Here is a 56572-nt window from a genome sequence, read left to right as displayed (position 1 = left end):
CGCGTTTTTTATGAAACTGACAATTCTTTATAGCCTAACTTGTGAACGGCTTCAGCCATCGCTTGATAGCCTTTGCTGTTCGGATGGACACCGTCAAAGGACAGATATTCCTGCTCTTTTCCTTTGAAGATGCTGTAGGCATCCGCGATTTTGACATGGGGTGCTGATGCAAGTGTTTCTAAATGTGAATTAAAAGATGTGATCCATTTGCCAGCGATTTCAATGCCGGGAAACGGATTATATAAGTTGAATACACGGATGGCGTACGGGGACGGATTTTCTCCTTTGATTTCGGCGATTTTGGCAATCATCTTTTCAAAATTCTCATGGCAATGGGCAGATGCATGGCTGAAAATCGTTTCATCCTTAGACGTTTGGTAGGCTAAGACTGAATCGATCAGATCATTTCCGCACCCTGTGATCGTTATCATGTCTGCGCCCTTAATGCACTTTTGCACAAAGGGATATGACAGGAGCCCCAGGATTTCTTCTGTATTTAAGCCTGATTTGGCAAAGATGGATATTGCTGTTTTTGTTTGCAAGTCGGCTTCCATCATGTCTCCGAAACGCTGGACGAAGCCGGGAGAAAACAGCCCGGAGCCTCTCCCCGTCGTCAAAGAATCCCCCAGAGCTGTATATTGAAGCACCATGTTCTTTCCTCCACTCCTGAACGTCGATACGTTAATGTACGCAGTAGAGAAAAGATCGGCTACTTATGAATACCCTATTTTTCTGGAAATCTGCAAAGCGGCGTCCTTCACCTTTTCCGTTAAATAAGGCAGCCTGTCTTCTGTAAACCTTGCTTCAAAGCCTGCAATGCTGATGCCGGCTGCGACTTGCCGCTTATGGTTAAAAATCGGGGCACCGATAGCCGCTGTATAGTTTTCGAGCTCTGAATAGCTGATGGTATAGCCATTTTTCACGGAAGCATCAATCTCCTGCAGCAGTTTTTCGGGATCAGTAATCGTCCCGGACCCAATTGAAATGAGTTCCGTTTGTTTGATGTATGTTTCGATTTCTTCACGGGGAAGAAAGGACAAAATGCTTCTGGCGCACGCTCCCGCATACAGAGGAGAACGCCTGCCGATCGCCGTGTACAGCCGCACAGTCTGCGTCCCTTCTATTTTCTCAACGTATATCGCTTCATTACCGTCTCTCATGATCAATTGCACGGCCTCATCCACTTCACTGCACAGCTCTTCCATCACCGGTTTCGCTATTTTTCTGATATCCAGCCTGTCAGCGACGAGCTGGCCGAATTCCAAAAACACCAGTCCCAGCGAATAAGCGCCTGACGAATCCCGATTGAGGAATCCCATTTCCTCCAAAGAGCTGACCATACGGTGAACAGAGGTTTTCGGCATTCCTGACAGCGACACCAGTTCACTTAAGGTAAGGCTTGGTTCATGCAAAAACAAATTAAGCAGAGCCATAGATTTGACTACGGTTTTGTTTTTATTCTGCATCATTCATCCCCTTTGTTATGTCAGCCATTCCATCTTCATTCTCGTTTTCAGTTCTTTTATATGCTGTTCCCGTTCAATCGCAAGTGCTTCCGCTTCCTGAAGGGATACAGGCTCAAACTGGACTTGCTCGCCCGGCATGATTTGCGAGACAATCGGAAGGTCAGCGGATATGATGTGCGCGATCCTCGGATAGCCGCCGGTCGTTTGCCGGTCTGCAAGCAGAATAATCGGGTTGCCATCAGGCGGCACCTGAACCGTTCCAAATGAAACCGCTTCCGACACCATCTCAAGCGGCGCCTTCAGTTCGAGCGGTTCTCCTTTGAGCCTGTAGCCCATACGGTCGGATTGCGGCGTGACACGAAACGTTTCTTCATAAAAACGTGTTTTTGATTCTTCTGTAAAAAAGCCGAATTGTTTTCCTTCCAGCACCCGAATGACGGGATTCTTTTTCAATGGCAGAAACCTGCCGCGGCTGACGGACCATTTCGGTACTGCAAATCCTTGCTTTCCAAGCTGCGGACTTAATCGGGAAAGGATGGTTTGCGAAAGGGATGACATCTCTCTAATGGACAGTTCATCTTCCTTTTGAAGCGCTCTGCCATGATGTCCGCCGATCCCTGCTCTGACATACGTGCTTTTACTTTCCATGACGGCAGGCACATCGAAGCCGCCGGCTGCCGCTAAATAAGCACGGCTGCCAAGTTTGCAGGGGCCAAAACTTACTGTGCTGTTTTCCTTGACGAGCACAGGCTTCCATAAAGGCGCTTCCTCGTCGTTAATACGCAGGGTGAAGTCCGCCCCTGTCACTGCAATCAGCGTCGTTTTTGAAAAATAAAATGACGGTCCGGGCCCCATCAGCGTAATTTCAAGACCGGCTTCATTTTCGCTGTTGCCAATCAGCAGATTTGCAATGCGCAGCGAAACCGTGTCCATGGCGCCGCTTGCCAGAACGCCATATTTTTGATAACCCGTTCTGCCTATATCCTGAACCGTTGTGAGCAGTCCAGGCTTTAACACTTTCATGCTCAATTGGACTCCTCCTTATAGGCGTGATAGTCTTCTTCTGAGATGCGCACGAATTTCACAGTGTCTCCCGCCCGCAGTAATGTCGGCGGGTTTTCCTGCGGCCGGAAAAGAGCCAGCGGCGTTTTGCCGATCAGCTGCCAGCCGCCCGGCGTCGAAATCGGATAAACGCCTGTCTGCAATCCCGCAATTCCGACTGAACCTGCGGGAATCGACGGTCTTGGTGATGATTTTCTTGGAGCGGAAATGCGTTTGGACATCCCGCCTAAGAAAGGAAAACCTGGAGCAAAGCCAAGCATATACACAACATATTCGCCGCTTGTATGAATGTCAATGACTTCCTCCGGTGACAGCTGATTGATCTTCGCCACCTCTTCTAAATCCGGCCCGAATTCACCGCCATAGCAGACAGGAATTTCTACAATACGGCGGCTGTTTTCATAGTCTGCGGCTATTTCCTTCAGCCGCTCTTCGACATCGCGCTTGACCTTCTCAAAAGGTGAGCTTATCCCTTGAGGCAAATGCTTGTACACTTCATACATATCATAAAATACCGTCAGACTTGTAAAAGCCGGGATGCATTCAATGAATCCCGGAAATGGCTGTTCTTCTATATAAGCGGCCGCGGCATGGACAAGGCCGTTGACCTGCTCGTTTATTTCTTCTCCGAATCGGATCATCATTGCAGAATCACCGAGCTGTTCGATTTGGCATCGTACAGTCATCTTTCTCACCTCTTTTATTTCTCGTTCATCAGGAGGACGAGAGGTTACAGCACCGCAAGCGACTCGTCTCGAATATCTGTGATGAGCATATGCCCCGGCGCATGTGTGATGACCATTTCAGGTTTTACATTCATAGCCACGGCTTGCGGGGTCACTCCGCATGCCCAAAAAACAGGAACCTCACCTTCACGAATGGAAACGGCATCTCCAAAATCCGGTTTGTCTAGATCGCGAATCCCGATTGTTCCCGGATTACCGATATGGATCGGCCCTCCGTGCACAGCCGGAAAACGTGAGGTCACCTGAGCGGCGCGTACAGCCAGCCGTTCTGGAACAGGTCTCATACTTACAACCATTTGTCCTTGAAACGCCCCCGCCGGAACACAATCGATATTCGTTTTATACATCGGGACGTTTGTCCCCTCATCAATATGCCGGACAGCTATTCCATTGTTGATCAGCGCCTGTTCAAAGGAGAAACTGCATCCGATCAGAAAGCCGACAAAGTCTTCCTCCCAGTACGGCGTGATATCAGATACTTCTTCCGTCAAGACACCGTGCCTGTAAATACGGTATTTCGGAAAGTCCGTTCTGATATCAGCATCCGGCGCAACCAGCGACGGCACAGGCGAACCTGCTTCTGTCACATCCAGCACAGGACAGGGCTTTTGATTTCGCTGGCAAAACAGCAGAAAATCAAACGCAAGGTCTTTCTTCAAAATCACAAGGTTCGCTTGGGCATAGCCGCCGGACATGCCTGCGGTCGGCCCGTTTATTTTTCCCTCTCGTATCAGGGCGCGCACATCCTTCGGCGCCATTTTGTTTAATTGATCCACCTTCATCAGCTCCACAATTGAGGAAGTTGTGTAAATAACGTGTAGACTCCCATAACAGCCATTACGATAACAACAAGTGCACCTGAAACGGTCAGCCAAAGCGGATGCTTATAATCACCGATAATGTTTTTCTTATATGCGGCAATAAGCAGCGTTCCGAGTGCAATCGGCAAAATCAAGCCGTTCAGAGATCCGACAAGCACGAGGATTTTCGCAGGCTGTCCGATTGTGACAAAAGCTAACGTAGAAATCACGATAAATCCGATAATAATGCCGCGCGAATTCTTTTCGATTTTTGGAGAAAAGGTTTTGAAAAACGAAACAGATGTATAGGCTGCCCCGATAACAGATGTAATCGCCGCAGACCACATGATCAATCCGAAAATTTTATAACCGACATTTCCAGCAGCCAGCTTGAAGACAGAGGCCGCAGGGTTGCTTTCATCGATGTGCAGGCCTTTTGACACAACGCCAAGCACCGCAAGGAAAAGAGCGATACGCATAACAGATGTAATTAAAATGCCGACAACCGAGCTTTTTGTCACCTGCGGGATTGATTCCTTCCCTTTAATTCCTGCATCGAGCAAACGGTGTCCCCCGGCAAATGTGATGTATCCGCCGACGGTTCCGCCCACCAGTGTGACAATAGCAAATATGCTGATATGTTCCGGGACGAATGTATTTGTAACAGCCTGTCCAACCGGCGGAGCTGTTGTCGCCGCGACGTAGACCGTTAAAATAATCATGACAAAGCCCGCAATTTGCGTAAAGCGGTCCATCGCTTTTCCCGCTTCCTTGATAACAAAAATCAAAATGGCAACCACGGCGCTGATTAAGGCGCCTGTTTCTGGTGTAATGCCGAACAACACCTGAAGCCCCAGCCCGGCACCCCCGATATTCCCGATATTAAAAGCCAGTCCGCCAAGCACGACAAGAATGGCAATGAAATACCCCAGTCCGGGAAGCACCATATTCGCAATTTCCTGGCCGCGTTTTCCAGAAACCGCTATGATGCGCCATACATTGGTTTGGGCAAAAATATCTAAAATAATAGAAATTAAAATAACAAAACCAAAGCTTGCCGCGAGTGTGTTTGTGAATGTAGCGGTCTGTGTCAGGAAACCAGGGCCGATCGCTGATGTCGCCATTAAAAAGGCGGCACCCATCAGCAACGACCAGCTGCCTGCTTTTTTCCCCGCTGCTTTTTTCTGCTGCTCCATCTATTGCTCCTCCTTTATGTTTTACTTCTGTGCTGAAATAGCGGTTACATCAATTCCTGCCGCTTTTAGCTCTTTTCTGATTTTTTGCGCAAATGTCAGCGCGTGGGCCCCGTCTCCGTGAATGCAAACCGTATCTGCTGTTAAGGACACATCATGTCCTTGCTGAGACTTGACCGCCCCTTCTTTCACCATTTTGATCACCTGGCTGACAGCGGCATCATCGCTTTCAATAAGTGCGTCCGGCTGGGAGCGCGGCGTGAGCGTGCCGTCCGCTTGATAGGTTCTGTCGGCGAACACTTCACTCGCTGTTTGCAGTCCGATCCGTTGCCCCGCTTTTACGAGCTCGCTCTCAGCAAGACCGAAAAGAACCAGGCCGGGATCAACCTTGTAGACAGCTTTCGCAATGGCGTCCGACAGCTTTTGATCGACTGCCGCCATATTGTACAAAGCACCATGCGGTTTGACGTGCTGCATGTGAAGGCCTTCTGCTTTTAGAAAACCAGAGAGCGCGCCAATCTGATAAACAACAAGGTCATACGCTTCATCAGGGGAGATTGCCATATTGCGGCGACCGAAGCCGAGTAAATCCGGCAAACCCGGATGGGCACCGATTTTTACGCCTTTTTCTGCCGCAAGCGCGACGGTCTTCCTCATGACACCGGGATCTCCTGCATGAAATCCGCATGCGATGTTCGCAGATGTGACATACTCTAAAATATCTTGGTCAAGGCCTATCGTGTAGGCTCCGAAGCTTTCTCCTAAATCACAGTTCAAATCAACTTGAAACACAGAATCCCTCCTGCCAAAGCAAACGATTTGCTTTATGTATTTATTGTTCCGTAATTCGGAATGACTATTCCGAATTTTTGAACTTTGTTTCATTATAATTCAATCATATAAGTTTGTGAAATACTTTTGTTAGAAAACCTACCATGGTCCCAGAAGAAAACCTACCAAACTAAAAAAAGGAGTCCATCTTAGGACTCCTTTTTTTATAGTACCCAATGGCGAATCGCTTTAGCGACACCATCCTCAATATTTGTCTCCGTAACCCAATCAGCCGTTTCTTTCACGATGTCTTGCGCATTGCCCATTGCGACGCCCAGACCCGATTCTTTGATCATCGCAATGTCATTAAGGCTGTCGCCCATTGCCATCACATTCTCCATCGTAAAGCCGAGTTTTTCAGAAACCTTCGCAAGGGCTGCGGCTTTGTTGATGCCGAGCGCATTGACCTCGATGTTTGTCGGGCTTGAATTTGTGATTTCGAGCTCTTTGTTTTTTCTCAGCTCCTCTAGCACTTCGTTTCGGATGTCGTCATCCTCAATGTCAAAGCCGAATTTAAGCCATTCATGATCCGTAATGTTTTCCGGAAACTCGCCTCTCCATACTTTATTTACTGTAGAAGCCCAGAAATTGGTGTTGTGCTTATTCCGCAAATCCCACATCATTTGAATATGATCCGTATGGAGCAGCTTTCGTTCCACCAAATTAAAATTCGAGTCCCAGATTTCGCTGCCGTTTGCCGTAATTAAAAAGGACGACAGCTCCAGCGATTCCGCCAGCTCCCGGCACGTCATCAGCGTCCGGCCTGTGCTGATCACCACATACACGCCTTTATCCTCTGCTTCACGAATGGCTTTACGGTTTTCATCCGAAATCAGCTGCTCGTCATTCAGCAGCGTTCCATCCATATCAATAGCGATCAGCTTGATATCCATATCTTCTCTTTGAATAGACATATATGTACCTCTCTTTATCTTTTAATTGTGCTTCTTTCTATTCTAATACATTATACCCAGCGGAACAAAAATGCGATTTCGCATGTTTGAGGTTCACTGATAAGAGGAAAACAAACGGTGAGGTGATCAAACATGACAGAAAGAAAACAGAAAAACAAACCAAATGAAAACCCCGAACACAATGACTTAACCGATCCGATTCCGAATGAAGAGCTGAAGGAAAACATGAATGATGAAAAACACAAACGGCAGCAAAGAGATCACTCACAAAGCGAACGGGATTACGATACGAAATAATGAAACCCCTCACAAATCGTTGTGAAGGGTTTTTTTCATTTTTCAATATAGATGCCGATTTCAGCTTCAGCAACAGGCTGCCCGCCGACTGACGCCTTGGCATGTCCAAACACAAACCCGCGCCGATTGCGCGTGACTTCAAACGTAAGATCAAGCCGGTCACCAGGTATGGCCGCGCCCAGCTTTTCCGCTTTCTTCACGGATGACAATAAGCCCAAGCTGTTCTCATCTGTAATCCCTGTAAAAGCCGCGGTTTGCGCAAGTGCTTCAATCACAAGTGAAAACGGCATTTCTGTTTGCGTGTCAGTGATAAACCAGTCGTTTTCACTGACCAGCTTATAAGCGGCTGCATGTTTGCCGGGCTCGGTTTCCGTTACGCCATCAATAAATAAAAACGGATAGCGGTGAGGCAAAGATAATGAGTTCATTCTATTTCTCCTTTTTTGACCATTATATATCAGCCTCAATCTGAACGATAGGATATAATGGAAAAAACGCAAAAGGAGTCCATTATGTCCCAAAAACCGCTCGTCATTCTCGCACACGAAATATACGGTGTAAACAGCCATATAAAAAAAATCGCCCGGCTGATCAAAACGGCTGGATATGAGGTGGTGACACCTAACCTGCTCGGGGATGGTGAAGTCTACAGACTGCAAGAGGAAAAAACCGCATACGAACAGTTTACAAAACATGAACGGCTGAAAACGGGAGAAACCATCATTCAGAGCCTGATTAGGCAACACGCGGGACGGCGCATCTTTGTGATCGGATTCAGCGCGGGCGCAACGATCGCATGGAAATGCAGCAGTATGCCTGAGGTGAGCGGAGCTGTTTGTTATTACGGTTCCCGGATACGCGATTCCCTTGATCACGTGCCAGTCTGCCCGGTTCTATTGTTTTTCCCTTCATATGAGCCGTCGTTTGATGTTACGCTTCTCATCAAAAAACTGCAGGAAAAACAGCATCCCGATTTGGAGATACATCAATTTGATGCTCTTCACGGCTTTGCCAATCCTGATTCGGTTTATTTTGACAGGGCAGTCTTCTTCAAGACGCTTTCCATCATAAAAAACGAGGCAGCAAAACTGCCCCGCCCTGTTTTATGATTGTTTTCTTAAACGCGCACAGATTTCGTCAGTGACCTCAGCTGTTGTGCTTTGTCCGCCAATGTCGCGTGTTTTGATGCCGTCAGCTGTTACCTGTTCCATCACATCGAGGATTTTCGCTCCCAGTTCTTCCTCTCCGAAATGGTCAAGCATCAGCTTCGCTGTCCAAATCTGGCCGATCGGATTAGCTAGGCCCTGTCCGGCAATGTCGGGAGCTGAGCCGTGAACCGGCTCGAACATGGACGGGTATTTGCCGGACGGGTTAATGTTCGCAGACGGCGCAATGCCGATGCTTCCCATCAGGCTCGAGCTGATGTCGGTTAAAATATCACCGAACAGGTTGCTCGCCACAATGACGTCAAACGTTTCCGGACGCGTCACAAAAAAAGCGGCCAACGCATCAATATGCTGAGATGACGTTTCAATCCCGCTGTAATCAGCGGCAGTCTGCTGAAAGACTTCATCCCAAAACGGCATCGCGTGATAAATGCCATTAGACTTTGTCGCACTTGTCACATGCCCGCGCCGTTTTTTCGCCAATTCGAAGGCAAAACGCATGACACGCTCTGTCGCTTTTCTCGTAAACACGGCATTCTGGATGGCGATTTCATCGTCACCCCTGTGAATGCGTCCGCCGACTTCACTGTATTCACCTTCACTGTTCTCGCGAATCACCACGAGGTCAAAATCATTTGGATGCAGAAGCGGCGACGTAATGCCCGCCATCTGTTTGGCTGGTCTCATATTAATGGAAAGCTCAAGCTCTCTCCGGATCTTCAGCAGCAGCCCCCATAACGAAATATGATCGGGAACCAGCTTCGGATTTCCGACTGCTCCCAAGAAAACCGCTTCAAATTGAGTAAGCGTATGTATCCCGTCTTCAGGCATCATTTCACCATGTTCCATGTAATAATCACAGCTCCATGGAAAAGACGTAAATGAGAATGACAAACCTCCGTGCGCCTCAGCAGCTGTATGAAGCACTTTCTCAGCAGCCGCCACAACCTCTTTTCCTACTCCGTCTCCCGGTATTGCCGCAATCTCGAATTGTTTCATCGTCATTCTCCTTCCCCTGTTATCGTAAGCGTTTTCTATTATACTAGATTGCGAGATGGTAAAAAAAGCCCGTGACATGCTGTCACGGGTCGGTTATTGGTTGAGTTTCTTTAAAACGATGGCATGCAGCGGTTCATGAGACTGAATGCCGCACACCTCTTGAAGCACGCCGCTGTATCCTTTTTCTTCGATCAGCGCTTGCAGTTCAACCGCTTCAGGGTCATCGGTGAAATCGAAGCGCAGTGCTGCGGCAATCCCTTCCGCCAGTGCATTCGGCTCTTTTATTTTCTTTGCCGGGCCTACGAGTCTATCATTCTCTCCCAGTTTTCTGAGAGGTGATCTCGCCACACGGGTCACATCGTCCGTAATGAATGGATTTTCAAAGCGTCCGATGATTTTTTTGATATATTGTTCGTGTTCGGCTTGCTTAAAGCCATATGTTTTGATGAGATAGTCACCGGTTTCAAGCAGCGCTGAATGAACGACACGGCGGATTTCCGGATGGTCGATTGCTTCTTTGACCGTTTTCAGTCCGCGCTGATAGCCGACATACGCTGTCACCGCGTGTCCGGTATTGACCGTAAACAGCTTCCGTTCGATGTACGGCGTTAAATCATTAACAAACAGCGCTCCGTTAATGGCCGGCGTTTTCCCATTAAAGCCTGATTCATCAATGACCCATTCAAAAAACGGTTCAACCGATACTTTGAGCGGATCTTCATGATGCTGAATCGGCACGATCCGGTCAACTGCGGAATTCGGAAAACCGACCGTTTCACTGACGGATTCCCGCTCTGCTTCCGTTAAGTGGCTGTATATCTCTTTCTTCAAGAAGCTGCTGCCGCCGATCATATTTTCACAGGCAATGATATTCAGTGTGTTTGCAGCGTTTCTTCGTCTTAAACCTTCTGCGATAGCTGGAGCAATCAGCTTTAACACGTTCGGTCCGACCGCCGTTGTGATGAGCGCCGCCTCATTGATCAGCCGATACAGCTCCTCTTGCTGGCTGCCGCTGTTAATCGCACTGACCGAGCCAATCACCTCTGATGAATGACCCTCTTCAGCGAGCTCCACCGTGTATTCCCGTTTTTCATTAAGGAGGCTGACCATCGTATCGTTCACATCCGCAAACACCACATCATAGCCCGAGTGGTGAAGCAGCGCGCCGATAAACCCCCTCCCGATATTTCCCGCACCGAAATGTAAGGCGATCATGTCAGTTCACCTCGTTGAAAATGGCAATCAAATCTTCTTCGCTTTTAGCAGAGATCAGGCGTTCAATATTTTCTTCTTCTGAGCAAATGATGGCGATGTTAGACAAAATATCTAAATGCTCATTATTTTTGCCCGCAATGCCGAATACCACTTTTGCCGTGTTGCCTTCCCCGTACTCCACACCGTCTGGAATTTGTATGATTGAGATTCCAGAGTGAAGCACCTCACTTTTCGCTTCTTCTGTGCCGTGAGGAATCGCAATGAAATTCCCCATAAACGTAGAAGACGTTTCTTCCCGTTCAAACATTTTGCCAATGTAATCTTCTGTCACATAGCCGTTGTCAATCAGCGTTTGGCCTGCTAATTTGATGGCCTCTTCTTTTGATGATACCGTTTGATTGAGTTTAATATTTTCCTTTGCGAGTACTTGCATGAATATCACTCTCTTTCTATGAGGTTACTTTTTAAGCTTTTCAATAAGCTCGTCGTATTTCGGGCTGTTTAAGAAGTTATCCACTGATATGTGCGTCGCGTTCGGCAGCTTCGCTTTCGCGCGATCTGTTAAATCTTTATGGGTGATGACAATATCCGCATCGCTTGGCAGATTGTTAATGGCCGTGTTGGTCACGCTGATATCAAGCTCCGCTTTTTTCACTTTATTTCTTAAGATGGATGCTCCCATGGCGCTTGATCCCATTCCCGCATCACACGCAAAGATAATTTTGTTTACATTTTCAGGAGACAGCTCAGACGCTTCCTCAGCTTTTGTTTGTTCCGCTTCTAAAGCAGCAGCTGCTTGGCTTTTCTTCCCCTTCATGGACTGCATTTTTTCTGTTGCTGCAGCGAGATCTTCTTCGTTTGCTTTTGAGGATTTCAGGATCACTGCTGATACGATAAACGAAACAGCGGCAGCGACCAAAACACCCGCCAATACGCCGAAGTAGCCTCCTCTTGGCGTCATCGCCATCAATGCGATAATGCTTCCCGGTGACGATGCTGCGACAAGTCCGGCATTAAAGATCGTGAACGTTAAGAGTCCGCTTGCTCCGCCGGCAATGGCCGCCAGAATCAAGGCCGGTTTCATCAAAATGTACGGGAAGTAAATCTCGTGAATCCCGCCGAAGAAATGAATAATCGCCGCGCCGGGAGCCGTTGACTTTGAAGAACCTTTGCCAAAGAACATGTACGCCAGCAAAATGCCGAGCCCCGGTCCAGGGTTTGCTTCTACTAAGAACAGAATCGATTTTCCCGTTTGGGCTGCCTGCTCGATTCCGATTGGACTTAAGATTCCATGGTTAATGGCGTTGTTTAGGAACAACACTTTCGCCGGTTCCACAAAAACGCTGGCTACAGGCAGTAAATTCGCGTGTACAATGACTTCTACACCAGCCGCCAGCAGTTTGTTTAACGTCAGGACAACCGGGCCGATAGCGTAAAACGCGAGAATCGTTAAAGCCGCGCCGACAATCCCGGCCGTAAAGTTGTTGATGAGCATTTCAAAGCCTTGTTTGACTTTATCCTTGAACAATTTATCAGTCTGTTTAATGAGATATCCGCCAAGCGGCCCCATAATCATTGCACCTAAAAACATCGGAATATCCGACCCGACAATCACCCCGATTGCCGCTGTCGCCCCGACGACTCCGCCGCGGTGGTCGTAAATCATTTTTCCGCCTGTATACGCTATCAAAAGCGGCAGTAAATACGTGATCATCGGGCTGACAAGTGTATTCAGCTGTTCATTCGGAAACCATCCCGCCGGAATAAACAGCGCGGTAATGATGCCCCACGCGATAAACGCGCCGATATTCGGCATGATCATTCCGCTCAAATAACTGCCGAAGCGCTGCACTTTCACTTTCATGCCGCCTTGCTGCTGTTCTTGCTGCATATATAAACCCTCCCTGTTTTGTTTGTCGCTGTAAGATATAAAAAGATGTTCAGAGAATCATGCTTCCCTTTGACTCTATGTTAAAACGCTTACAGTCCCTATACAATTGAAAGTAAAGAGGACTTTGGCACACGGGTGTGACAATTTGTTAAAAATAAAAAGGCCCCTGATATCAGGAGCCTTTTCTCTTTCCTCTATAAATAATGTTTCCGTTTTGAATCACGTACTTGGCGATCATCCGCTCACTCACAATAAAAACGGGATAGGCGCACACAAGCGCAAATACAGCCATCGGCACGTGCTGTACGGCCGGTATCATTGAACCTGCCGCATTGCGGAGGAGCAGCAAAAGATAAATGAGCAGCACGATGACTGCTAATGATACCAGCATAATCGGAGCTGATACTTTATATTCATAAAGCCGTTCCCGGCAGTGTCCGCAGCGAAATTGACAAGGCACATTTGACGATCTGACCATGTCGCCTGTCAAAGGTTTGCCGCAGTTCGGGCATACTGTTTCTTTCATAGGGTATTCCTCACTTTCCATTCCATATGTCTATTATACCAGAGTCCCTTCTGTTTCGTTTTGTTGCTGTTCAACACATTTTCACATTTTTTATCATCAGCTTACTTGTCTCTGTCTCCAAAATCCTCTACGCTTAAATAGATCTTAATGGAGGGGATGTATGAATGCTTCCGATTAATAGACAGCAACACATACTGAAGTGGCTGAAAGAAGAAGGCGCGCTCAGAATTTCTGATATCAGCGCACGGTTCGGCGTTTCGGAAATGACGGTATACAGAGATGTCAATCAGCTTGTTCAGTCAAATCAGGTCATTAAAACGGCCGGCGGCATCACGCTCCCAGCCCGAACACCTCAAGCAGATCATATGTGCAGCTACTGTCTGAAGCCGGTCAATCAGGCCCATTCGGTTCAGCTGATTACGGTAAACCAAGACATTGAACAGCTATGCTGCGCACATTGCGCGTTCTTGCGTTACGCAGATAAAACGGAAGAGGTTTCACACTTGATTTGCAGAGATTTTCTGTTACACACAACGGTCAGTGCCAGTTCGGCTTATTTCGTCGTCAACGCTGAATTAAACCTGCACTGCTGCCAGCCGCAGGCGATTCCGTTTGCGACACTCGACCATGCCGAACGGTTTCAAAAAGGATTCGGCGGAGCCGTCCGCACCTTCGACCAGGCGCTGGAGGACATGCTTCAAGACAGAAAAAAGTGCTGCACCTGCACCAAGACATAACACAACATATACAGCGGAAGGTGGTGTTTGAGTGATGAAGCAAAACAGATGGTGGATCATCCTTCTGCTTTTTCTTGTTTTCCTGCCGAAAACAAGCTTTGCTCACGCCTATATTGTCAAATCTTCACCTGGGGAAAACAGCGAATTAAAAAGCGCTCCAGCACAGGTGGAAATCGAATTTAATGAACCGGTTGAAGAAGGGTTTCATTACATTAAAGTCTATAATTCAAACGGCGACCGGGTGGACACAGACAAGACAGAAATCAAAAAAGACAACAATCACATCATGAAAGTAAAGCTCAAAAAGAAGCTGCCGCATGATGTGTACAGAGCGGAATGGAATGCCGTGTCCGCGGACGGGCACCCCGTTTCCGGCGTCATTCCGTTCAGCATCGGGAAAGCGGACGGCGGATTCAGCAGCCAAAAAGCAGCCGGCTCAGCGCTGAATCCGGCAACAGCCGCAGACCGCGCGATACTGTATACAGCTTTATCTCTGTTTATCGGAACGGTTTTCTTCCATCTCTTCTGGTATAAAGGGGATTCAGAACAGCTCACCAAACGGACAAGACGTATCCTGATCGTTTCCATCGCCGCATTGGGTCTGGCGCTTTTGCTTCAGCTTCCGATTCAGACAAAAGCAAACGCGGGCGGCGGCTGGGGCAGCGCCTTCCAGCCGGGCTACATCAGAGAAACACTGTTTGAAACTGCGGGCGGCACCATTTGGATCATACAGGCCGTGCTGTATGTGCTGCTTGCACTGTCTGTGATCCCTGCGATACGCAAAAACCGCTTTTCGTCCTTCGGCTATTGGACAGCGCCGCTCATTTTCTTTTTCGGTCTCCTGCTTGCCAAAGCATTTACCGGGCATGCTGCTGTCGTTGAAGAAAAAGCGGTCGGCATTTTGATGGATTTCCTTCATTTATCTTCCGCTTCCATCTGGGTCGGCGGGGTTGCGGCACTCGTTTTGCTGCTCGCAAAAGAATGGAAGCAGCCTGACAAAACGCTCGCATGGGAAACGGTAAGCCGATTCTCCCCATGGGCGCTTACTGCAGTCGGCGTCATTTTGTTTTCAGGCTTGCTCAATGGATTTTTCATCATTCGTTCAATGGATTCACTGTTCCATACAGCGTACGGCCAGGCTCTTTTAGTGAAAAGCGGACTGTTTGTTTTGATGCTGATCTTAGGCGCGATTCATTTTCTGCTCACCAGAAAACGGCGCCGTGCAGGAATCAGCGGAACACTGAAAGCCGAATGGGCAATCGGCATCGCTGTCTTAATCACAGCGGCCGTGTTTACAAGCCTGCCAAGCCCGCCTGAGCCGGCGCCAGAACCGTTCTATCAAACCAAAGCGATTGAAAACGGGCAAAGCGTGTCTCTCAGCATCAGCCCGAACCAGCCAGGCAAAAACGTATTTGAGCTGCGGGTCACTGACCATAACGGCGACCCGGTGAAAAACATCCAGCAAATCACGTTAACCATTTATAAAACAGGTCTGTCAGGCAGCGAAAACAAAAGCACGTTTCAATTAAAAGAGAAAACAAAAGGCGTCTTCCAGGATGAAAACCTATCCATTAATGAAAAGGGAAACTGGAAAATTAAAGTCCACGGGCTGACCGGAGACTTTAACGAAATCAATATCATCTTTACAAAGACCAATTAAAGGAGTGTTTGAGTTGTTAAAAAAAATCGCATTCACACTATGTCCGGCTATTGTCGGCTCTCTCTTATTCTTTACGGCCCCAGCCAGCGCGCACGTTTCTGTAAAACCCGCTGAATCCGCTGCAGGCTCTTGGGAAACTTATACGATGAAGGTTCCTTCTGAGAAAAATCTGCCGACAACAAAGGTTGTTCTCAAAATGCCAAAGGATGTTGAATTCCAGCAATACGAGCCAATTCCGGGCTGGAAGGTATCCACTCAAAAACACGATGACAAATCAGTCTCCGTGACGTGGGAAGCAACTGACGGCGGCATTCAGGAAGGACAATTCCAGCAGTTTACCTTTGTTGCCAAAAACCCTGATAAAGCGGAGGAAGCCGCTTGGGACGCCTACCAATATTACAAAGACGGCAGCATTGTCGAGTGGACAGGTGACGAGGATGCGGATACACCTCATTCCATTACAAAAATCACCGCTGCAAAGCAAGTGACAGATGAGCACGGCGCGACGAAAACAGAAGACGATTCCGAAGACTCAGGTTCTTCAGCTCTGGACATCACAGCGATTGTGCTGTCTGCGGCTGCCATTATCTTATCTGTAGCAGCGCTTGTAAAGAAAAAGCGTGCCTAATAAAAAAGCGATCCAGATGTCATGTCTGGGTCGCTTTTTTGTTTAACCGCGTCCTGCCTGGAATGAAGGATATTGTGTCATGCCGCCGTCTGCGAATAACGTGATGCCTGTGACGTAGCTGGCTTCCTTCGAAGCAAGCCAGGCTGCTACTGCGGCGATCTCCTCCGGTTCGCCGATATATCCCATTGGAATCATGCTTTCTACATCAGCTTTCTGTTTAGGGTCAGCGAATTTTTCAGCATTGATTGGCGTGTTGATCGCGCCTGGCCCAATATTATTGACGCGAATGCCCTTCGGCGCGTATTCCAACGCCAATGTTTCTGTCATCAGCTTTATCCCGCCTTTACTTGCCGCATAGTGGACAAATAACGGCCAAGGAATCACTTCGTGCACACTGGACATGTTGATGACATTTCCCTTGATATCATTTTCTACGAAATATTTAATCGCTTCACGGCTTCCTAAAAAGGCGCCTGTTAAGTTCGTGCCGATGACCTTATCCCAATCCTTCAGGGGCATTTCGTGAGACGGCACAGGATTTTCAAGTCCGGCATTATTAATCATAATATCGAGTGTGCCGAACTCTTTAATGGCAGTTTGCACGATATTTTTTACATCTTCCTCTTTCGTGACATCACCTTGGACAATAACGGCTTCACCGCCCGCTTTGATGACCTCTTCTTTTACCTCGTTCGGGTCCTGTTTATCACTATAATAGTTGATGACCACTTTTGCCTGCTCCTTGCCGAAGCGAATGGCCATTGCCTTTCCAAGCCCTGAAGCGGCTCCTGTAATAGCAACGACTTTTCCTTTTAAATCTGGATACATATACATCCTCCTCAATTGTTATGAATTTGTTTTGGCAATTCCTAAAAATACAGCGGCCGCAATAATCAGGGCAATCCCGATGGCAATCGCAATGAGCTGGCGTTTTGTTTTCTTTTCACGCAGGATGAAAATGCCGCCGAGCGTAGAAATGACAATTCCCATTTGCGAGAGAGAAAAGCTTGTTGCGACGCCGACTCTCGGCTGAGAAATAAACAAAAACATATTTCCGCCTGCCCAGATTAAGCCTGGGAGAATATTTCTGATCGCATACTTGTTAAAGGGTTTATGCTTGTAGGTTAAAGCAACGCCCCCAATCACCATCCCGATCGCCTGCGGCAAAAGAGCCGACCAGCCGGACACATTGAACAATCTGGCGACGACTACATAAACCAAATAACCGAGCGTCGAGACAAGAAGAATCAAGATACCCTTTTTTAAGTTGCTTGGCTCTCCCTCTTTCCTGTCTTTCTTATCTTCCAATGACGTGAGGATGATTCCCACAATGATAAAGATCAGCGCGAGAATGCCAAGCGTAATCGCAATCGGTGTAGACCATTCGCGGAACACGATCACACCGAACAGCGAGGTCGAAACGAGCTGCATTCCGGTGGAAATCGGCATTGTTTTGGACACACCCATCAATTCAATGCTTTTCAGCTGGTTGCTCTGTCCAAGGGACCAAAATAAGCCGGATACGATGCCAACAATAAAAATGCGCAATGACAGAACGGGCTGAACAAAAAAGTAAATCACGATAGAAACAATAAGCGCTCCGATCGTTGTTCCCAGTGTCTGGCTGTACGGCCCGCCGCCTAATTTCACATTGAAGAGAACAATGCTCCCCCAAAACAAAGCCGGGAGAAGAGCCAATAATAAATCCATTGTTGGGGAACCTTCTTTCAAAATGTATTTGCTGTTATTTTGGCTGGAATTATTGTGTTTATTCGCCAGAACAACAAAAAGAGCTGCCGGAAGATCCGGCAGCTCTCAGGAGCTTGCATTCTTTTACAAACCGATGGACATATATTTTGTTTCAAGGTACGGCTCGATACCTTCCGAACCGCCTTCACGGCCGATGCCGCTTTCTTTCATTCCGCCGAATGGGGCTTGAACCGCTGACGGTCCGCCGTCATTCCAGCCGATAATGCCATACTCAAGATTCTCGGAAATATAGATGCCGCGGCGGTAGTTTTCTGTGAAGAAGTAAGCAGCCAAGCCGTACGGTGTATCGTTGGCAAGCTGAATTGCTTCATCAATATCAGAATACGTGACGATCGGTGCAACCGGGCCGAATGTTTCCTCGTGCATGATATCCATGGACGTATCGACATCGGCGAGCACTGTCGGATTGACAAAGTAGCAGCCTTTGTCATCGTTTCGGTCATACGTGCCCCCAGCGAGAACTTTCGCTCCTTTTTCAACGGCATCATCAATTTGGCTGATGATTTTTTCAAAGCCTCTTTTGTTGATAATCGGGCCGACATTGACGCCTTCTTCAAGTCCGTTTCCGACTTTAAGCTTAGACACTTGCTCGCTCAGTTTCGCAGCAAATTCATCTTTGATGGATTCATGGACGATTAGGCGGTTAGCACACACGCATGTTTGGCCCGCGTTTCGATATTTGGACACCATCGCTTGTTCAACGGCAAGGTCAATATTGGCATCCTCATCCACGATGAGCGGCGCATGTCCGCCGAGCTCCATAGAGATGTGTTTCACAGTGTCCGCACTGTTTTTCATGAGGATTTTCCCTACTGGCGTTGATCCTGTGAACGTGATTTTACGGATTTTCAGGCTGCTTGTGAACACATTCCCGATTTCTTCTCCGTCGCCAATCACAACCTGAAGAACATCCTTCGGAATACCCGCTTCATATGCGAGGCGCGCAAGCTCATATGCTGACAGCGGTGTGTCCGGTGCCGGTTTGATGATAAACGTACAGCCAGCAGCAAGAGCAGGCGCCGCTTTGCGTGTAATCATCGCATTCGGGAAATTCCAAGGCGTGATGGCGGCAACAGGGCCGACCGGCTGGCGTGTGACGACAATTCGTTTACCGGTTGTCGGAGCAGGGACCGTTCTTCCGTACACACGCTTGGCTTCCTCTGCGAACCATTCGATATAGCCTGCCCCGTACAGTACCTCACCGACTGCTTCCTGATACGGTTTTCCGTTTTCCTTTGTAATTAAATCTGCAAGTTCTTCTTTATGCTCAACAATCAGCTCATACCATTTTTTCAAAAGAGACGCTCTTTCGTTCGCTGATGTTTTAGACCATGTTTTAAACGCTTGATGTGAACGTTCAATGGCTTCTTCTACTTCTTTGGCCGATTGCTGAGGAATCGTTTTGATCTCCTCGCCCGTAGCCGGGTTGTAGACCGTTAATTGATCTGGCATATTGAACATTCCTTTCTTTTCATGATTACTTAAAATGATAGCAGACACAGCCGTTTTCTTTCCAATGATTAAGCTCGCAGGCCTGCCTCCAAGATGCTGAACCCTTCATTCAGAAGACTGTCTGAGATGACGAGCGGCGTCAGAAAGCGGATGATATTGCCGTTAATTCCCGCAGTCAGCAAAAGCAATCCGTTTTGATTCGCATACGCCGCGATCGCTGCCGCTCTCGCTTTATCAGGCTCACGCGTGTCAGGATCCTTGACAATTTCGATTGCCGCCATTGCCCCGAGTCTGCGGATGTCACCGATGAACGGGAATTCTTGTTTCCACTCATACGCCTTGTCTTCAATGATTTTGCCAATTTCTTCAGATCGCTCATTCAGCCCTTCTTCTTCAATGATATCCAATACAGCCAACGCCGCCGCGCACCCGAGCGGGCTTCCGGCATACGTGCCGCCCAGCTCCCCTGGCGCTGCTGCATCAAGCATTTCCGCACGGCCGATCACACCGCTTAACGGCAATCCCGCTGCAAGTGATTTAGAGACCGTGATCAAATCAGGCACTACATCAAAGTGCTCAATCGCGAAATAAGTACCGGTTCTGGCAAATCCGGTTTGAATTTCATCAGCGACAAAGACAATGCCGTGTTCCTTGCAGAATGATGCGACGTGCTGCACAAACCGTTTTGAAGGAATGATAAAGCCGCCTTCCCCCTGTACAGGCTCCATCACAACACACGCTACCGTTTCAGGCGCGACTGAAGCGATAAAGAAATCATTGAACGCTTGGATGATCATGTCGTCATAACTTTCATCACTCATGCCGGCCGGCTTCTGATAATAATATGGGAACGGCGCTTGATAAACCTCTGACGCAAAAGGGCCAAAGCCGAATTTATAAGGTTTGACCTTGCTCGTCATGCTCATCGTCATATTCGTGCGCCCATGAAATCCGCGTGTAAACGAGACAACCCCTTGGCGCTTTGTATACTTTCTCGCGATTTTCACAGCATTCTCTACCGCTTCCGCCCCTGAGTTCAGGAAGATCGCTTTTTTCTCATGGCTGCCCGGCGCAATCCCACACAGTTTTTCCGCTAATTCGATATAAGACGGGTACATCATGACATTGAAGCCCGGGTGAATCAGCTTCTCCGCCTGCCGCTTCACAGCCTCAACCACCTTCGGATGCGAGTGTCCGACGTTTAACGTTCCGATGGCCCCTGCAAAATCAATAAATCTCCGGCCGTCCAGATCATACAGCTCAGCCCCTTCTCCTTTTACCGCCAGACTGCGGTTGCCGTTGCTCACACCTTTTGATACGAATTGATCCCGTTTTCGCTGCCACTGGGCAGTCGTAATGCTTGCTGTTGTTTGACTCATGTGAATGTCCCCCTGTCGCCATTTTCTTATCATTCTGACTTCTTTTTGGTATGATGAAAAGTACCAATTATAACTTTTTGATGGTATCAGAAGGAGAAGCCGCATATGGACATCACAATCACACTCGACCGCTCAGAACAAGCCGATTATATTTATCAGCAAATTTATCAAAAGCTGAAAAAAGAAATCCTCAGCCGCAATCTGCTTCCACACTCAAAGGTTCCCTCCAAACGGGAGCTGGCTGAAAAGCTGAAGGTCAGCGTAAACTCAGTGAATTCAGCCTATCAGCAGCTGCTGGCTGAGGGATATTTGTACGCCATTGAGCGAAAGGGTTTTTTCGTTGAGAAGCTGGACATGTTTTCTGCCGAGGAGCACCCCCCATTTGCACTGCCGGATGACCTGAAAGAGGTTCACACAGATCAGAGTGATTGGATTTCGTTTTCACACATGAGTTCTGATACAGACCATTTCCCGATCAAAAGCTGGTTTCGCTGCGAGCAAAAAGCGGCCTCCCGCTCATACCGCACGCTCGGCGATATGTCGCATCCACAAGGAATATATGAAGTGAGAGCGGCCATCACCAGGCTCATTTCCCTGACGCGGGGCGTAAAATGCAGGCCGGAACAAATCGTCATAGGGGCAGGCACACAGGTGCTCATGCAGCTATTGACTGAGCTTTTGCCAAAGGAAGCAGTGTATGCGATGGAGGAGCCCGGTTACAGGCGCATGTACCAGCTTTTAAAACATGCCGGAAAACAGGTGAAAACGATCACGCTGGATGAAAAAGGCATGTCGATCTCTGAAATCAGCAGACAGCGGCCTGATGTGCTGGTGACGACCCCGTCGCATCAATTTCCGGCCGGAACGATTATGCCTGTATCCAGAAGAATTCAGCTGCTGAACTGGGCGGCCGAGGAGCCGCGCCGCTATATTATTGAAGACGATTATGATAGTGAATTTACATATGATGTAGACAGTATTCCGGCGCTGCAAAGCCTCGACCGTTTTCAAAATGTCATCTATATGGGCACCTTTTCAAAGTCCCTTCTCCCCGGCTTGCGGATCAGCTATATGGTTTTGCCGCCTGAGCTATTGAGGACATACAAACAGCGGGGATACGATCTGCAGACATGCTCGTCTCTTACGCAGCTCACCCTGCAGGAATTTATCGAGTCCGGAGAATATCAGAAGCATATAAAAAAAATGAAGCAGCATTATAAAGAAAAGAGAGAGCGCCTGATCACCGCTTTAGAAACAGCGTTCAGCGGAAGGATTACCGTAAAAGGGGCAAATGCGGGACTGCATTTTGTCACCGAATTTGATACCAGTCGCACCGAACAAGACATCCTGGCACATGCCGCCGGCCAGCAGCTTGAGATCTTCGGAATGAGCCGATTTGATTTGAAGGAAAACAAGCGGCAAACGGGCAGGCCCGCTCTCATTGTCGGCTTCGCCCGGCTGAAGGAAGAAGACATTCAGGAGGGTGTCGAGAGGCTTTTCCGCGCTGTTTACGGACATGAAAAAATCCCCGGTACAGGGGATTGATTCACCAGCGGTCCTGGTCCACATTCAGCACGGCATCAAGCAGGCCCGGAAACGCCTTTTCAAGGTCTTCAGCCCGAAGCGAATAATACCGGCGCTTTCCTTCTATGCGAACTTGAGCGATGCCTGATTCTCTCAATACTTTAAAATGATGTGACAAAGTCGATTTGGCAACCTGTACATCCGCACAGGTGCCGCACGTTTTTTCTTTCGCTTCAGCTAATTGCTTGACGAGCTCTAAACGAAGCGGATCACTCAGTGCGTGAAGAACCTTTGTCAGCTGCAACGTTTCTGTTTCTGGATGGTTTGGAATGTTCATGACACAAATGTATCACACAACAATTAGAATGACAATTTTACTATTTAAGGGTTTTTCCTTTACCTCATTTTAAATACATGTTACAGTTAGTTCGATGAAATTCGAACAATAATCAGTATAACGATGGAGGAGATTGACATGATCGTATTACAAGCTTATATCAAAGTAAAACCAGAAAAACGCGAGGAATTTTTGAGCGAGGCGCAATCGCTTGTTCAGCATTCAAGAGCTGAGGAAGGCAACACGCAATACGACCTATTTGAAAAAGTAGGCGAAGAAAATACATTTGTGATGCTTGAACAATGGAAAGATGAAGCGGCGATGAAATTCCACAATGAAACTGCGCATTTCCAAGGATTTGTAGCAAAAGGAAAAGAACTGCTGAGCGCTCCTCTTGATGTTGTCCGCACAGAGCTTAGCGAGTAAGGAAAGGGTGTCCCATATGAATGAAGTCATCAAATCATTAACAGACCACCGCTCGATTCGCAGCTATACAGATGAGCCTGTAGCTCAGGAACAATTGGACCAAATCATACAAGCAGTACAATCAGCCCCATCTTCTATCAACGGGCAGCAAGTGACTGTAATCACAGTGCAGGATAAAGAGCGCAAAAAGAAAATCTCCGAGCTGGCAGGCGGACAGCCTTGGATTGACCAGGCTCCTGTTTTCCTGCTGTTCTGCGCAGACTTCAACCGGACCAAAATCGCGCTTGAGGATCTGAATGATTTCAAAATGGAAATCACAAATGGCTTAGAATCTGTTCTTGTCGGCGCAGTAGACGCTGGCATCGCCCTCGGCACAGCGACAGCAGCGGCCGAATCACTCGGACTTGGCACGGTTCCGATCGGTGCGGTTCGCGGAAACCCTCAAGAGCTGATCGAACTGCTTGAGCTTCCGAAATACGTGGTCCCTTTATCCGGCCTTGTCATTGGCCATCCTGCCGACCGTTCAGCGAAAAAACCGCGCCTTCCGCAGGAAGCAGTAAATCATCAGGAAACATATTTAAATCAAGATGAGCTGACTTCTCACATTCAAGCATATGATGAGCAGATGTCTGAATACATGAATAAGCGGACAAACGGAAAAGAAACAAGAAACTGGTCACAGAGCATCGCTTCCTATTATGAGCGCCTGTACTATCCGCATATCCGTGAAATGCTTGAGAAACAAGGATTTAAAGTTGAAAAATAAGTCTCACCCGGCCTGTCGGATTTTCCGGCAGGCCTTTCGATTGTCCGGTTAAAATCCATTGACTTCTATTTAGTTTATTTGGTAAAATTTTTTCATTGTTACTCATTGGTTTTCTGTGAACCAATGGGTTTTCTAATGTTCAAGAAAGAAGGAAGCCATGAGATGCTTGATAAAAAAACTGATATCTTGTTAGCTGCGCGAAAGCTTTTTTCGGAAAAGGATTTTACGTCGGTTTCCATGCAGGCGATCGCAGAAGAATGTAAGATGTCAAAAGCTTCGATATATAAGCTGTTTCAATCTAAGGAAGATCTGCTTTTGGAGCTGCTGTCATTTAACCAGAAACAAATGGTGGCCGCGGCATCAAGACTTCAGGAAAATACCGCGCTGACACCGGAGGAACGTTTGATGCAAAAGGTCAAAATGGAGCTGGAAGGCTTCAGGCGAAATCAGCAGTTTTTCAATATGCTGACCTACGGAAACCCCAAGCTGCATAATAACCGGGTCAAACAGCATATCCATCAGACCAGATCAACGATTATCTGCTGGCACCGCGATTCGCTGATCCAGGCTTATGGAGAAACCATTCTCCCGTTTGTGTGGGATTTGGTCATCATTCTTCACGGCATGATGCGTGAGTTTTTAATGCTGATCAAAATAGAGGAAAAACCGCTTGAGCTTGACCCGATTGCAGAGTTTATCATCAGCACCCTCAATCAGATTGTCAAAAACAAGGAAACCCGGCAGTCTCTTCTTCCGCAAGAAGCCATCGAGCTTTATATTCATTCAGCATCCTCCTACAAGCCAAAGGATAAATCAGCCCTATTGTCGGAAAGCCTGAAGGAATTACATAAAGGCATCTCTTCCCTGCCCACCGCGGACTATGACGTAGATGAACTGACATCAGCAGCCGCCATGCTGGAGGAAGAAGCGAAGAAGGAAGAACCCCGCGCTTTTTTGCTCAAATCACTGATTGGCTATCTGGAACAAACCGGTGTTTTAACACAGCCCGTTTCGATGTTAAAAACACTGTTAATTACTTAGAGAAAAGAAGGGATATGTATTGAACACAAGTATTGAACAAAAACCTTTTAACCGTTCTATCATTGTCGGCATTTTGTTAGCCGGGGCGTTTGTCGCGATTTTGAATCAGACGCTGTTAATTACTGCACTTCCCCATATCATGAGGGATTTCAATGTCGATGCCAACCAAGCGCAATGGCTGACCACTTCATTTATGTTAACCAACGGAATATTAATTCCGATTACCGCGTTTTTAATTGAAAAATTCACGAGCCGGGCGCTGCTCATTACAGCAATGAGCATTTTTACTGCCGGAACTATCGTCGGAGCGTTCGCGCCGAACTTCCCGGTTCTGCTGACAGCGCGTATCATTCAAGCGGCCGGAGCCGGCATTATGATGCCGCTCATGCAGACCGTATTCCTGACGATCTTTCCGATTGAAAAGCGCGGCCAGGCCATGGGTATGGTCGGATTGGTCATCTCGTTCGCGCCTGCGATCGGACCGACTCTTTCCGGATGGGCAGTCGAAGCTTTCTCTTGGAGATCACTGTTTTATATCATTCTTCCGTTTGCTGTGATTGATTTAATTCTTGCCAGCATCCTGATGAAGAATGTGACGACTTTAAGAAAAACACAGATTGATATTTTATCAGTTATCCTATCGACATTTGGATTCGGCGGCCTTCTGTACGGCTTCTCAAGCGTCGGCTCTTACGGCTGGACCAGTTCAACCGTCTTGATTTCACTGCTGGTGGGTGTCATCGCACTGCTCCTGTTTATCACAAGACAAATGAAGCTTGAAAAACCGATGCTGGAATTCCGCGTCTTTACGTTTGGCGTGTTCAGCTTAACAACACTGCTCGGAACACTTGTCTTTGCATTATTGATCGGTACGGAAACCATCCTGCCGCTTTATACACAAAACGTCAGAGACGTCACAGCTTTTGATACAGGGCTCATGCTTCTTCCGGGAGCCGTCGTGATGGGCTTCATGTCACCGATTATCGGCAGAATCTTTGACCGTGTCGGCGGAAGAGGCCTGGCGATTGCAGGTTTCTGTATCATCTTCCTGACATCGCTGCCGTTTATGCAGCTGACTGACCATACGTCACTCGCTTGGATTGTCGTTTTATACACTGTTCGTCTTTTAGGTACCGCCATGATCATGATGCCGGTGACGACCGCCGGAATCAACGCGCTGCCGCGCCACCTGATTCCGCACGGAACAGCGATGAACAATACCATTCGCCAAGTCGGCGGCTCCATCGGAACCGCACTATTGGTTTCCGTCATGAGCAACCAGGCGGCACACGCAGGCACGACAAATGTGAAGCACGCCGCTCTGCACGGCATGAACGCCGCTTTTATCGTGGCAGCCTGCATTGCACTTGTCGGCTTCCTTCTCTCATTCACATTAAAGAAACCTCAGCGGCCTGCTGAACAGCAGCCGGCACGCTGATCATAAAAAAAGAGCCCCGCTTTTTAGCGGAGGCTCTTTTTGGTTTTACTTCTCTAAACCGTCTTTTACTTCTTTAATCATTTGCGTCATAGACTCAAGTCCGCCTCCTGATAAGTACCAAGTAGCAGAATCAAGGTAAACGACATGATCATTTTTCACTGCGTTTACGTTTTTCACATAATCGTTTTCAACAACTTGTTTAGTAGACGATGTTTCTCCGATCGCTGTACCGCGGTCAATAACAAACAGGTAATCAGGGTTTGTTTTTGAAATGTACTCATAAGAAACACTTTGTCCGTGAGTAGACGCTTTGATGTTTTTATCAGCCGGTGTTACGCCGAATACGTCATGGATTAAGCCATATCTTGATTTAGAACCAAAGGCGCTGATTTTGCCGTCGTTCGCCATAATCACAAGACCGTTTTTGTTCAGCTTTTCAGCTTTTTTCTTAAGATCTGCAATTGAGTTATCAATTGTTGCAAGTTCGTCTTTTACTTCATCTTCTTTATCAAAGATTTTTCCGATTGTTTGTGCATCTGATTTAAATGTTTCCATGTATTTCGCTGTGTCTACGCCAAGATAAATCGTCGGCGCAATTTTAGAGAATTCTTTGTAAGACTCAGATTGTCTGCCTGAGATAATGATCAGGTCAGGGTCTATATCCGCCACTTTTTCGAAGTCCGGCTCTTTTAAGCTTCCGACATCAGCATATTTGTCATCTTTGAATTTAGACAGATAGCTTGGAAGGGCTTGTTTCGGAAGGCCCGCTACTTTATCATCAAGACCGAGTTTATCTAACGTATCTAAGCTGCCAAAATCAAATACGACTACTTTTTTAGGATTTTTCGTCACTTTTGTGCCGTTTTTGTCCAGCTGGTGTTTTACTGTGATTTGCTCTTTCTTTGAATCAGAACCTTTGCTGCTGCTTGTACTTTGGTTTCCGCATGCAGAAATGACAACTGCCGTCACCAAAGCGATGAATAGTAATGCGAACTTTTTCATGCTCTTCACCTCTTCTATATATTAAGAAAAATAAACACCTATTCTTTGATTATCAATCGTCTGAATCGGGATGGTCATATCGTAGATTTCCTCAAGCACAGAGGTTTCAATAATCTCCTCAGGCGGCCCCTCTTTTACGATTCGGCCGTTTTTCAAGGCAACGATATGATCGGAGTAGACGGATGCGAAGTTGATATCATGAATAACGATCACGATTGTTTTCCCAAGCTCCTCTACCAGCCGTTTCAGCAGTTTCATAATTTCAACTGAATGTTTCATATCCAGATTGTTCAGCGGCTCATCCAGAAAAATATAATCTGTGTCCTGGGCAATGACCATTGCGATAAATGCCCTTTGGCACTGTCCGCCGCTCAGCTGATCCAGGTATTTGTCCTGAATGTCTTCCAGCTTCATATAGCCGAGCGCCTGATTGATATGAACCCAGTCTTCCTCCGTCAGCCGGCCTTGTGAGTACGGAAATCTGCCGAAGCTGACGAGGTCTTTGATGGTGAGCCTGATATTGATTTGGTTCGCCTGCTTCAAAATGCTCATTTTTTTGGCAAGCTCTTTGCTGTCGCAGGCTCCAATCTCTTGTCCGTCTATGAAAATCTCGCCGGAATCCTTTTTGATCAGGCGGCTCATAATAGACAGCAGTGTGCTTTTGCCGGCGCCGTTAGGACCGATAAACGAGGTAATTTTGCCTTTTTGAATCGTGACTGACGTCTCTTCAAGGACAACTTTCCCGCCGTATTGTTTGCTTACATTTTTGACCTCTACCATGATTTATTCTCCTTTAACAGCAAGTAGATAAAATAAATCCCGCCGGCAAAATTAATAATGACGCTCAGCGTCGTTGAGAAGGTAAACACTTTCTCAACCACAAACTGCCCTCCGACCAGCGCAATGATGCTGATGAAGACGGAGCCTGCGATTAAGTATGAATGCTTATATGTTTTCAGGAATTCTCTCGCCAGATTGACGACAAGAAGGCCTAAGAACATAATCGGCCCGACTAGCGCGGTTGAAACAGAAACAAGGATCGCAACCACGACCAGCATCTGCTTCACCACTTTGTCGTAGTCAATGCCCAAGTTCACGGCGTGCTCGCGTCCGAGCGACAGCACGTCAAAAAACTTCGTAAAACGCCAGACATAAACGCCTGTCAGCAGGAAGATGATGAACGCGAGCCATAACAAATCCGTATTGATGTTGTTAAAGCTGGCAAACATCTTATCCTGCACAACTTGAAACTCATTCGGATCAATCAGCATCTGCATAAAGGAAGACAGGCTGCTGAACAGCGTGCCAAACACGATTCCGACGAGCAGAAGGAAAAAGATATTTCTCCCCTCTCCCTTGAACATGATCTGATAAAGAACAAGGGAAAACAGTATCATCAGCAGAACAGAGATGATAAAGTTGATGTTTTTATTCATGATGACAATATTCGCAGAACCGAACAAAAAGATAATGCCGGTCTGAATCAGCATGTAGAGAGAATCAAGGCCCAAGATGCTCGGCGTCAGGATGCGGTTATTCGTAATCGTTTGAAAGATCATGGTCGAAAACGCAATCGCTCCCCCCGTCAGCACAATGGCAGCGACCTTTTTGATTCGTCTCGGCAGGGTGTAATCCCAATTGCCTAAGTCATAAAACAGAAACAAGCCGATACATATCAAGGCTAAACCAACGAGCAACGCAATTTTCATCTGGTTACGCATACGCTTTTCTCCTTAACAGCATAAACAGGAAAATGCCGCTGCCGATGATTCCGACCATCAGGCCAATCGAGATTTCGTAAGGGAAGATAATAATTCTGCCCAAGATATCGCAAAACAGCACAAAAACCGCCCCTAACAGCGCAGTATGCGGCAGGCTGCTCTTGAGATTGTCTCCTCTGTAAATCGATACAATATTCGGGATGATTAAACCTAGAAACGGCAGCATACCGACAGTCAAAATGACAAGAGACGTGACCAGGGACACGATAATGAGCCCGATGTTCACAACCCGTTTGTACTTCAGGCCAAGGTTGACAGAAAAGCTTTCTCCCATACCGGCCACTGTGAATTTATCCGCATAAATATAGGCAATGATGACGAGCGGAATACTCAGATAAAGAAGCTCGTATCTTCCTTTCACGACTAAAGAGAAGTCTCCTTGAAGCCATGATGACACATTCTGGATCAAGTCATATTTATATGCGATAAATGTCGCGATTGAACTGACGATACTCCCGAGCATTAACCCGACAAGCGGAATAAAGATCGTGTCGTTAAACTTGATTCTTTCAAGGATTTTCATAAACAAGAAATTTCCTGCAAGGGCAAAGACAAACGCAATCAGCATTTTCATTAAAGGACTGGCAGATGTAAACAGCAGCAGGGAAATTAAAATGCCGAGCCTCGCCCAATCCATCGTGCCCGCCGTCGTCGGTGACACGAATTTGTTTCTGCTGATCTGCTGCATAATCAAACCGCAGATGCTCATGCTTAAGCCAGCGATGATAATGCTGATCAATCGCGGCAAACGGCTAGCAAACAGCGTTGACGCCTCTTGGTTGCTTAAATCGAAGAGATCAAGCGGCGACAGGTCTTCCACGCCGATAAATACAGATGTGACTGCTAATATGATAAGTAGAATGAATAAGTAACGTAGCTTCATGCTGCCTCCTTACATCCTTACAGCAAAAAGAACGTATCTCCTACTCCGCAAGGACTCAAAACAATATGGCCATATAGTAATTGATTATCATTATCATTTACATATTACCATTTTTCTAGGGTTAGTCAATATTCTTTCAAAATATTAACCTAGTCATTTATCAATTTTACTAATAATTCTAACCATTTTCCATCCCAATTCGTAGATTGCTTACCATATTTATCATCATGGCGCATTCATACGGTTAGCATACCTGACACTTTTCCTCGTGGAAAATACAAATGTTCGTTCCGGAAAGAAATTTCCCCTTGATTTACAGAACTGAAAGAGAGATAATAAATACTAAATTTGTGTGAAAATTTTAAACATTAGGAGATGTAAACATGAAGGTCGTTAAATTCGGAGGCAGCTCACTCGCTTCAGGCGCCCAGCTTGAAAAAGTGTTTCACATCGTAACCTCAGACCCGGCACGGAAAGCTGTAGTCGTTTCGGCTCCCGGAAAACGCTACGCTGAGGATACGAAAGTGACTGATCTCTTAATCGCATGTGCAGAACAATATTTGGCAGCAGGGAGCGCCCCTGAGCTGGCGGAAGCTGTAGTGGAACGGTATGCCCTCATCGCAAATGAGCTTCAGCTGGAGCAAAGCATTATCGAAAAAATCCGGGATGATCTGTTTACGCTTTTAGAAGGAGAGAAAAGCAATCCCGAGCAGTATCTTGACGCAGTCAAAGCCAGCGGAGAGGATAACAACGCCAAGCTGATTGCCGCCTTTTTCTGCCATAAGGGTGTGAAAGCAGAATATGTGAACCCGAAGGATGCCGGCCTTTTTGTGACAAATGAACCCGGCAACGCGCAAGTTCTTCCTGAATCCTATCAAAACCTCTATCGTCTTCGGGAACGCGACGGCCTCATCATTTTTCCCGGTTTTTTCGGATTCAGCAAGGATGGCGATGTAATCACTTTCTCACGGAGCGGTTCTGATATTACCGGCTCGATTCTTGCCCACGGACTTCAAGCCGATTTGTACGAAAACTTTACGGACGTGGATGCTGTGTACTCTGTCAATCCGTCTTTTGTTGAGAATCCAAAGGAAATCAGTGAGCTGACTTACAGAGAGATGCGGGAGCTGTCCTACGCGGGCTTTTCGGTGTTTCATGATGAAGCGCTCATTCCGGCATTCAGAGCGGGGATTCCTGTTCAAATCAAAAATACGAACAACCCGTCAGCACAAGGAACCCGCGTCGTCAGCAAACGGGATAATACAAACGGGCCTGTCGTCGGCATTGCCAGCGATACCGGCTTTTGTAGCATTTATATCAGCAAGTATTTAATGAACAGAGAAATCGGATTTGGACGCAGAGCCCTTCAAATCCTGGAGGAGCACGGTTTGACGTATGAGCATGTTCCATCGGGAATTGATGACATGACCATCATCTTACGGGAGGGGCAAATGGACGCGGTCACTGAGCGCAGCGTCATCAAACGGATCAAAGAGGATCTGCAAGCCGATGAAGTGATTGTCGAGCATCATCTCGCACTGATTATGGTTGTAGGAGAAGCGATGCGCCATAATGTCGGCACAACGGCAAGAGCGGCCAAAGCATTATCAGAGGCAAAAGTGAATATTGAAATGATCAACCAAGGATCTTCTGAGGTAAGCATGATGTTCGGCGTGAAAGAAGCCGAAGAACGAAAAGCCGTTCAAGCGTTATACCAGGAATTTTTCGCGGGTGTGCTGGTCTCTTCATGTACATAAAAAGCGGGCGGCAGCGCCCGCTTTTTTTTATATCACCTCAGTATAGCCGAATTGTTCAATTTTTTTCTTGTCCACTATTATCCCTGCCAAGCTGATCGTTTCTGCATATCTTATAGTATCCTTCATAGGGAGGTGAAACCTTATGTCAGGATACTCTAACGGCGGCGGTTACGGCAGTTCTTTTGCTTTAATCGTTGTATTGTTTATTCTTTTAATTATCGTAGGGACTGCGTTTTTCGGCAGCTACTAAGCAGCTGACCGTCTCTGCGGGCGCCGTAAGCTCTACCTCTTGCGGCGCTGATTAAAAAAGAAACACCCCTTCTCTTGATGAGAAGGGGCTGGTTCTTACGTCATTCCTCTTTCCGTTACATGAAAGTCGAGTGATTCGGCGTTAGCAGAAACGCCAGCCACTGTAAAAATCGCGGCTGCGGCCAAACAAATAACAAACAACTTAGATTTCAATTTCATACAAACCTTCACTCCTTTGTATTTGTTTTCTTGCCTCTTCAACTTTTAGAAAGTAGGAAGCAGACAGTTTGAACCATTTTTGTTCATAGTAGTATTTTGCTACTTCTAGGGCTAAATCCTCTATATCAGCGTACATATTTTTATTTTTTAAGTAATGGAAACATCGTTCGATTCCTTCTTCATTGGGCTGATCCTGATATAGGGATTGCAAGAACTCGAATTTTACCGCGTAGTCTGCATCGTCTGTTTCTTTAGCATATTCATAGCCCCGCTTGTGATATTCCGAAGCTTTATCATGTTTTCCCCGTTTATAATAAATCAGGGTGATTAAAAAATAGGCTTGCGGCAGTGAATTGATGATTCTGCTGCTTTCAAACGTGGAAACCGATTTTTCAAAGTAGTCAATGGCAGGGTCAAGAAGCTCTTGGTTGTAATAGCATAACCCAAGATTGTAGTATGCTCTTCCAACCAGCTGGGCTTTTTGTTCTGCTTCGGCCATTTCGAGCGCCAATTTGAAATGGCGTGCGGCTTGTTCGAAATTCCTTTCATCCATCAGGTTGACCCCGAATACGAAATGGCATTGAATAATTCTCACATTATAGGTTTCCTGCTCCACATAAATTTCATAGGCGTTTTTTATATTGATCAGTGAAAAGTATGTTTGCTTCATATAATAATAAGCTTCCGCGATTTTAAAATAGAATTCAGCCCGTTCAATATGGTCTGCAACAAAGGAAAGCTTTTTCTCCGCCTGTTTATAATATGTAATGGCAGAAATAAATTCCCGCTTATCAAACTCATACATCCCGCGGAAAAAATTCACATAATAGTCGAGCAGCCCTTTTAGATCTGCCTGGTTGCTGTCGATGTTTCTTGATAATTCAGACAGGCTTGGCTGGTCTTCGATATTTAATTTCTCTAAGGGCTCTAGATAATCAAGCATAAGCTGGTGGCGGAATTCCATTAGTGAATAATAGAGCAGCAAGTTGGAATCGTGCTGCATGTGTTTCAGTTCCTGCTGGATTTCAGCTTTTAACACTTCGGCATCCGGTACGCTGAATGTCCGGATATATTTGTACCATTCGTTAATTTTTTGACCGACCGCTGAAGAAGGAATTACCCCGCTCTTCATTCCTTCACCCTCTCCCATCAAAAACTGTTTATGTCATATTTTATCATGTTTACAGGCCGTCCCGACCCGAAAAACACGCAATCTTTGTTTCGGGAGCACGCAATAAACCGAAGCGATGTGCAAAAAAGGCGGCTGCATTTGACGATGCCGCCGCCCTGTATGTTATTGCTGTTTTGCCGTTAAAGGAAGGCGGATGATGAATTTCGTGCCTTTTCCTTCTTCACTCTTGATTTCTACTGTGCCCTGATGCATTTCAACGAGCTGCTTGACGATGGAGAGACCAAGTCCGTATTCCCCGTATGCCGTGTTCGTTCTTGAAATATCAGCCTTGTAGAACCGCTCCCAAATATGCTCAATATCCTCTTTTGAAATGCCGATTCCCGTATCCTCGATTTCGATAATTGTCTCTTTATATCCTTCTATTCCGCGCAACCAAATGTTGCCGTTTTGCGTAAATTGGATGCTGTTTTTCGTAATGTTGACGAGAATTTGAATTAACCGGTCATAATCGGCATGGACGATAATGTTATCCTCTACCTGAATCGTCAGCTTGTTTTGCTTTTCTTCCGCCTGCTGTTCCAAGTGCTCTTTCACAATTTCGAAAACCTCGATCAGCGGAACATCGAGCTTGTTCAAGGTAATTTGCTGGGATCTGATTTTTTCATAATCCAGATTCTCTTTTACGAGCCGCAGCATTCGCTTCGTTTCCTCACTGATGAGAGAGAAGCATTTTTCCTTCTTATCCTCAGGAATCGTATGGCTGTTCAGCCCTTCAACTAAACCGTTGATCGTCGTCAGCGGTGTCCTTAACTCATGAGACACGTCAGCGATAAACTGCCTTCTCCGCTTCTCAAGTCGATCGATTTCATCCCTTGATTGCTTTAATTTTTTCGCCATGATATTAAAGTCAGACGCCAGTACGCCGATTTCGTCACCGTAGCTGTTTTCCAAGTGGATATCATAATCGCCGGAAGCCACTTTATCTGTCGCTTCTCTCAGCTTTTCAATCCGTTTCACATGGAATTTGGACAGAAGCCAGCTGACGAGAATGGTAATCACAAGTGTGCTGATCACAGCGTAAAACATGTAGAGATTGACCTGGTTGACCATCTGTTCAACACCGCTGATCGGAGAAATCAGCAGAACGGCGCCTTTAAATTCGTTCTGAACAAAAATAGGCTGCGCCACAAGGGACACTTCATCATCAAAACGGCCATCAGCTCTGATCATGACAGTCTGCCCTTTTTTCAGCTTATTCCATTCTGATTTCTTCAGCTTTTCCCTTGGCGGAAAGCCTTCGGGCATGAAATAAGGACGCTGCTTTTCATCAAAAAGCATAAACTGTGTCTTTCTTGTGCTCAGCAAATCCTGATACGGGTACAGCCTGCGCATATCAACCTGGCCGCCTTGGAATTCGTTTGCGATCTGTACCGCATATGATGTCAATTCCTCTACTTTGTTTTGATAGGCAAACTCTTTCACAAAGTGGGAAAACAGAGAAATGATAATGACAAACGCTAAAAGCAAAATGCTGATATGGCTCAGCAGCAGCTGATATAAATATTTAATCTTCATCAAATTTATACCCTACTCCCCACACCGTATATAGGAAAGGCTTGTCTTCGCTGGCAAGCTTTTTCCGCAGCCGTTTAATATGAACATCAACCGTTCGCTCATCTCCGTAGAACTGATAGCCCCATACCTGCTCAAGCAGCTGTTCTCTGGAGAACACCTGCCGCGGGTTTTGGACAAGGTAGTACAGCAGATCGAATTCCTTCGGCGTGAGGTTTTCTACAGGCTCTCCGTTTAAAAATACTTCTCTCGTTTTCTTATTAATGGTAAAGCATTCCGATTCGATCAAATCTTCATCAATGACCGCTTTGCCTGTCGCCTGATATCTTCTGATGACGGCTTTAATGCGGGCAACCAATGTCAGCGGACTGAACGGCTTCGTGACATAATCGTCCGCTCCCATCTCAAAACCGATGACCTGATCTGATTCAGTGTCTTTGGCAGTCAGCATGATAATCGGCACCGTGCTTGTCTCTCTTATTTTCCTGCAGATGGTCACGCCGTCCATGGATGGAAGCATAATATCCAAAATGATCAGGTCCCAATTTTCTTCCGTAAAACGCTGGTATCCCTCTAACCCATCATGAACGAATTCCGCTTCAAAACCTTCCTTAAAAAAGAACATCTCCGTCATCGTACATACACTAACATTATCTTCTATCATTAATATTTTCATTATATCCTCCGGTTGTTTTGATGCTTTTTTATATAATAGCACCATTTTATACAGAAGAATTTGTGTTTCACAATTGTTAGTTTTTATTTAATCAACTAGAAATAGATTGTTCATATTTTTTTCATACCTTTGGACTACTATTAATTTATCAACAAGCGGGCCCGCCCCACAGGCGGTCTTAACAATATAAATACCTATACGGAGGAACATAAATGAACTTTATCAAACGGGCCTTTTGGAATATGAAGGCTAAAAAGGGAAAAACGTTATTGCAATTATTTGTGTTTACAGTCATATGTGTCTTTGTTCTGTCAGGCCTCACAATCCAGTCGGCAGCACAAAAATCAAGCGAACTGGCCAGACAGGAGCTCGGCGGAAGCGTGACGCTCCAGGTCGACCGCCAAAAGCAAATGGAAAAACAGCAGGACAGCGGAGAAAAACGCAGCTTCGAATCAACACCGATCAAAGTATCTGATGCGAATAAGCTTGCAGCACTTGATCATGTGAAGAGCTACAACTACACCACATCAGCTTCAGCCAACGCAGGAAACTTTGATGCGATTGAAAGCTCTAGTTCAAGTGATTCCAGCTCAAGCAGTTCAAGCTCAAATAATAAAAACAGCCAAGGCGGCGGACAAGGCGGGCCGCAAATGGTTCAAGCCGATCTTTCTATCGAAGGTGTCATCAGCACAGCGTTAGTCGATGACTTCTCTGACGGAGATTCAAAAATCACAGACGGACGCGCGATTACAAAATCAGATGTCGGCAAAAAAGTAACAGTGATCAATGAAACATTAGCGGAAGATAATGATTTAAGCGTTGGCGATTCGATCACAATTGAATCAGCAACGGATGAAGATACAACGGTAAAGCTTAAGATTGTCGGTATCTATAAAACAACGTCTTCAGGCGATGACCAAGCCCAGAATTTCTCTTTCTTAAATCCTTACAACAAGCTTTACACACCTTACACAGCAACTGCAGCGCTGAAAGGTGATGACTATAAAAATACGATTGACTCAGCCGTTTATTATATGGATGATGCGAAAAATATCGATGCCTTCGTAAAAGCAGCGAAGAAAACATCGATTGATTTTGATACATTCACACTGAATACAAACGATCAGCTTTACCAGCAAATGGTCGGCCCGATCGAAAATGTAGCTTCTTTTTCTAAAAACGTCGTGTATCTTGTGTCAGTGGCAGGCGCTGTCATTCTCGGCCTGATTGTCATGATGTCTATCAGAGAGCGCAAATATGAGATGGGCGTGTTAATGGCGATCGGTGAAAAACGCTGGAAACTGATCGGACAGTTCTTAACTGAGATACTGATCGTGGCTGTTATCGCGATCGGCATTGCATCATTGACGGGAAATCTAGTTGCGAACCAGCTCGGAAATCAGCTTTTAACCCAGCAGATCAGTTCATCAACTGATTCAACACAAACCGCTAGCGGACAAATGCCCGGCGGCAGTGGCGGCATGGGCGGCGGAATGTTCGGACACAGCTCAGCAAACTCAGCAAACGTAGATGTCATTGATTCACTAAACGTTGCGGTTTCTATGAACGACATGCTTGTTCTTGGCGGAATCGGCATCTTCATCGCCATCATCGCAACATTGCTGCCGTCAATTTCAGTACTGCGGCTCCATCCGAAAACGATATTGACAAAACAGGAATAGAAAGAGGCGAAACTTATGAGCTTATTAGAATTTCAACAAGTCGGCTACTGGTATAAAGACAAAAGCCAGCCATTGTTTCAGGATATCAACATCAGCTTTCAAAAAGGAAAATTCTATACAATCGTCGGCACATCAGGGACAGGAAAAACCACTTTCCTGTCTCTGGCAGGCGGACTAGACGCGCCAAAAGAAGGAACCATCCTTTACGAGGGAAAAGCTGTTTCCAAAATCGGCTTAACAAATTTCAGAAATCAATATGTATCAATTGTCTTTCAGGCGTACAACCTGCTTCCATATATGACGGCTCTGCAGAATGTCACAACCGCCATGGAAATCACAGGTTCTAAAGAAAAGGACAAAGAAGCGTATGCGCTGGAAATGCTGCAGAAGGTCGGCATCAACGAAAAACAAGCCCGGCAAAAAGTGCTGACACTGAGCGGCGGACAGCAGCAGCGGGTATCAATCACAAGAGCTTTCTGCTGTGACACGGATCTCATCGTAGCCGATGAACCGACCGGAAACCTTGATGAAGATACCTCAAAAGAAATCGTACGCCTCTTTCAAGATCTGGCGCACAAGGAAAATAAATGCGTCATCATGGTGACGCACGATGAGCAAATTGCAAAAGTATCGGACATCAACATCAGACTTTCAAGAGGAAGCTTTACTGTGAAGGAAAACGTCGCAGTCGTATAACAAAAGCGCGCCTCTGCCAGTGCAGACAGGGGCGCAACCTATATCCCCCTTTTATATAGAAGTGAACATAAAAAGAGCGGCGGCTGCATCCCCCCGCTCTTTTTATTGTTTTTTTCTTCCTGATCCCTTTGATTTCTCTCTTCGCTTCTTTTTCCAAACGGCAAGAATAAACAGAAAGAGCGGAAACAATACCTGAAAAGGCAAATGAATATACAGCGGCACCACTTTCAGGCCTTCGTTCAAATGCTCTGAAAAGTTCGTCGCGATCGTAATAGAAAGAATTAAGATGCCCAATCCCATTGGATAAGCCAATTGAGAAGGGTTCTTTTCCTTAAAAAGCGTGGACGTGCCCACCACCACTGCGTATAAGTAAAGGCTGACCTTAAAAAAGCCGCCGATGATCAGTGCCAGCATAAAAAAGACATCTAGCCGGTCTAAAAATTCTTCAACCTTGATCGTCTGAATCGTACTTAAAAGAGGAAACTGGGATCTGAGTGTAAGATCAACATCAAGTACGCTGATATTAATCGCCACGGTAAGCGCCACAACCAATCCGCTGATGGCCATGGCGATCATCCCCTTTTTTTTCACATCTTTTCGGTCATTAAGATAAGGGAAAATCATCACGAATAAAACGACTTCACCAAACGGAACGTACATGGTCTGCGTAAAAACAGAGCGAATGACAGGAGGAATGCCGTCTACTAAAACCGGTTTTAAATTCTGGAGGTCTATGGAACCTGAAACAACAATTAGCACGAGGCCGATCGCACCCAGTAAATACATGGCTCCGAAAAGAAGCTCCGCCGCGCGGGCCAGCACTTCAATTCCTTTTCTGACGGCATATATGCTAACAATCATTAATAAAGCATTCACAATCAGAATCGGCGTATCATGATAAGCAAACGTCAGCAGCATTTCTCCAAAGTCACGCAGCACCCGGGCGGCAATATAGGCAAAGTACAGGATATACAGAAATGAAAACAGCCAGCTCAGCTTGGTTCCCAGCATATCATCCATATATTCTTTCGGGGAAGATTCCGGGTAACATTGATAAATGCCTTGATACAAATAGTAAAGAAACAAACCGACCGCACAGCCCAATAGAACTGCTATCCAAGCATCCCTGCCCGCCATTGATCCAGGTGTAATCAATAAGGCACTGCCCAGCTCAAAAATGATAATCATGACAAACAGCTGCCTGATGCTGATTTTGGCTTTTTCCATCTGCCATTTCCCCTTTCTCCAGCCCTACTCACCTTTAAGCTGGTGCCTGAGTGGATTGTTTCGCAACCCCGTTCTTCTGATATACGTCTCCGCCTTCACATCGACAGGCAGTTCCGGCAAATACTCTTTGTCCCATGTGTCCTTCATTTTTTCCCACTGCTTCGGATACTTTCTATATATCGTGTCACCAAAACCGATAAAGTCAATTTTGTTCTTTTTGATCTTTTTCACAGCATGGCTGATTTCCTTTTCCAACTCTTTGTTGAGAGCTTTTTCAATAGAGGCCAGCACCTTTGGGTTAGACAATTGGAAAGGGTATTTGACAGCATCCACAATTCCTTCAACTGTCACATGCACGTGGATGCGAGGACGCCCGTTCCGCATCTCAGGTACCAGCTTTGTGGTTTGATGGGTGATTTGTAAGCTGACCGCGTCCTTCGTCTTGCCCCAGTCAGCATTAACAAACGTATGCTGAACCTTATTCATAAGCCAGACGGCTCCAACGCTTTCCTTGTCTTCAATCCAATACTTTAAATGGCCTGACTTATCAAAAACCGCCAAACCGTCTGCCTGAAGAATGGCTTTCGGATCGGTCGCCTGCGTGTTTTCCATGCTGATTCCTTTTTTATCGTCACCAATCATCATATATCCCGGGATAACCGGCGCTTTTGTGGTGATGGCAAGTGTTTTCAGGACGTCCTGAATATTGGTTTTGACCACCCGTCCGTATTGCGCCTCCGTGAAGTCGAGTGTTTTATTGACTTTATTTGACGGAATTTTATCAATCGGCGTCAGGATTTTTACGATATTTTCCGCTTTTGTTTTATGGGCAACGACCATTGTCGCTGTTGTCCTAAATTCCGTATCCCGGTCAAGGTTATCTAACACAAAATCCAAGCCTTCCTCTCTTGCCAGCTTTTCACTGATCACGACCAGATTGGTATGGGCAAAGTAAAGCCGCCGGGATACCTTCATGGAGGCTTTTCTGAGTGCTTCCGTCATATTATCGCCTTCAATGGAATAGACCGAGATAGGCGGCCTGTCTCCAGCACCGCCTCCCTGAAGCCCGCCGGCAACATTTCCGGGATTGATAATTTGAAGATGCAGCACATAGTTGCCTTCGTTCGTTCGATCGATGCCAATCGCTGAGATAATCGCAAGGTCCGTCAGTTCCCGCTTATCCCAGCAGCCGGGCAGCACAATGACGCTCAAAAGCATGAGAACGGCTAATACACGTTTACGTACCATTCTTATCCCCTTCTTCCAAGTCTTTGTTCACCATTCCGCGTGAACCATCAGGCACTGGTCGCTGATCTTCCGCCTGCCGCACCTTATCTTCCTTGCTGATTGATTCCGGCCTTTTTTGATCAGCCCACCATGGAACCCTGAACAGTGTGTCCTTTACCCCTTGAGAAGAAAAAGGAGCAAGCGGCGACATATAAGGAACACCGAAAGAGCGCAGACTGCATAAATGGACAAACATCATAATGATCCCTAAAATCAGTCCGTAAAATCCCATAATAGAGGACGCGATGATAAAGATAAACCGAATGAGACGGGCTGAAATGGCCATGGCAAATGCGGGTGTCGCGAAGCTGGCAATCGCGGTGATGGCAACGATAATGACCATAGCTGGTGAGACGATGCCAGCTTGTACGGCAGCCTGGCCGATAACAAGCGCACCTACGATCGATACCGCCGAGCCGACAACGCGCGGCAGCCTGACGCCGGCTTCCCTCAGAATCTCAAAAGCAACCTCCATCGTGATTGCTTCGACAACAGCCGGAAAAGGGACAATCTCCCGCTGAGCCGCAATAACCACTAATAGCTGAGTCGGAATCATTTCCTGGTGAAACGTCGTGGCTGCCACATAAACAGCCGGAGCGACAAGTGAAATAAAAAAGACCAAAACCCGCAGAACCCGTATGCTTGTCGCAATGTCAAAACGCGAATAATAGTCTTCAACGGACTGAAAAAATTGAATAAATAAAGCCGGCGCAATGAGAACAAACGGCGTTCCGTCCACAACAATCGCAAATCTCCCTTCTAACAGATTTCCCGCTACAACATCCGGGCGTTCTGTATGATACAAGGTCGGAAACGTCGTAAATGTTTCATCTTCAATCAGCTGCTCGATATATCCAGACTCTAAAATACTGTCAATATCTATTTTTTTCAGGCGCGAGCGCACTTCTTTCAGCACCTTTTCATCACAAATGCCATGAATGTACATGAGCGCGACATCCGTGTGTGTCACAGATCCGATTTTCATTTTCTCTACCCATACATTCGGATTTTTGATGTATCGGCGGATCATGGAAATATTGGTTTGCAGAGACTCTGTGAACCCTTGGCGCGGACCGCGGAAGGACATCTGGGTGCTCGGCTCTTGGATGGAGCGTTTCTCTCCCCCTTGTGTGCTGCAAATAAGCGCCTCTTCTGAACCGTCTGCGAAAATCAGTGAATTGCCGAGCATTAATTCAGAAAAAAGCTTGTCCCAGCCCTTTTCTGCTTTCACTCCGCCCAGCGGGAGCGTTTTTTCAAGAATCTGCTGGATGGCATGAGAATTTTGGATGGACTCGTCCTGAACCAAGGGCTCGATTAGAGATTCATGAATCGTGTTATTATCGACCAGACCCGCAATATAAATAACAGCGAGGTGGACACGATCCTGTTCCCCGATTTTGATCTCGCGAATGATGACGTCTGAGCTGCTTCCGACTTCCTTTTTCGTTTCAGCTATGTTTTTTGCCAAACTTGGGGAAACGAAAACCGGCCTTTCTTTTTCCTGCTGCTGGTTCTGATTCTTTTCTTCCGTATTCTGTTTGTCTTTTGAACCGGTATTGTTCTTTCGCTTAAAAAATAAAGGCATACACAAAATACCTTTCCTTGTCGTTTTCTCATATTCTTCCTTTGAGAGTTGAGATTATGCATTCGGATGGCTGCGGTATAACTTCACTGATAAAGATAGACACTAAAAGCGGAGGGTGATGAAGCATGAAAATATTAGGCGTGACAGGGATCATATTAATTTGTTTATTAACTATTTCTGTTTTCATGGACATGCTTCAAGGTTTCAGTTTGACAAAAGCCATTTATAACAATATGTCCAGCTTTAAAATGACGACGTTTACAGAATGGGTCGTGCTTTTATTTTTTGTTCTGATACTGGTGAGGGAAATATATATGCTCTATAAAGCGAAAAAAAAGAACCCCTAGAGCGGGGCGATTTTTTCAGGCGATAATATTGCCGTCTGCTGTATCGCTAGTATGTTTGTTGATTGTTCCTTTGAAGATGCGATTGCCGATGATTTTGGAATTGGTTGAGGTGTTTGTTTGGATGGCTACCGCCGTGCCTGCGGAGAGGTTATTGATGGTGTTTCCAGAGATGATAGAACCTGCAGAACCGTTGACATAAATAACAATCGGATTCCCGGCCGTTCTGTTGACTGAAATGGTATTATCAAATATCTCATGTACACCGGCGCTGATATAGATGGTGACCAAAAGCGGAGATCTTTCAAAGTGGTTACTGATAATAGAGGTTTTTGCACTTGTGGAGCAGTAAATCGGATAATTTTTAAAATTTTTAAATGTATTGTTTTTGATGACGGCGTTAGCATTGTTCGTGATGGAAACGGTATACGATTCCAAGGCTCCTTCGAACGCATCGGGAATCATTGTATTTCCTTCAATCACCGCGTTTCCTTGAGCGATCCAAATTCCCCGGCTGAATTTTCTCAGCACATTATCTTTTATGATCATATCGCCGCCGGTTATGGTCACACCGTCAATGACTTCAATGAGGCAGTTATTCAGAAATGCGCTATCATCTGACAGCACTGCGCGAAGGCCGGTACTGCGCCTTGTTTCAGACAGTCCGCTTTGAATTTGGTTGCCGTCTACCTTCACGTCGGAAGACTGATAAACCAATATCCCTGTGTTTTCAAAGTTACTGATTTTGTTGTTCGTGACAAGAACGCTCTTTCCTCTGACATCAATCCCGGTTGAAAACCCGGTAATAAGATTGCCGGCGATCACCGCATCACTGCTCTCTTTTCCTTGTGATACACCGAGTCCGGTAATCCCGACTCTAGGCGCAGCAGCCGCGTCTTCCGCCCGTCTGAGAATATTTCCCTTGATCACCGTTTGAGTTCCATATCCATAGCTGATCGTATTGTCTGAGTGGTTTCCTTCTATTGAAATGCCGTACCCGTTAAAATTGGTCACAGAACTTGAAACGTTTCCGCTAAAATGGTTATTGCGAATGGATACATTGATCGGCTCTTCATAGTCAACATCGCCTTCACCGTATCCTTCTATATCAATTCCGAATTTCGGCGCTGTTCCATTACCCGTCCCGGCATCTTCAATCACGCATTCCTCCACTGTGACCATGTCACATCCGGTTATGGAAATGTTATTTCTTCTCGACCGCCGAACCTCACAGCGGCGGATGGTAATATGCTCTGACGTTCGATAATTATTAGATGTCTTTAAGCCTAACGGACTGACAATAATCCCGTCCCCGGTGAAATCAGAAATTTTGACATCATCAATGACAACATTCGAGCATCCTTCAATGCAAATGCCAAAGCCCCATTCATGGGTTGACCTTATCCCCGCGGTCGCATACGTATGTTCATCGCGCTCGCCGATAATTTGTCCCCCGGAAATGGTTATATTCTCTTGCCTGCCTACATAAAATGCGGAATACCCCCACGAACTGTTCGGAATGACTTTGATGATGCACTCTGGGTCCATCATAATCTCAAGGTTGCCGGGAACAATGATTCCGGCGTTTCGAAACTTTTGATTGGAATCTCCTCCAAGTGTCCCGTCTATTAAATATGTCCCTTTTGGGAACCAGACAGTATGATATCCTTTCGAAACAGCCGTACTGAGGCACTGATTAATCAATTCTGTTGAATCCGTTTTACCATCTCCTGTAATACCGAAATCCGCCGCATTTAATATGAATTCAGCCAATTGCGAGCCTCCTTCTCCATGATTAGTATCATGATACTCACAAAGGCCCGATCCGCTTGTACATTTCTCTAAAATTTTATTAAAAAAATATAAAGGAATAGTTTTGTAAGAAAACCTCACGAAAAAAGTCCTAAAAACCAGTATAAATTCACTATTTTCATACGTTTATATTTTTTCTATTCTGGAACTTCTTGAAATGAGTATAAATTATATTGACACAAGTATTATATAAGAATATGATTTTTATAATACACTTTTTTAAGAAAGGGTTTGGCTGACATGGCTTCGATTGATAACGAAAGTATCATTAAAAGCGTCCCGCAAAAAGGGTTCTTTGGTCACCCGCGAGGACTATTTACACTATTTTTCACCGAATTTTGGGAGCGTTTCTCTTACTATGGAATGAGAGCAATCTTGCTTTACTATTTGTATACAGAGACGGTAAACGGAGGGCTTGGCTTTGACAAAGGCACAGCGGTTGCCATTATGTCGATCTACGGATCACTCGTATACATGTCCACTATTATTGGCGGATGGCTTGCTGACCGGGTATTCGGAACCGCAAACACTGTGTTTTACGGCGGCATATTCATTATGTTCGGCCACATTGCACTCGCCTATCCAGGCAGCGCGACAGCATTCTATATCAGCATGGTGCTTATCATTATCGGAACAGGCTTATTAAAACCAAACGTTTCAAGCGTGGTTGGAGATCTTTACACGAAAGAAGACCCCCGCCGCGACTCAGGTTTCAGTATTTTCTACATGGGGATTAACCTTGGCGGTTTACTCGCGCCGTTAATTGTCGGAACACTCGGACAGAAGTACAACTATCATCTCGGCTTCGGAGCTGCCGCAGTTGGAATGCTTCTCGGACTTATCGTATTTGCCCTGACAAGAAAGAAAAACCTCGGGATTGCAGGCTCAAATGTGCCGAATCCGCTGTCTAAAAAATCTGCGATTGGCACTGGAATCGGTGTTATCGTTGTGGCAATCGCAGTGATTATTTCTGTTCAAACAGGCATGCTTACGATCAATGGTTTCATCGACCTTGTAAGTATTCTCGGTATTTTGATTCCTATTGTTTATTTCATCATCATGTTTACAAGCAAAAAAGCGGACAAAACAGAAAAATCTCGTCTTGCCGCTTACATCCCTTTGTTTATCGGTGCTGTCATGTTCTGGGCTATTCAGGAACAGGGAGCGACCATTCTTGCGGTTTACGCTGATGAACGCATAAGACTTTCATTGGGCGGATTAGAACTTCAGTCATCTTGGTTCCAATCATTAAATCCATTGTTTATCGTCATTTTTGCGCCAATTTTTGCGTGGCTATGGATGAAGCTTGGCAAACGCCAGCCGTCCACACCAGTTAAATTCTCAATCGGAATTATTCTAGCTGGCTTGTCATTTATCATTATGGTATTCCCTGCAATGCAAGGAAAAGAAGCACTCGTAAGCCCGCTTTGGCTCGTTCTCAGCTTCCTGCTTGTCGTGCTTGGAGAGCTGTGCCTGTCTCCAGTCGGTTTATCCGTAACAACGAAACTGGCGCCAGCTGCATTCTCTGCACAGACAATGAGTATGTGGTTTCTGACTAACGCAGCAGCCCAAGCGATCAATGCCCAAGTAGCCGGATTGTTTGATAAAATTCCTGAAACAATGTACTTCGGCACCATCGGTTTGATATCAATCGTACTTGGCGGCATTCTCCTGCTGCTATCGCCGATTATCAAACGCGCGATGAAAGGGGTCTTATAATAAGAAACAGCCCGCGGATTTTGATCACGGGCTGTTTTTTTATTTGTCCATCCATTTACTGAAGCTTTGATCAAAGGCTTGCGGTTCTTCCAGCATCGGCTGATGGCCGCTCTTCTCAAAAATAACCTTCTCCACATGGGGATATGACCCCTCAACAGCATCCCACAGCGTAACAGGCGCAACCAGATAATCATATCTGCCTAAGCCGATATACACCGGCACCTGAACATCAGCTAACCGCTCAATAAGATCAAGCTGGGCAAATGTATGTCCCCATAATTCATCAATGATCGGCATATTCGTGAAAACACCGTCCCATAAAGCAGCAGCATGCGGACGCTCTTGATAAAAGCTTTTCGCTTCAGCGCGAATACACATGTGCACGAAGCGTCTTTCGGGATCAATCTCTATGTCCCGCGGCAAATTCGCAATGTCTTTTTCAAAACGTTTCTTTCTCTCGAGACTGGCGGTCTCCATGAAAAACGATTCGCTTTTTCGCTGTCTTTCTTCACTGTTATCAGGTGCGGTATTGAAAAGCGCAACCTTTCGAACATGCTCAGGATATGTCCTGGCATATTCTAAAGCCATAAAAGCGTGCCCAGAATGGCCCAAGATGACGACATCTTCAAGCTGAAGAGATATTCTCATCCTTTCAATATCGGCCAAGACGGCATCAAGCCTCAGATCTTCTGCCCGCAGTTCCCTCTTGGGTTTAGCAAATCCCCTATGATCGACAAATATCCATTGATATTTCTGTTTGATGTGTTCGGAAAAAAGACGCGGGTAGTAAACCGCACTCCCGATCACAAGAATGGGTGCGCCCTCTCCCTCGATTCGATATGATAAATCAAAACCGTCTGAGTGACAGATCCCCGTACGTTCCATTTCTCTCGCCTCCTTTGTTTTCATTATATAAAAATAAAAGCCTGACGGATGGCGTCAGGCTTTCGATATTATTGCTTCAATTCCTCAAGCGTCTTTTCCCATCTATTCAGCACCTCTTCAGGGCTGTGAAGCTGGATATGGACACCAGAAGTCAAATCAGCATATTTCGCAACGTCCTCCTTCACCGAAACGATGCGGCAGGCAAAACGGTTTCTGTCATATTCGGCTTCTTTCAAAGGCGGCAAAGGCTCGCATTGCAGCTTCACATAATGAGCGGCTCCCCTCCACCATGCCGTGAACTGCGCTTTTCCTGTACGAAGGATGTTGGCGGCAGTCGCTGTGTTTTTCCACAGCGCGATTCTTATATCCGTTCGGCTCAGAGCAATGATTTCTCCCGCGCTGATCATGGCGGCGTGCGGCCAGCCGTCCTCCGATACCGTTTGGAGAACGAAAGCCTCATGCTGCTTCTCCTTTAGGCGTTTCCCGTCAAGCAGCTCAAAGAGACGGTCTGAAATACAATTCACGCTGATCAGGCCTTTCGCTCCGGCACAGCCGGAACTTCAATTGCTGTTTCTGTTTCCTTCGGATCGATTTTAAATGCCGGATTGTATTTTGCGGGATTTGTAATGCTTTCCGGTTCACAGGATCTCCATGTAAAAAAGCATGTTTGGCACTGATAAACTTCCCATGCGCCTTCTACAGGCGATTTGCTCATGACTTCTCCCTTTTTTGAATCGCATCGAGGACATGTATGCATATCGAATCATCCTTTCCTTATTTATTCATTAAGTCCATTAGTTTTTGCTCCCATTCTTTCGTTGTTAATGGTGAATCAAGCGGCTGTGAATAATGGCCTCTTGTTTCCGGCGCAACCGGTGTTGTGGCGTCAAGAATCATTTTGTGAGTGATCCCTGATGGGTTAGATCCCGGGTCAAGCGGCAGAACAGATAAATCCGGAATAATAACCGCATCGTGCTTCGGATGCATTTTGGTCGAAAGCGCCCACATGACCTGCGGCAGGTTGAATGGATCGACATCCTCGTCAACGACAATGACCATTTTGCAGTAGCCGAGTCCGTGCGGTGTTGTGAGTGCGCGCATGCCGACCGCTTTTGCAAATCCGCCATAGCGTGTTTTTGTGGAAACGATCGCGATCAAACCGTGTGTGTACATGGCGTTTACTGCCACAATTTCATTCGGATATGCTTCTTTTAACTGCTGATAAAGCGGCACACAAGTATTGATGCCGATCATGTAATCGCATTCTGTCCAAGGCATGCCTAAGTATAAATGTTCGAAAATTGGATTGTTTCTGTGATACACGCGTTTAATTTTGATGATCGGCATGCTGCGTCCGCCAGAATAATGCCCTGTGAATTCACCGAACGGGCCTTCATATTCACGCTCTCCGGCAATGATTTCGCCTTCAAGCACAACTTCAGCGCCCCATGGAACATCAAGATCAGACAGCTTAGATTTGACGATGCGATATGGTTCGCCTTGAATTGCGCCTGCCATTTCGTATTCTGATTGATCATAAAGAAGCGGAGTCGATGCCGCCGTTGTAATGACCGGCTCACAGCCGAGCGCAATGGTGACCGGAAGATTGATGCCGCGTTCTTCGGCTTGGCGCAGATGGATCGCAATATCGTGCTGCGGCACAGGCTGAATGCCGAGGCGGTCTTTTCCTTTGACCTGCATTCTGTAAATGCCGACGTTTTGTTTGCCGAAGTTGTCAGGGTCTTCAAGATCGCGGGAAATGACACATGCTTTGTCTAAATAGTAACCGCCGTCTCCTTGGTTAATTCTGAAAAGAGGCAGTATATCGAACAAATTGATATCTTCTGTGATTTCATTTTCATGAAACGGCGCTGTTTCCTCACGTTTGACCGGCATCGGAAACTGGTCATAACGCTTCGCGAATTCAAAAAACTGTTCTTTTACCGGCGTGTCTTTTGGCATGCCCAGCATCATTGCATGGTTCGGCCAAGAGCCGATCACATTCATCGCAATTTGTGCGTTGTGATAGCCGTAAATGTTGTTAAATAAGAGCGCGGGGCTTTTATCGCCAAGATTGCTGGCTGCGCGTGCTGCGGCTCCTAAATCCGGTTCCGGCTTTACCTCTTCATTCACTGTTAGCAGCTGTCCTTCTTTTTCAAGGGCAGCAAGAAATTCTCTGAAATCTTGATAAGCCATGATCAAGCTCCTCCTTTTTGTTTTTCAATCCCATTCCAGCGTTTCGCTTCAGGAAGGCGAATGCCAAATTGGTCCAATGTTCTGAATACAATATGGTCGACCATTTCCTCTAAGCTGCTCGGCTGATTATAAAATGCCGGCATCGGAGGAAGAATGATGGTGCCCATTTTCGTAAGCGCTAGCATATTTTCGAGATGAATCTGGTTCAAAGGCGTTTCTCTCGTTAAGAGGACGAGTTTTTTTCTCTCCTTGAGCATGACATCCGCCGCACGTGTCAGCAGATTATCCGCCATCCCGGTGCGAATGCTTGCGAGAGATTTCATGCTGCACGGTGCAACAATCATTCCATCGGTATCAAACGAACCGCTTGAAATGGCTGCCGCCTGATCTTTATGCGAATATGTGTATGTGGCCAGTTGTTCTACTTCTTTTAAGGTATAGCCTGTTTCGTGTTTGATCGTGACGTTAGCCCAAGGAGACACAACGAGATGGGTTTCCACTCCGGCGGCCTTCAGCCACTCCAGCAGCCTGACCCCGAAAATGGCCCCTGTTGCCCCTGTCATTCCGACAACGAGTTTCACTTTGCCCCCTCCTTTACGCTTGAATTCTGCTTTCAATTCCATCATACTCCTGATATATCCATATGAAAAATATCTGTTAAATCTATATTTAATACCTAAAAGGTATAGTGAGGAGGCGCTTTCTTTTGGACATTCGCCAGCTTCGATATTTCATTACCATAGCCCAAGAACAGAAAATCACATCCGCCGCCAAAAAGCTTCACATGGCGCAGCCGCCTTTAAGCAGGCAGCTGAAACAGCTGGAGGACGAGCTTGGTGTCGTTTTGTTTGACCGGAATAAGAAAAAGCAAATGACGCTTACATATGAAGGAACTGTTTTTCTGAAAAGAGCTAAGGAGATTTTGCATAGGTTTGAGGATGCCGTCATCGAGGTACAAGAGCTGAAGGAGGAGGTGGCAGGCACACTGGCCGTGGGTTCAACGATTTATTGCGCCGCTCTGATGCTTGAAAAAGTAACACAGATCAAAGAGAGATACCCTCACCTCACCTTTAATATTTGGGAGAATGAGCCTGCGACGCTGTTAGAGCTGCTGGAAAGCCGTCAAATCGATGCGGCGGTCACGACGACACTGATCAAAAGCGACACAGTCCAATTTAAACAGCTTGATGACATTCCATGTGTGCTCGTGCTTTCAGAAGAGGCCGGATATCCGTGCGGTGACACCATTAAAATGGAGGACATTCCTTCCTTTCCGCTGATTCTGCTGCGGCCTGTCAACGGGAAAGGTGTCTATAATCAGGTCATGAATGAATTTCATCGTTTGAATCTGGAGCCGCGTATTGTTTGTGAATGCCACGATTCCGCAACTTTGCTCAGCCTCGTTTCTTCCGGATTTGGCGCGTCCATTCTGCCCGTCACGATGATTCCCGTTCATATGAGAAACCACGTTCACACTGTGCATATCGAAAACAATCCCTTCATTATGACACCGGCTGTCATGTGGAGAACGGACAGTTATTTGCCAAAACCGGTACAGCAATTTTTGGATTTATTTTAAAAGATTTTGCCTTATGAAAACCAATTACTTGACTCATACTAAAAAAAAGTTATCCTTTAGATTTGTAAGCTATTTTTTTATTTCAATAAAATCAACCAGAAAAGTGGGGAATAAGATGAAAAAAGCATTATTAGCTTTATTCATGGTCGTAAGCATTGCAGTTCTCGCAGCTTGCGGAGCAGGAAATGACAATCAGTCAAAAGATAACGCCAAAGACGGCGATCTTTGGGCTTCAATTAAGAAAAAAGGTGTCCTGACAGTCGGTACGGAAGGAACATATGAACCGTTCACTTACCACGACAAAGACACTGACAAGCTGACTGGCTATGATGTGGAAGTCATCACAGAAGTCGCAAAACGCCTAGGACTGAAAGCCGATTTTAAAGAAACTCAATGGGACAGCATGTTTGCCGGCCTGAATTCCAAACGGTTTGACGTCATTGCCAACCAAGTCGGAAAAACAGATCGTGAAGACAAATATGATTTCTCAGATAAATACACAACATCAAGAGCCGTTGTCGTTACGAAAAAAGACAACAACGATATTAAGTCAGAAGCAGATGTAAAAGGAAAAACATCAGCTCAATCACTGACAAGCAACTACAACAAATTAGCTACAGATGCGGGCGCGAAAGTTGAAGGCGTTGAAGGCTTGGCACAATCCCTTCAATTGATCCAGCAAGGCCGCGTCGATATGACATACAACGATAAACTTGCCGTATTGAACTACTTAAAAACATCAGGCAACAAAAACGTGAAAATCGCTTTTGAAACAGGCGATCCGCAATCAACATATTTCACGTTCCGCAAAGGAAGCGGCGAGGTTGTTGATCAAGTCAACAAAGCATTAAAAGAAATGAAAGAGGACGGGACTCTTTCTAAAATTTCCAAAAAATGGTTCGGCGAAGATGTTTCTAAATAATCTGCCGGCATTGACGCTTGGCACGGCGATCCCGTGGGATCTGGTGCAGCAGTCATTCTGGCCGATACTTTCAGGGGGAATCTACTATACGATTCCCCTTACCATTCTTTCCTTTATATTCGGAATGATTATCGCGCTGCTTACAGCGCTTGCCAGAATGTCGAAAGTGAGACCTTTGAGATGGGTGTTCAGCGTATACGTATCCGCGATACGGGGCACTCCTCTTCTCGTTCAATTGTTCATCATTTTCTATCTGTTCCCGGCCTTTAACGTCACATTAGATCCATTTCCAAGCGCAGTTATCGCCTTTTCATTAAACGTCGGCGCCTATGCATCTGAAATCATTCGGGCATCTATTTTATCCGTACCGAAAGGGCAATGGGAAGCCGGCTACACAATCGGCATGACACATCAGAAAACGCTGTTCCGCGTGATTTTGCCGCAGGCGTTTCGTGTGTCGATCCCGCCATTATCCAATACCTTTATCAGCCTGATCAAAGATACATCCCTCGCCTCTCAGATTTTGGTCGCTGAGCTTTTCAGAAAAGCTCAGGAAATCGGCGCGCGGAATCTTGATCAGATTTTAGTGATCTATATTGAAGCAGCCTTTATTTATTGGATTATCTGCTTCCTGCTTTCACTCGTCCAGCATGTCATCGAACGGCGTCTTGACCGCTACGTGGCCAAATAAGGAGGTTCCGAGTATGCTTACCGTTAAAGGATTAAACAAATCATTCGGTGAAAATGAAATTTTAAAAAAGATAGATATGAAGATTGAAAAAGGGAAAGTCATCGCCATACTTGGGCCTTCAGGTTCAGGGAAAACGACGCTGCTCCGATGCCTGAACGCGCTGGAGATTCCGAATCGCGGGGAGCTTGCATTTGATGATTTCTCCATCGATTTCTCCAAAAAGGTGAAGCAGGCGGATATCCTAAAGCTTCGCCGGAAATCCGGCATGGTGTTTCAGGCGTATCACCTGTTCCCGCACCGCACAGCGCTTGAAAATGTGATGGAAGGCCCTGTTCAGGTGCAAAAACGGAACAAAGAGGAAGTCAGAAAAGAAGCCATTCAGCTTCTTGATAAGGTCGGATTGAAGGACAAAATGGATTTATATCCGTTCCAGCTTTCCGGCGGACAGCAGCAGCGCGTCGGCATCGCCCGTGCATTGGCGATTCAGCCTGAGCTCATGCTGTTTGACGAACCGACCTCAGCGCTTGATCCCGAGCTTGTCGGAGATGTGCTTAAGGTTATCAAGGATTTGGCCAACGAAGGCTGGACCATGGTCGTCGTGACCCACGAAATCAAATTCGCCCAGGATGTGGCGGACGAAGTCGTCTTCATCGACGGCGGCGTCATCGTGGAACAGGGACCGCCGGAGCAAATTTTCTCCGCACCAAAAGAAGAACGGACACAGCGGTTCTTAAACCGGATTTTGAACCCGTTGTAAAAAGAAAAACAGGGCGTCAACGCCCTGTTTCAGATTGTTGACAAAATCCTAAAACGATTTTCGTTTTAGGATTTTGTCATTTTCAGCGTTATTGAAAACCTTTGAAGTCTAGGAAGGGCAAGCATTGAAGCACAGCGAATGTTAAATTCGTGTGCACCGAAGCGCAGGCCTGACAACGAATGCTAGGGTTTGCCAACACGCTGAAACAGGGCGCCTGCGGCGACCCTGTTTTTTTGTTGAGCCCCTTTCGCCTATTCCGCCCTTTTGTCAGATGTGCTACAATGACAATCGACTGATTTTTACGAAAGAAGGGACCTCACGTGAAGCAAGAACTTGTTCTGCGCTGGACATTTTATTTTGCCGGTTTGATCATTTTGGCTTTTGGTGTATCCCTGACGATAGAAGGAAAAGCACTCGGCATTAGTCCGTGGGATGCATTTCATTACAGCCTGTTTCAGCACTTTGGGCTTACCGTCGGCCAGTGGTCCATCATTATTGGAGTGCTCATCGTCGGATTAACATCATTGTTTACGAGGGCTTGGCCAAAAATTGGGGCGATCCTGAACATGGTGCTCATTGGTATTTTTATAGATTTTTTCAATTTCCTCCTGCCTGCCCCCTCCACCTATACGGGATCAGTCATCGTCTTCTCTCTCGGCGTGCTGCTGATCGGTTACGGCGTCGGTGTGTATGTATCAGCAGGCCTTGGCGCGGGGCCGCGTGATTCACTGATGATGCTGATTACAGAAAAAACCGGCTGGAATGTACAATGGGTGCGGAACGGCATGGAAATAACCATTTTGTTTGCGGCATGGGGCATGGGCGGTCCGATCGGTTTTGGCACCATTTTGACCGCCATCCTCACCGGACTCATTCTGCGCTTTTCATTGCCGCAGTCAATCCAGCTGCTGAATTATGCTGTGGCAAGGCGGACATCCGCTGTGAAAGCAACTCCGCCCTTACATTAAAACAAAGCCGCCTCGGCTTTGTTTTTTATTTTCTCCTCTATATGAGTCTAATTGAAGTATGATAGGATGGTTTTGACAATCTTTTGCAGACGGAGGATCTAGAATGAAGATTTACGGAATTTATATGGACCGCCCGCTTTCACAGGAAGAGACTGAACGGTTCATGTCTTTCATATCGCCTGAAAAACGGGAGAAATGCCGGAGATTTTATCACAAAGAAGATGCTCACCGCACCCTGTTGGGAGATGTGCTCGTTCGCTCAGTCATCAGCGGGCAGTATCAGCTGGGCAAAGCTGATATCCGCTTCAGCACGCAGGAATATGGGAAGCCCTGCATCCCTGATCTTCCTGACGCCCATTTCAACATTTCGCACTCCGGCCGCTGGGTCATTTGCGCGTTTGATTCACAGCCGATCGGCATCGATATTGAAAAAACGAAACCGATCAGCCTTGAGATCGCCAAACGTTTCTTTTCAAAAACAGAGTACAGCGATCTTTTAGCCAAAAACAAAGACGAGCAGACAGACTATTTTTATCATCTATGGTCAATGAAAGAAAGCTTTATCAAACAGGAAGGCAAAGGCTTATCGCTTCCGCTTGACTCCTTTTCAGTGCGCCTGCATCAGGACGGACAAGTATCCATTGAGCTTCCGGACAGCCATACACCATGCTATATCAAAACCTATGAGGTGGATCCCGGCTACAAAATGGCCGTATGCGCCGCGCACCCTGATTTCCCCGAGGATATCACAATGGTTTCGTACGAAGCGCTTTTATAAGTGGCTCAGCAGCAGCTTGACGCCATGTTCAATATCTTCCGTTTTTACATTGGAAATATTGATTTTCAATAGATTTTCTTTCGGATAATCTGATAAATAATGACGGTCTATCGCCTCAAGGAGAACCCCTTGTTTTTTCAGCCTTTGAATCACCCTTGAGGCCGGCAGATCCTGAGGAAGCACCAGATGGGTATGCATGCAGGGTGCCTGCCCGCTGGAAAACGTGAAGCGGCCGCGCCCCAGCTGCCCATATGTTTGGATGGCTTGATGAAGCCTCAGTGACCGTTCCTTATAGGAAGTGCGGATCTTCTCCTTATGCCTGCCGTACATGCCGCTTTTCAGATAAATTTCCAACGCCGCTTGAGAAATCATCGAGCAGTCGATGTCGTTCAGCTTTTTGTACGTGTGAAACGTGTCAGCCAGCACATCCGGCAAAACAGCGGCCCCGACCCGAAGACCGGGAAACATCATTTTTGAGAAGCTTTTCAGATAGATGACATGCGAGGACAGATCATATGCGTACAGCGGATCTGCCTTTTTATTTTCCTCCAGATCACCGAGATAATCATCCTCAACGAGATAGACATCATACGTTTCTGCCAGTCTCACAAGCTCTTGTTTATCACGCTCTGATAAAGAACAGCCTAGCGGGTTATGGAAGCGCGGCATCGTATAAAAAAATTTGATTGATTCTGTCTGAAACAGCCGCTCAATCTCGGCTATATCAAGCCCCTCCTCCGTTCTTTTCACTCCAATGGCGGGTATCCCAAGCGTTTCAAGCTGTTCAATCATCAAATGATAGCCCGGCTGTTCAATGGCGATCTTCACTTTCCCATTTGGAAACGGCATGGCACAAAGCAGGGATAACGCCTGCTGGACACCTGATGTAATGAAAATATGCCGTTCATCCGCAAATACCTGCTGATTGGCGAGCAGCTTTCGGAGTACACGGATGAGTGATGGAAGCCCCTTTGGCGTCCCATAAATAAACAAATCGTTTTTGTATGTATCAATCGCTTTGTTGATGCAGTGCTGAAAATCAAGATACGGAAATACATCGGGGTCCGGCGCAGATGTGGCAAAGTCAATGAGGCCTTGCTGTCCGCTTTTTGCTTTTCCCGTCTTTTTCACAATATAATAGCCGCTTTTCGGAACGGAGTAGATGAGGTGACGCTTTTCCAGCTCCTGCAGCGCGCGAATCACTGTGCTTTTGCTGACTTGATAACGGACGGACAGCTGACGGATGGACGGAAGCCTGTCACCTTCTTGATAAGCGCTGCTTTGCATCATCTCCTCTATTCTCGTCAATAGGCTCATATACTTCTCCATGCGTTCTCCCCCTGTTTTGTACCGGTACAGTTCATTGTTTTTCTCATTGTACCGCTCTGGTCACAGCCATACAATAAAATAGAGCGACCGGCGCTGCAATTCAGGTAAAGGAGCACCTCCCATTATGTTAAAAAAACAGCAAGCCTCCGCTTATATGGCGGCTATCTTATATTCGTTCATTATCGGTTTATCCTTTCTATTCGTAAAAATCGCACTGCAAACAGCCGAACCGTTTGATATTCTGGCGCATCGGTTCACCATTGCGTTTGCTGCGGCCACTGTACCCGTCTTATTCGGCTGGGTAAAGCTATCAATCCGTGTAAAGGACGTCATTGCCATTTTGCCGCTCGCCCTGCTGTATCCGGCGTTGTTTTTCAGCTTTCAGGCATTCGGCCTTGTGTACTCGTCCTCTTCAGAAGCGGGAATTATTCAGGCAGCCATTCCGATTTTCACGATGGTCTTTGCCTCTTATGTTTTAAAGGAACGCTCGACGTGGACGCAGAAGGGTTTCACGGTTTTATCCGTTGCCGGCGTCATGTTTATTTTTGTGATGAAGGGCGTTGACGTGGAATCTGCCAGC

General features: G+C 46.4%; 60 protein-coding genes (1 of these 60 cut by a window edge). 23 read left to right on the top strand and 37 right to left on the bottom strand.

The genetic code is table 11. The features are described 5' to 3' along the window. Positions 1–8 precede the first annotated feature (8 nt). From lipC to CVV77_RS15520, 8 genes are all read right to left on the bottom strand, one after another. A complete protein-coding gene (gene lipC / locus CVV77_RS15555) occupies positions 9–650 on the bottom strand; it encodes a spore germination lipase LipC (protein WP_100275837.1) in 642 nt (213 codons plus the stop codon). 63 nt (positions 651–713) lie between these two features. Then, on the bottom strand, positions 714–1466 hold the full coding sequence (locus CVV77_RS15550) for an IclR family transcriptional regulator (RefSeq protein WP_088111536.1): 753 nt from the start codon (positions 1464–1466) through the stop codon (positions 714–716). A gap of 15 nt (positions 1467–1481) precedes the next feature. Next, the gene (gene pxpC / locus CVV77_RS15545) at positions 1482–2489 is read right to left on the bottom strand and encodes a 5-oxoprolinase subunit PxpC (RefSeq protein ID WP_080010742.1); all 1008 of its coding nucleotides are present in this window, start codon (positions 2487–2489) and stop codon (positions 1482–1484) included. 2 nt (positions 2490–2491) lie between these two features. After that, positions 2492–3214: a 5-oxoprolinase subunit PxpB gene (gene pxpB / locus CVV77_RS15540; protein WP_100275836.1), complete on the bottom strand. Its 723-nt coding sequence runs from the start codon at positions 3212–3214 to the stop codon at positions 2492–2494. A gap of 44 nt (positions 3215–3258) precedes the next feature. Beyond that, the gene (locus CVV77_RS15535) at positions 3259–4056 is read right to left on the bottom strand and encodes a putative hydro-lyase (protein ID WP_100275950.1); all 798 of its coding nucleotides are present in this window, start codon (positions 4054–4056) and stop codon (positions 3259–3261) included. Next, positions 4056–5270, bottom strand: coding sequence for an NRAMP family divalent metal transporter (locus tag CVV77_RS15530; RefSeq protein WP_100275835.1), 1215 nt, complete (start codon positions 5268–5270; stop codon positions 4056–4058). Before CVV77_RS15530 ends, CVV77_RS15535 begins: the two co-directional genes overlap by 1 nt. Positions 5271–5291: 21 nt before the next feature. After that, on the bottom strand, positions 5292–6059 hold the full coding sequence (locus CVV77_RS15525; RefSeq protein WP_019257488.1) for a 5-oxoprolinase subunit PxpA: 768 nt from the start codon (positions 6057–6059) through the stop codon (positions 5292–5294). Between the two features lie 203 nt (positions 6060–6262). Beyond that, on the bottom strand, positions 6263–7012 hold the full coding sequence (locus tag CVV77_RS15520) for a Cof-type HAD-IIB family hydrolase (protein ID WP_100275834.1): 750 nt from the start codon (positions 7010–7012) through the stop codon (positions 6263–6265). A gap of 132 nt (positions 7013–7144) precedes the next feature. On the opposite strand from CVV77_RS15520, the gene CVV77_RS15515 reads away from it, so the two are divergent. Continuing rightward, complete coding sequence (locus CVV77_RS15515; RefSeq protein ID WP_003240240.1) at positions 7145–7309, top strand: hypothetical protein; 165 nt, start codon at positions 7145–7147, stop codon at positions 7307–7309. A gap of 35 nt (positions 7310–7344) precedes the next feature. Here the strand turns inward: CVV77_RS15515 and CVV77_RS15510 are convergent, their stop codons facing one another. Continuing rightward, positions 7345–7737 (bottom strand): 3-hydroxyacyl-ACP dehydratase FabZ family protein, encoded by a 393-nt coding sequence (locus CVV77_RS15510; RefSeq protein WP_003240238.1) that lies wholly within the window; start codon positions 7735–7737, stop codon positions 7345–7347. Between the two features lie 84 nt (positions 7738–7821). On the opposite strand from CVV77_RS15510, the gene CVV77_RS15505 reads away from it, so the two are divergent. After that, a complete protein-coding gene (locus tag CVV77_RS15505; RefSeq protein WP_100275833.1) occupies positions 7822–8418 on the top strand; it encodes a dienelactone hydrolase family protein in 597 nt (198 codons plus the stop codon). On the opposite strand, the gene CVV77_RS15500 is transcribed toward CVV77_RS15505, so the two are convergent. The 5 genes from CVV77_RS15500 to CVV77_RS15480 all read right to left on the bottom strand — a co-directional run bounded on the left by CVV77_RS15500 (position 8413) and on the right by CVV77_RS15480 (position 13106). Then, positions 8413–9480, bottom strand: a complete 1068-nt coding sequence (locus tag CVV77_RS15500) for a tartrate dehydrogenase (protein WP_100275832.1) — start codon at positions 9478–9480, stop codon at positions 8413–8415. The genes CVV77_RS15505 and CVV77_RS15500 overlap by 6 nt on opposite strands. 87 nt (positions 9481–9567) lie before the next feature. Beyond that, entirely contained in the window at positions 9568–10689 is a 1122-nt protein-coding gene (locus CVV77_RS15495) for a mannitol-1-phosphate 5-dehydrogenase (RefSeq protein ID WP_100275831.1), read from the bottom strand. A gap of 1 nt (position 10690) precedes the next feature. Beyond that, positions 10691–11122: a PTS mannitol transporter subunit IIA gene (locus CVV77_RS15490; protein WP_100275830.1), complete on the bottom strand. Its 432-nt coding sequence runs from the start codon at positions 11120–11122 to the stop codon at positions 10691–10693. Positions 11123–11146: 24 nt separating this feature from the next. Further along, positions 11147–12580, bottom strand: coding sequence for a PTS mannitol transporter subunit IIBC (locus tag CVV77_RS15485; RefSeq protein ID WP_100275829.1), 1434 nt, complete (start codon positions 12578–12580; stop codon positions 11147–11149). Positions 12581–12752: 172 nt separating this feature from the next. Continuing rightward, positions 12753–13106, bottom strand: a complete 354-nt coding sequence (locus tag CVV77_RS15480) for a reductase or disulfide isomerase (RefSeq protein ID WP_003240226.1) — start codon at positions 13104–13106, stop codon at positions 12753–12755. Between the two features lie 164 nt (positions 13107–13270). Here CVV77_RS15480 and cutR point away from each other — a divergent pair, with 164 nt between their 5' ends. Genes cutR through CVV77_RS15465 form a run of 3 tightly spaced genes read left to right on the top strand, consistent with a single transcriptional unit; the run spans position 13271 to position 16131 of the window. Beyond that, positions 13271–13843 carry a copper uptake transcriptional regulator CutR gene (gene cutR, locus CVV77_RS15475; RefSeq protein WP_100275828.1) on the top strand — a complete coding sequence of 191 codons (573 nt, stop codon included), beginning with the start codon at positions 13271–13273 and terminating at the stop codon, positions 13841–13843. 34 nt (positions 13844–13877) lie between these two features. Beyond that, the gene (gene ycnJ / locus CVV77_RS15470; protein WP_100275827.1) at positions 13878–15503 is read left to right on the top strand and encodes a copper transporter YcnJ; all 1626 of its coding nucleotides are present in this window, start codon (positions 13878–13880) and stop codon (positions 15501–15503) included. Positions 15504–15516: 13 nt separating this feature from the next. Further along, positions 15517–16131 carry a YcnI family copper-binding membrane protein gene (locus tag CVV77_RS15465; protein ID WP_019257478.1) on the top strand — a complete coding sequence of 205 codons (615 nt, stop codon included), beginning with the start codon at positions 15517–15519 and terminating at the stop codon, positions 16129–16131. Between the two features lie 42 nt (positions 16132–16173). On the opposite strand, the gene gdh is transcribed toward CVV77_RS15465, so the two are convergent. From gdh to gabT, 4 genes are all read right to left on the bottom strand, one after another. Next, entirely contained in the window at positions 16174–16959 is a 786-nt protein-coding gene (gdh, locus tag CVV77_RS15460; protein WP_019257477.1) for a glucose 1-dehydrogenase, read from the bottom strand. Positions 16960–16977: 18 nt separating this feature from the next. Continuing rightward, complete coding sequence (gene glcU / locus CVV77_RS15455; protein WP_003240218.1) at positions 16978–17841, bottom strand: glucose uptake protein GlcU; 864 nt, start codon at positions 17839–17841, stop codon at positions 16978–16980. 123 nt (positions 17842–17964) lie between these two features. After that, positions 17965–19353, bottom strand: a complete 1389-nt coding sequence (gene gabD, locus CVV77_RS15450) for a succinate-semialdehyde dehydrogenase (RefSeq protein WP_100275826.1) — start codon at positions 19351–19353, stop codon at positions 17965–17967. A 68-nt stretch (positions 19354–19421) separates the two neighbouring features. Next, complete coding sequence (gabT, locus tag CVV77_RS15445) at positions 19422–20732, bottom strand: 4-aminobutyrate--2-oxoglutarate transaminase (protein WP_100275825.1); 1311 nt, start codon at positions 20730–20732, stop codon at positions 19422–19424. 105 nt (positions 20733–20837) lie between these two features. Between gabT and gabR the strand changes: the two genes are divergently transcribed. Continuing rightward, on the top strand, positions 20838–22277 hold the full coding sequence (gabR, locus tag CVV77_RS15440; RefSeq protein WP_100275824.1) for a MocR-like transcriptional regulator GabR: 1440 nt from the start codon (positions 20838–20840) through the stop codon (positions 22275–22277). Position 22278: 1 nt separating this feature from the next. Here gabR and CVV77_RS15435 read toward each other — a convergent pair whose 3' ends face one another. Beyond that, a complete protein-coding gene (locus CVV77_RS15435) occupies positions 22279–22593 on the bottom strand; it encodes an ArsR/SmtB family transcription factor (protein WP_003240210.1) in 315 nt (104 codons plus the stop codon). Positions 22594–22731: 138 nt separating this feature from the next. On the opposite strand from CVV77_RS15435, the gene CVV77_RS15430 reads away from it, so the two are divergent. From CVV77_RS15430 to CVV77_RS15415, 4 genes are all read left to right on the top strand, one after another. Further along, the gene (locus CVV77_RS15430; RefSeq protein ID WP_100275823.1) at positions 22732–23019 is read left to right on the top strand and encodes a putative quinol monooxygenase; all 288 of its coding nucleotides are present in this window, start codon (positions 22732–22734) and stop codon (positions 23017–23019) included. A gap of 16 nt (positions 23020–23035) precedes the next feature. Then, positions 23036–23785: an oxygen-insensitive NADPH nitroreductase gene (gene nfsA / locus CVV77_RS15425; RefSeq protein WP_019257473.1), complete on the top strand. Its 750-nt coding sequence runs from the start codon at positions 23036–23038 to the stop codon at positions 23783–23785. 162 nt (positions 23786–23947) lie between these two features. Then, entirely contained in the window at positions 23948–24826 is an 879-nt protein-coding gene (locus tag CVV77_RS15420; RefSeq protein ID WP_029316766.1) for a TetR/AcrR family transcriptional regulator, read from the top strand. 19 nt (positions 24827–24845) lie between these two features. Further along, the gene (locus tag CVV77_RS15415; protein ID WP_019257471.1) at positions 24846–26264 is read left to right on the top strand and encodes an MDR family MFS transporter; all 1419 of its coding nucleotides are present in this window, start codon (positions 24846–24848) and stop codon (positions 26262–26264) included. Between the two features lie 45 nt (positions 26265–26309). Here the strand turns inward: CVV77_RS15415 and CVV77_RS15410 are convergent, their stop codons facing one another. The 4 genes from CVV77_RS15410 to yclN are packed head-to-tail and all read right to left on the bottom strand — an operon-like array spanning position 26310 to position 29930. Then, positions 26310–27266, bottom strand: a complete 957-nt coding sequence (locus CVV77_RS15410) for a siderophore ABC transporter substrate-binding protein (protein WP_003240199.1) — start codon at positions 27264–27266, stop codon at positions 26310–26312. 21 nt (positions 27267–27287) lie between these two features. Further along, positions 27288–28046, bottom strand: a complete 759-nt coding sequence (yclP, locus tag CVV77_RS15405) for a petrobactin ABC transporter ATP-binding protein YclP (protein WP_003240196.1) — start codon at positions 28044–28046, stop codon at positions 27288–27290. Further along, a complete protein-coding gene (gene yclO, locus CVV77_RS15400) occupies positions 28040–28987 on the bottom strand; it encodes a petrobactin ABC transporter permease YclO (protein ID WP_003240194.1) in 948 nt (315 codons plus the stop codon). The genes yclP and yclO overlap by 7 nt, the downstream gene beginning before the upstream one ends. After that, positions 28980–29930, bottom strand: a complete 951-nt coding sequence (gene yclN / locus CVV77_RS15395; RefSeq protein WP_100275822.1) for a petrobactin ABC transporter permease YclN — start codon at positions 29928–29930, stop codon at positions 28980–28982. The genes yclO and yclN overlap by 8 nt, the downstream gene beginning before the upstream one ends. A gap of 383 nt (positions 29931–30313) precedes the next feature. Here yclN and CVV77_RS15390 point away from each other — a divergent pair, with 383 nt between their 5' ends. Then, on the top strand, positions 30314–31687 hold the full coding sequence (locus CVV77_RS15390) for an aspartate kinase (protein WP_100275821.1): 1374 nt from the start codon (positions 30314–30316) through the stop codon (positions 31685–31687). A gap of 142 nt (positions 31688–31829) precedes the next feature. Further along, positions 31830–31937 (top strand): YjcZ family sporulation protein, encoded by a 108-nt coding sequence (locus CVV77_RS15385; protein WP_019257466.1) that lies wholly within the window; start codon positions 31830–31832, stop codon positions 31935–31937. Positions 31938–32032: 95 nt separating this feature from the next. On the opposite strand, the gene phrC is transcribed toward CVV77_RS15385, so the two are convergent. The 4 genes from phrC to yclJ all read right to left on the bottom strand — a co-directional run bounded on the left by phrC (position 32033) and on the right by yclJ (position 35535). Next, a complete protein-coding gene (gene phrC / locus CVV77_RS15380) occupies positions 32033–32155 on the bottom strand; it encodes a phosphatase RapC inhibitor PhrC (protein ID WP_003240188.1) in 123 nt (40 codons plus the stop codon). Then, the gene (gene rapC, locus CVV77_RS15375; RefSeq protein ID WP_019257465.1) at positions 32139–33287 is read right to left on the bottom strand and encodes a response regulator aspartate phosphatase RapC; all 1149 of its coding nucleotides are present in this window, start codon (positions 33285–33287) and stop codon (positions 32139–32141) included. Before rapC ends, phrC begins: the two co-directional genes overlap by 17 nt. Positions 33288–33449: 162 nt before the next feature. After that, positions 33450–34865, bottom strand: a complete 1416-nt coding sequence (gene yclK, locus CVV77_RS15370) for a two-component system sensor histidine kinase YclK (protein WP_100275820.1) — start codon at positions 34863–34865, stop codon at positions 33450–33452. Beyond that, a complete protein-coding gene (gene yclJ, locus CVV77_RS15365; protein WP_003240180.1) occupies positions 34852–35535 on the bottom strand; it encodes a two-component system response regulator YclJ in 684 nt (227 codons plus the stop codon). The genes yclK and yclJ overlap by 14 nt, the downstream gene beginning before the upstream one ends. Before the next feature lie 212 nt (positions 35536–35747). On the opposite strand from yclJ, the gene CVV77_RS15360 reads away from it, so the two are divergent. Beyond that, positions 35748–37217, top strand: coding sequence for an ABC transporter permease (locus CVV77_RS15360; RefSeq protein ID WP_100275819.1), 1470 nt, complete (start codon positions 35748–35750; stop codon positions 37215–37217). Between the two features lie 15 nt (positions 37218–37232). Continuing rightward, positions 37233–37913: an ABC transporter ATP-binding protein gene (locus CVV77_RS15355; protein WP_100275818.1), complete on the top strand. Its 681-nt coding sequence runs from the start codon at positions 37233–37235 to the stop codon at positions 37911–37913. Between the two features lie 102 nt (positions 37914–38015). On the opposite strand, the gene CVV77_RS15350 is transcribed toward CVV77_RS15355, so the two are convergent. The 3 genes from CVV77_RS15350 to gerKA are packed head-to-tail and all read right to left on the bottom strand — an operon-like array spanning position 38016 to position 42012. Continuing rightward, positions 38016–39140: an endospore germination permease GerKB gene (locus tag CVV77_RS15350; protein WP_100275817.1), complete on the bottom strand. Its 1125-nt coding sequence runs from the start codon at positions 39138–39140 to the stop codon at positions 38016–38018. A 24-nt stretch (positions 39141–39164) separates the two neighbouring features. Next, positions 39165–40388: a Ger(x)C family spore germination protein gene (locus CVV77_RS15345; protein WP_019257460.1), complete on the bottom strand. Its 1224-nt coding sequence runs from the start codon at positions 40386–40388 to the stop codon at positions 39165–39167. Continuing rightward, positions 40378–42012 (bottom strand): spore germination protein GerKA, encoded by a 1635-nt coding sequence (gene gerKA, locus CVV77_RS15340; protein ID WP_100275816.1) that lies wholly within the window; start codon positions 42010–42012, stop codon positions 40378–40380. The genes CVV77_RS15345 and gerKA overlap by 11 nt, the downstream gene beginning before the upstream one ends. A 125-nt stretch (positions 42013–42137) precedes the next feature. Between gerKA and CVV77_RS15335 the strand changes: the two genes are divergently transcribed. Beyond that, on the top strand, positions 42138–42359 hold the full coding sequence (locus CVV77_RS15335; protein WP_003240168.1) for a YczF family membrane protein: 222 nt from the start codon (positions 42138–42140) through the stop codon (positions 42357–42359). A 15-nt stretch (positions 42360–42374) separates the two neighbouring features. On the opposite strand, the gene CVV77_RS15330 is transcribed toward CVV77_RS15335, so the two are convergent. Beyond that, entirely contained in the window at positions 42375–44129 is a 1755-nt protein-coding gene (locus CVV77_RS15330) for a right-handed parallel beta-helix repeat-containing protein (RefSeq protein ID WP_084994540.1), read from the bottom strand. A gap of 279 nt (positions 44130–44408) precedes the next feature. Here CVV77_RS15330 and CVV77_RS15325 point away from each other — a divergent pair, with 279 nt between their 5' ends. Further along, positions 44409–45887 (top strand): peptide MFS transporter, encoded by a 1479-nt coding sequence (locus CVV77_RS15325; protein ID WP_003240164.1) that lies wholly within the window; start codon positions 44409–44411, stop codon positions 45885–45887. 39 nt (positions 45888–45926) lie between these two features. Here CVV77_RS15325 and CVV77_RS15320 read toward each other — a convergent pair whose 3' ends face one another. The 5 genes from CVV77_RS15320 to CVV77_RS15300 form a co-directional block, all read right to left on the bottom strand. Then, positions 45927–46772, bottom strand: a complete 846-nt coding sequence (locus CVV77_RS15320; protein WP_100275815.1) for an alpha/beta fold hydrolase — start codon at positions 46770–46772, stop codon at positions 45927–45929. Between the two features lie 68 nt (positions 46773–46840). After that, a complete protein-coding gene (locus CVV77_RS15315; RefSeq protein ID WP_084994534.1) occupies positions 46841–47305 on the bottom strand; it encodes a pyridoxamine 5'-phosphate oxidase family protein in 465 nt (154 codons plus the stop codon). Next, the gene (gene bsdD, locus CVV77_RS15310) at positions 47302–47529 is read right to left on the bottom strand and encodes a phenolic acid decarboxylase subunit BsdD (protein ID WP_019257455.1); all 228 of its coding nucleotides are present in this window, start codon (positions 47527–47529) and stop codon (positions 47302–47304) included. The genes CVV77_RS15315 and bsdD overlap by 4 nt, the downstream gene beginning before the upstream one ends. 17 nt (positions 47530–47546) lie before the next feature. Further along, positions 47547–48968 carry a phenolic acid decarboxylase BsdC gene (gene bsdC / locus CVV77_RS15305; protein WP_003240157.1) on the bottom strand — a complete coding sequence of 474 codons (1422 nt, stop codon included), beginning with the start codon at positions 48966–48968 and terminating at the stop codon, positions 47547–47549. A gap of 2 nt (positions 48969–48970) precedes the next feature. Further along, a complete protein-coding gene (locus tag CVV77_RS15300) occupies positions 48971–49585 on the bottom strand; it encodes a non-oxidative hydroxyarylic acid decarboxylases subunit B (protein WP_100275949.1) in 615 nt (204 codons plus the stop codon). An 89-nt stretch (positions 49586–49674) separates the two neighbouring features. Between CVV77_RS15300 and bsdA the strand changes: the two genes are divergently transcribed. The 6 genes from bsdA (at position 49675) to CVV77_RS15270 (ending at position 54663) form a co-directional block, all read left to right on the top strand. Further along, positions 49675–50547: a transcriptional regulator BsdA gene (gene bsdA, locus CVV77_RS15295; protein ID WP_014112633.1), complete on the top strand. Its 873-nt coding sequence runs from the start codon at positions 49675–49677 to the stop codon at positions 50545–50547. Positions 50548–50662: 115 nt separating this feature from the next. Beyond that, complete coding sequence (gene tcyA / locus CVV77_RS15290) at positions 50663–51469, top strand: cystine ABC transporter substrate-binding lipoprotein TcyA (protein ID WP_019257453.1); 807 nt, start codon at positions 50663–50665, stop codon at positions 51467–51469. Further along, positions 51456–52160: a cystine ABC transporter permease TcyB gene (tcyB, locus tag CVV77_RS15285; protein ID WP_003240153.1), complete on the top strand. Its 705-nt coding sequence runs from the start codon at positions 51456–51458 to the stop codon at positions 52158–52160. The genes tcyA and tcyB overlap by 14 nt, the downstream gene beginning before the upstream one ends. Positions 52161–52173: 13 nt before the next feature. Then, on the top strand, positions 52174–52917 hold the full coding sequence (gene tcyC / locus CVV77_RS15280) for a cystine ABC transporter ATP-binding protein TcyC (protein WP_003240152.1): 744 nt from the start codon (positions 52174–52176) through the stop codon (positions 52915–52917). A gap of 320 nt (positions 52918–53237) precedes the next feature. Further along, positions 53238–53885 carry a YczE/YyaS/YitT family protein gene (locus CVV77_RS15275; RefSeq protein ID WP_100275814.1) on the top strand — a complete coding sequence of 216 codons (648 nt, stop codon included), beginning with the start codon at positions 53238–53240 and terminating at the stop codon, positions 53883–53885. A gap of 103 nt (positions 53886–53988) precedes the next feature. Continuing rightward, positions 53989–54663, top strand: a complete 675-nt coding sequence (locus tag CVV77_RS15270; RefSeq protein ID WP_100275813.1) for a 4'-phosphopantetheinyl transferase — start codon at positions 53989–53991, stop codon at positions 54661–54663. Here the strand turns inward: CVV77_RS15270 and CVV77_RS15265 are convergent. Beyond that, complete coding sequence (locus CVV77_RS15265) at positions 54658–55992, bottom strand: aminotransferase-like domain-containing protein (RefSeq protein ID WP_100275812.1); 1335 nt, start codon at positions 55990–55992, stop codon at positions 54658–54660. The genes CVV77_RS15270 and CVV77_RS15265 overlap by 6 nt on opposite strands. Positions 55993–56116: 124 nt before the next feature. Here CVV77_RS15265 and CVV77_RS15260 point away from each other — a divergent pair, with 124 nt between their 5' ends. Beyond that, positions 56117–56572, top strand: the 5' end (the start) of a protein-coding gene (locus CVV77_RS15260) for a DMT family transporter (protein WP_100275811.1). The gene runs 489 nt beyond the window's last position; 456 of the gene's 945 nt are visible here — the first part of the coding sequence; its start codon is at positions 56117–56119; its stop codon lies off the right edge, out of view.

Origin of the sequence: Bacillus sp. SN1, from assembly GCF_002796895.1 — a bacterium.
In the GTDB taxonomy this organism is placed as follows: Bacteria; Bacillota; Bacilli; order Bacillales; family Bacillaceae; genus Bacillus; species Bacillus inaquosorum.
This window is presented reverse-complemented; position numbering and strand designations above follow the sequence as displayed.

Excerpts from the sequence above, each read along its gene's own strand:
- pxpB (WP_100275836.1), bottom strand. The coding sequence starts at position 3,214 with ATGACTGTACGATGCCAAATCGAACAGCTCGGTGATTCTGCAATGATG.
- CVV77_RS15495 (WP_100275831.1), bottom strand. The coding sequence starts at position 10,689 with ATGATCGCCTTACATTTCGGTGCGGGAAATATCGGGAGGGGGTTTATC.
- lipC (WP_100275837.1), bottom strand. The coding sequence starts at position 650 with ATGGTGCTTCAATATACAGCTCTGGGGGATTCTTTGACGACGGGGAGA.
- gabR (WP_100275824.1), top strand. The coding sequence starts at position 20,838 with ATGGACATCACAATCACACTCGACCGCTCAGAACAAGCCGATTATATT.
- bsdD (WP_019257455.1), bottom strand. The coding sequence starts at position 47,529 with ATGCATACATGTCCTCGATGCGATTCAAAAAAGGGAGAAGTCATGAGC.
- CVV77_RS15420 (WP_029316766.1), top strand. The coding sequence starts at position 23,948 with ATGCTTGATAAAAAAACTGATATCTTGTTAGCTGCGCGAAAGCTTTTT.
- yclO (WP_003240194.1), bottom strand. The coding sequence starts at position 28,987 with ATGCGTAACCAGATGAAAATTGCGTTGCTCGTTGGTTTAGCCTTGATA.
- pxpC (WP_080010742.1), bottom strand. The coding sequence starts at position 2,489 with ATGAAAGTGTTAAAGCCTGGACTGCTCACAACGGTTCAGGATATAGGC.
- gerKA (WP_100275816.1), bottom strand. The coding sequence starts at position 42,012 with ATGCCTTTATTTTTTAAGCGAAAGAACAATACCGGTTCAAAAGACAAA.
- CVV77_RS15505 (WP_100275833.1), top strand. The coding sequence starts at position 7,822 with ATGTCCCAAAAACCGCTCGTCATTCTCGCACACGAAATATACGGTGTA.
- CVV77_RS15390 (WP_100275821.1), top strand. The coding sequence starts at position 30,314 with ATGAAGGTCGTTAAATTCGGAGGCAGCTCACTCGCTTCAGGCGCCCAG.
- CVV77_RS15510 (WP_003240238.1), bottom strand. The coding sequence starts at position 7,737 with ATGAACTCATTATCTTTGCCTCACCGCTATCCGTTTTTATTTATTGAT.
- CVV77_RS15490 (WP_100275830.1), bottom strand. The coding sequence starts at position 11,122 with ATGCAAGTACTCGCAAAGGAAAATATTAAACTCAATCAAACGGTATCA.
- CVV77_RS15515 (WP_003240240.1), top strand. The coding sequence starts at position 7,145 with ATGACAGAAAGAAAACAGAAAAACAAACCAAATGAAAACCCCGAACAC.
- CVV77_RS15530 (WP_100275835.1), bottom strand. The coding sequence starts at position 5,270 with ATGGAGCAGCAGAAAAAAGCAGCGGGGAAAAAAGCAGGCAGCTGGTCG.
- yclJ (WP_003240180.1), bottom strand. The coding sequence starts at position 35,535 with ATGAAAATATTAATGATAGAAGATAATGTTAGTGTATGTACGATGACG.
- yclN (WP_100275822.1), bottom strand. The coding sequence starts at position 29,930 with ATGAAGCTACGTTACTTATTCATTCTACTTATCATATTAGCAGTCACA.
- CVV77_RS15270 (WP_100275813.1), top strand. The coding sequence starts at position 53,989 with ATGAAGATTTACGGAATTTATATGGACCGCCCGCTTTCACAGGAAGAG.
- CVV77_RS15345 (WP_019257460.1), bottom strand. The coding sequence starts at position 40,388 with ATGGTACGTAAACGTGTATTAGCCGTTCTCATGCTTTTGAGCGTCATT.
- phrC (WP_003240188.1), bottom strand. The coding sequence starts at position 32,155 with ATGAAATTGAAATCTAAGTTGTTTGTTATTTGTTTGGCCGCAGCCGCG.
- CVV77_RS15320 (WP_100275815.1), bottom strand. The coding sequence starts at position 46,772 with ATGGAACGTACGGGGATCTGTCACTCAGACGGTTTTGATTTATCATAT.
- CVV77_RS15335 (WP_003240168.1), top strand. The coding sequence starts at position 42,138 with ATGAAAATATTAGGCGTGACAGGGATCATATTAATTTGTTTATTAACT.
- CVV77_RS15355 (WP_100275818.1), top strand. The coding sequence starts at position 37,233 with ATGAGCTTATTAGAATTTCAACAAGTCGGCTACTGGTATAAAGACAAA.
- CVV77_RS15535 (WP_100275950.1), bottom strand. The coding sequence starts at position 4,056 with ATGAAGGTGGATCAATTAAACAAAATGGCGCCGAAGGATGTGCGCGCC.
- CVV77_RS15435 (WP_003240210.1), bottom strand. The coding sequence starts at position 22,593 with ATGAACATTCCAAACCATCCAGAAACAGAAACGTTGCAGCTGACAAAG.
- CVV77_RS15325 (WP_003240164.1), top strand. The coding sequence starts at position 44,409 with ATGGCTTCGATTGATAACGAAAGTATCATTAAAAGCGTCCCGCAAAAA.
- gdh (WP_019257477.1), bottom strand. The coding sequence starts at position 16,959 with ATGTATCCAGATTTAAAAGGAAAAGTCGTTGCTATTACAGGAGCCGCT.
- CVV77_RS15500 (WP_100275832.1), bottom strand. The coding sequence starts at position 9,480 with ATGACGATGAAACAATTCGAGATTGCGGCAATACCGGGAGACGGAGTA.
- CVV77_RS15550 (WP_088111536.1), bottom strand. The coding sequence starts at position 1,466 with ATGCAGAATAAAAACAAAACCGTAGTCAAATCTATGGCTCTGCTTAAT.
- bsdC (WP_003240157.1), bottom strand. The coding sequence starts at position 48,968 with ATGGCTTATCAAGATTTCAGAGAATTTCTTGCTGCCCTTGAAAAAGAA.
- CVV77_RS15265 (WP_100275812.1), bottom strand. The coding sequence starts at position 55,992 with ATGGAGAAGTATATGAGCCTATTGACGAGAATAGAGGAGATGATGCAA.
- tcyC (WP_003240152.1), top strand. The coding sequence starts at position 52,174 with ATGCTTACCGTTAAAGGATTAAACAAATCATTCGGTGAAAATGAAATT.
- CVV77_RS15410 (WP_003240199.1), bottom strand. The coding sequence starts at position 27,266 with ATGAAAAAGTTCGCATTACTATTCATCGCTTTGGTGACGGCAGTTGTC.
- CVV77_RS15360 (WP_100275819.1), top strand. The coding sequence starts at position 35,748 with ATGAACTTTATCAAACGGGCCTTTTGGAATATGAAGGCTAAAAAGGGA.
- CVV77_RS15350 (WP_100275817.1), bottom strand. The coding sequence starts at position 39,140 with ATGGAAAAAGCCAAAATCAGCATCAGGCAGCTGTTTGTCATGATTATC.
- CVV77_RS15430 (WP_100275823.1), top strand. The coding sequence starts at position 22,732 with ATGATCGTATTACAAGCTTATATCAAAGTAAAACCAGAAAAACGCGAG.
- nfsA (WP_019257473.1), top strand. The coding sequence starts at position 23,036 with ATGAATGAAGTCATCAAATCATTAACAGACCACCGCTCGATTCGCAGC.
- yclP (WP_003240196.1), bottom strand. The coding sequence starts at position 28,046 with ATGGTAGAGGTCAAAAATGTAAGCAAACAATACGGCGGGAAAGTTGTC.
- tcyB (WP_003240153.1), top strand. The coding sequence starts at position 51,456 with ATGTTTCTAAATAATCTGCCGGCATTGACGCTTGGCACGGCGATCCCG.
- glcU (WP_003240218.1), bottom strand. The coding sequence starts at position 17,841 with ATGGATTTATTATTGGCTCTTCTCCCGGCTTTGTTTTGGGGGAGCATT.
- CVV77_RS15385 (WP_019257466.1), top strand. The coding sequence starts at position 31,830 with ATGTCAGGATACTCTAACGGCGGCGGTTACGGCAGTTCTTTTGCTTTA.
- gabD (WP_100275826.1), bottom strand. The coding sequence starts at position 19,353 with ATGCCAGATCAATTAACGGTCTACAACCCGGCTACGGGCGAGGAGATC.
- gabT (WP_100275825.1), bottom strand. The coding sequence starts at position 20,732 with ATGAGTCAAACAACAGCAAGCATTACGACTGCCCAGTGGCAGCGAAAA.
- rapC (WP_019257465.1), bottom strand. The coding sequence starts at position 33,287 with ATGAAGAGCGGGGTAATTCCTTCTTCAGCGGTCGGTCAAAAAATTAAC.
- CVV77_RS15520 (WP_100275834.1), bottom strand. The coding sequence starts at position 7,012 with ATGTCTATTCAAAGAGAAGATATGGATATCAAGCTGATCGCTATTGAT.
- CVV77_RS15485 (WP_100275829.1), bottom strand. The coding sequence starts at position 12,580 with ATGCAGCAAGAACAGCAGCAAGGCGGCATGAAAGTGAAAGTGCAGCGC.
- CVV77_RS15480 (WP_003240226.1), bottom strand. The coding sequence starts at position 13,106 with ATGAAAGAAACAGTATGCCCGAACTGCGGCAAACCTTTGACAGGCGAC.
- tcyA (WP_019257453.1), top strand. The coding sequence starts at position 50,663 with ATGAAAAAAGCATTATTAGCTTTATTCATGGTCGTAAGCATTGCAGTT.
- cutR (WP_100275828.1), top strand. The coding sequence starts at position 13,271 with ATGCTTCCGATTAATAGACAGCAACACATACTGAAGTGGCTGAAAGAA.
- ycnJ (WP_100275827.1), top strand. The coding sequence starts at position 13,878 with ATGAAGCAAAACAGATGGTGGATCATCCTTCTGCTTTTTCTTGTTTTC.